This window comes from Dysgonomonas sp. 521 (assembly GCF_010501055.1).
GTDB lineage: Bacteria > Bacteroidota > Bacteroidia > Bacteroidales > Dysgonomonadaceae > Dysgonomonas.
This window is the reverse complement of record NZ_QVMO01000031.1, coordinates 1-45,000: the sequence shown is the minus strand read 5'-3', so window position 1 is coordinate 45,000 and position 45,000 is coordinate 1. Positions and strand designations below refer to the sequence as shown.

Genomic DNA, 45,000 nt, shown 5'->3' with positions numbered 1-45,000 from the left:
TCTACACGCTCCAGAATACCTGACGGTACGCCTTCAACGCCGAGTAGAATGCTCCCCTACCGATTTATTTAATCCCATAGCTTCGGTAACATGTTTATGCCCGATTATTATCCACGCACGACCACTCGACTAGTGAGCTGTTACGCACTCTTTAAATGAATGGCTGCTTCCAAGCCAACATCCTAGCTGTCTTGGTAGTCATACTTCGTTAATTCAACTGAACATGTATTTGGGGACCTTAGCTGATGGTCTGGGTTCTTTCCCTCTCGGACATGGACCTTAGCACCCATGCCCTCACTCCCGGTAAAGTTATTGTGCCCATTCGGAGTTTATCTGGACTTGATAGGCGGCGAAGCCCTCGCATCCAATCAGTCGCTCTACCTGACACAATAATATAAGCCGAGGCTGCACCTAAATGCATTTCGGGGAGTACGAGCTATCTCCAAGTTTGATTAGCCTTTCACCCCTACCCTCAGGTCATCCGAAAACTTTTCAACGTTTAACGGTTCGGTCCTCCAGTTAGTGTTACCTAACCTTCAACCTGCCCAAGGGTAGATCACTTGGTTTCGCGTCTACGCCTACTGACTAGCCGCCCTGTTAAGACTTGCTTTCGCTTCGGCTCGGTGTATACTTACACTTAACCTTGCCAGTAAGAGTAACTCGTAGGTTCATTATGCAAAAGGCACGCCGTCACTGCAATGCAGCTCCGACCGCTTGTAGGCACATGGTTTCAGGGTCTGTTTCACTCCTCTGTTCGAGGTGCTTTTCACCTTTCCCTCACGGTACTGGTTCACTATCGGTCTCTCAGGAGTATTTAGCCTTACCGGATGGTCCCGGCTGATTCACACAGGATTTCTCGTGTCCCGCGCTACTCAGGATACTGCTAGGCTTGGTCAAAGATTCGTATACGGGATTATCACCCTCTGTGATGCCTCTTTCCAAAGGCTTCTACTTCTATGAATTCGTGCCACGGCGCAGTCCTACAACCCCGGTAATGCCTAAACATTACCGGTTTGGGCTGGTCCCATTTCGCTCGCCACTACTTTGGGAATCATTATTATTTTCTGTTCCTACGGGTACTTAGATGTTTCAGTTCCCCGCGTTAGCTCACTACATAAGTAGTGTAACAGAGTCTTCCTCTGCTGGGTTGCCCCATTCGGAAATCCACGGATCAAAGGTTATTTGCACCTCCCCGTAGCTTATCGCAGCTTATCACGTCCTTCATCGCCTCTGAGAGCCAAGGCATCCCCCATGTGCCCTTATTTTACTTTCTTTATTTCTTTCAAGCTGGCCAATAATAGCATACGCTATTGGCCTGGCTTGTGGGTTTGTTAGATTATATTACATAATCTAGCTTTACTTGCTCTTTTTTTCATCATGTCAAAGATCGTTGGTCAGTTAACAGTCAGCAGTTAACAGTTAACAACTGCTAATGGTGCCTATTATAGACCTGGTGGAGAATAACGGATTCGAACCGTTGACCCCCTGCGTGCNTCCTTCATCGCCTCTGAGAGCCAAGGCATCCCCCATGTGCCCTTATTTTACTTTCTTTATTTCTTTCAAGCTGGCCAATAATAGCATACGCTATTAGCCCGGCTTGTGGGTTTGTTAGATTATATTACATAATCTAGCTTTACTTGCTCTTTTTTTCATCATGTCAAAGATCTTCTTTCAATTGAAAAATTAATAATGAAAAATGAAGAATAATTCTTAATTCCTACATTCTTAATCTTTTATTGAAAATGTGGAGAATAACGGATTCGAACCGTTGACCCCCTGCGTGCAAGGCAGGTGCTCTAGCCAGCTGAGCTAATCCCCCGTCTTTTGAATTTCAAGATTTCAAAATTTAAAGATTTCAAAATTGTTTATCTTAATCTTGAAATTATGAAATAGTGGAATCTTGAAACCGTGCTGCTCGCGCAGCGACGTAGTCCCAGGCAGAGTTGAACTGCCGACCTCTACATTATCAGTGTAGCGCTCTAACCAACTGAGCTATAGGACTGGCTTCTCTCTCTTCTCGCCTGAAACTGATTGCCAGCTTCTTGGTTTCTCTTTATTTCAGTTAGCAGTTAGCAGTTAACAGTTAGCAGTAAAGAAATAATTAATAATTATTTATTCTTCACTTACAACTATAACTTATAATCCGTTACTGAATGTATATGTTAAACAACATGGCAGAGTGTAATACAGGAAACTTCCTGTCTTGCTTTTAGGTAATTATTGTTGACTGCTAACGGTTTACTGTTAACTGACAACTTCGGGACGGTTCTCCAGAAAGGAGGTGTTCCAGCCGCACCTTCCGGTACGGCTACCTTGTTACGACTTAGCCCCAGTCACCAGTTTTACCCTAGGACGCTCCTTGCGGTTACGCACTTCAGATACCCCCGGCTCCCATGGCTTGACGGGCGGTGTGTACAAGGCCCGGGAACGTATTCACCGCGCCATGGCTGATGCGCGATTACTAGCGAATCCAGCTTCACGGAGTCGAGTTGCAGACTCCGATCCGAACTGGGAGTGGCTTTGGAGATTAGCATCTTGTCGCCAAGTAGCTGCCCTTTGTACCACCCATTGTAACACGTGTGTCGCCCCGGACGTAAGGGCCGTGCTGATTTGACGTCATCCACACCTTCCTCGCATCTTACGACGGCAGTCTCATTAGAGTCCTCAGCCAAACCTGTTAGTAACTAATGATGTGGGTTGCGCTCGTTATGGCACTTAAGCCGACACCTCACGGCACGAGCTGACGACAACCATGCAGCACCTACATACCTGCTATTGCTAGCTAACCTGTTTCCAAGTTATTCAGGTACATTTCAAGCCCGGGTAAGGTTCCTCGCGTATCATCGAATTAAACCACATGTTCCTCCGCTTGTGCGGGCCCCCGTCAATTCCTTTGAGTTTCACTGTTGCCAGCGTACTCCCCAGGTGGATTACTTATCGCTTTCGCTTAGTCACATACAATATATCGCATACAACTAGTAATCATCGTTTACGGCGTGGACTACCAGGGTATCTAATCCTGTTTGATCCCCACGCTTTCGTGCTTGAGCGTCAGTTATAGCTTAGTAAGCTGCCTACGCAATCGGAGTTCCTCGTTATATCTAAGCATGTCACCGCTACACAACGAATTCCGCCTACTTCATCTATACTCAAGGCTACCAGTTTCAACGGCAGTCCCCAGGTTGAGCCTGGATATTTCACCGCTGACTTAAAAGCCCGCCTGCGCACCCTTTAAACCCAATAAATCCGGATAACGCTCGCATCCTCCGTATTACCGCGGCTGCTGGCACGGAGTTAGCCGATGCTTATTCATACAGTACATGCAATACACTACACGTAATGTCTTTTATTCCTGTATAAAAGAAGTTTACAACCCATAAGGCAGTCATCCTTCACGCGATTTGGCTGGTTCAGACTCGCGTCCATTGACCAATATTCCTCACTGCTGCCTCCCGTAGGAGTCTGGTCCGTGTCTCAGTTCCAGTGTGGGGGACAAACCTCTCAGTTCCCCTATCCATCGTTGCCTTGGTAAGCCGTTACCTTACCAACCAGCTAATGGAACGCATGCCCATCTACAACCGATAAATCTTTAACAAATATTGCCATGCGGCACCCCTGTATTATGCGGTATTAGTCCGAATTTCTCCGGGTTATTCCCCTGTTGTAGGTAGGTTGCATACGTGTTACTCACCCGTGCGCCGGTCGCCATCAAAGTATTGCTACCCTATGCTGCCCCTCGACTTGCATGTGTTAGGCCTATCGCTAGCGTTCATCCTGAGCCAGGATCAAACTCTTCTTTGTATATTCTTTTTACTTTAAATCCTTTGACCCGACCCGATTAATTATACCTAATCTATTGACGGTAGTCACATTTAATATATAAATATTATGTACTACACTCTTTATGTTGTCATTTTATCAAAGATCGCTTGTCACTTCTATAGTTACGAAAAACAAAACCGGGTAATATTACCCCCTTTTTTAAGCGCCTCGTTCTCTATCAAAGCGGGTGCAAAGATATGTATTTATTACTCAATTATCCAAATAATTTAATAAGAGTTTTTTGAGTTTTTTTCATATTTTAAGACAACTTGTTAAAAATAAGATATTTGTAAAAGCAATAAATTTTAATTCTGTAATATTATAGTATCTATTACTGAATAAAAATCTTAATCCCTATAATATTTAACTCATAACAAATATATATCTTTGCTACACTAAAATACATATATATAAATATACATTATACATGAAAACATCTCTTTTGAAAAAACTTCCGGTTGTAGCCTTGGCTATTATAGCACTTGTATCTTGTAAAGATAAAGAGCCTCACTTTACCGTAGAAGGGAAAATAGCGAATGCCGACAGCACTATGCTTTATCTGGAAAGACGTTCATTAAATGAAACCACAGTAATTGATTCGGTAAGGCTGGATACGGATGGTAATTTTAAATTTGAGGAACCGGCTTTAGGTTATCCCGAATTTTACCTGTTGAGAATGGACAAACAGGCTATAAACCTGGCTATAGATTCGATAGAAACTATCACTGTAAATGCCAATAAACCGACTTTTGCCACAGAATATGCAATAGAAGGTTCTGAAAGTTCGGTAAAAATAAAAGATATTGTTTTCGCACAAAATAAACTCAGTCAAAACGTATCGGATTTAAGGAAGAAGTTTGAGAATAAGGGGATTTCGCAAGATCAATATGTAGCCGACATACAGGTGGAAATAGATGAGTATAAGAAAAAAGCGAAGGATCTTATTTTGTCCGACTACCAGAGTATGGCAAGCTACTTCGCTCTGTTCCAGAAAATAGAAGGATATTTGATTTTCGACCCGTACGACAAGAATGATTTGGTCGCCTTCAGAGCCGTTGCCACTGTATGGGACCAATACAAATCAAAATCGCCGAGAGCCGAACACCTTAAATCTTTTACCCTGACAGCACTGGCAGGACTAAAGCAGATGGCCAATCAGGAGGAAACAATCAAGAAATTAGAAAATACAGAACTATCTGACCACAGTGCTTTCTATAATATAACATTGCCGGATATCAACAACAAGGAGGTTTCCCTGGCATCCCTGAAAGGTAAAGTTGTCATCCTTGATTTTACCGCTTACCAGACCGAATTTTCCCCGGCTCACAATATCCTTATTAATAATATATATGACAAGAATAAAGGAAAGGTAGAAGTATATCAAGTATCCTTCGACTCGGATATGCATGCATGGAAAAATGCGGCGATAAATCTGCCTTGGATTTGTGTTAGGGAAGACAAGTCTCTCAACTCTGAATTACTTGCCAGATTTAACGTTCAAGGGTTCCCAACTACATACATATTAAACAAAAACGGAGAGATCGTTAAAAGGGTTTTGGCAACCGATAACCTAGCTGCGGAAGTTCAAAAATTATTATAAAAGTGCGGCTAAATATTTGACAATACAAAAAATATAATCTATCTTTGTTTTAAGATAATCGAAAAAGGAAAAGGAGTTCTGGCCTATATCGGCAAGGATTCTTTTTCTTTTTGTCGCTTTAAAACAATTAATAATAATAAAAAAACAGTAGTCACTAATTTTAATTTTTAATTACCATGGCTATCTCTTACATGACCGAAGACGGTTACAAAAAGCTAAAAGAAGATATAAACACGCTTGAAACCGTAGACAGACCTGCTATATCAAAACAGATAGCAGAAGCCAGAGACAAAGGAGACTTGTCGGAAAACGCAGAATATGATGCGGCCAAAGAGGCTCAGGGCTTACTAGAAGCCAGAATAGCGCAAATGAAAAACCTGTTGGCGAATGCCCGACTGATCAATGAAGACGCTATAGGAACAGATGTTGTACAAATTCTGAATAAGGTTACAATACGTAACACGAAGAACAATCAGCAAATGACATATACGATCGTAGCTGAAAGTGAAGCCAACCTGAAAGAAAACAAAATGGCTGTGAGTACACCTATAGCACAGGGGCTGATGGGCAAAAAAGTAGGCGATGTAGCCGAAATCAAGGTTCCGTCGGGAGTTATGAGTTTCGAAATAATGAATATCTCACTATAAAGCCTATGCCTAGTATTTTCAGTAAAATAATAGCAGGCGAAATACCATCGTACAAGGTGGCCGAAGATGACCGGTTCTTTGCTTTTCTGGATATTAACCCGATGGCAAAGGGGCATACACTGGTTGTCCCGAAACAAGAAGTAGACTATATCTTCGACCTTGACGATACAACACTAAAAGACATGACCGCTTTCGCTAAAAAAGTAGCTAAGGCTATAGAGAAAGCCATTCCCTGCAAACGTGTGGGAATGATGGTCATAGGCATGGAAGTACCTCATGCGCACATACACCTGATTCCGATTAACAAAGAATCGGATATGGCGCTTTCTAATCCGAGAGTAAAGCTTGAACAATCGGAGTTTGAGGAAATAGCCAAAAAGATAAGAGAGAATATTTAGGCTTACCACGAAGACAAAAGCAGTGTCTGCTGTGGTAAAGCTTTAAGAATAAGGAAATCCCTGCACTTTTCAGTTGCAGGGATTTTTAATTTATGCGAATCAAGGGTTGCTTTGGGTTGAAGTATACTATTATAAATCAATCTTCTGTTTTGCAATCAGGGTTCTAAGTCCACGAAGTGGGCTAATATGGATAACTACGGGTAAAACCCGTGGAAAAAGCGGATAGGGAGACATATTCTTCAGTCAGTTCCTGCCACGGGTTTTGCCCGTGGTTATCCACCTTCAGTCCCTTCGGGACAATAAGTTACTGTGCTTTTTAACCCTTGATTCGCATTATTTATAAGAAAAGCTTGTTTAAACAGTTTCTAAGATAGCCATTATTTGCTTTTTAATAGCATTCATACCGTTTATGTTTGGATGATTGCTTTGCTTTTCTATATTCATAAGTTGTACAGATTTTATCTTATAATAGTCACAGATAAGTGTTTGTGATTCTGTTATTACTTCTTTCAACCCTGTATTTACTATATTTATTATCCGGGCATCCGGATGCTTTTTTGTCAGGTAATCGAGCATATACGCAAAAGCGGGACGAAAACTTTTCAGATCGGCTGTTGTCCAATCATGATACTTATAGTCGCCAACCGGAGAATTTGCCCAACTATCGTTTGTACCGCCAAAGATAAATATTATATCGGGGTCTCCCATATTATTCATTCTGGCAATAAAAGAGAGTGAAGAACTATCCGTTCCATAATAGCCGGTATTACATATTGTGGCGCCCGAATATGAATTGTTTATTTCCAATGTGGCTCCATACTCTTGTAATACCCCATGCCACCACATCTGCTTTACATCCACTACATCATTTGCATCCCATCCGTTGGTTACAGGATACCAAACCGGATTAGAGACCGGCGTGACAAATCCTTCAAAGGTAGAATAGGAATCGCCGAGTATACTTATTTTGATTTCTTTCTTTACAACCAGATCCTCATCATCGTTATCGTTATCGTTGCAACTGACAAAGCTTACCGAAATATAAAACGCGAGAAGTATATAGATAATGTTCCTTATCATTGTAGTTTGAGAGTTAGTGAAAAAGTTTTACAATATATATTTTATGCGAATCAAGGGTTAAATGTGCTATTTTTTGTTCCTTTAGGGACTGAATGTTGGTAGAAAGAAGCTTTAACCGGTTAATTGCGTGCCGTCAGGTACGCAATATCTACAGAACAATTCACATTTTGTACCTGACGGCACAAAAAAACGAATTTCATTCATGTTTCTACCAATATGATGTGCCTAACGGCACATTTAACCCTTGATTCGCATATTTTAAGCAAACTTACATAAAATACGTGATTAATAAGTGGCTGGATAATCATTTCTCTCTTATTTCATTTTTGTTAACATCCTGTTTTTATGGAATCTTCCCAAACAGTTACTTCGCTAATGATAATAATGCGAACGAAGGATTGCGTTTTCACACAAAAAATTTGTCTTATATAAGGGCTCTTTGACATAATGAGGATTTTAGGTTTCAATATAAAAAAAGTAACATGGAGAAAGTATGGAAAAGGTGTCACCTTTGTCACTTTTTCATTGTAACTCTTTGATTATAAATACTATTATTTTACCCTTGTCACTTTTTAATTGATGGCTTGCAGCAGACCTGAAAAATTGAACAATACGCCTCGCTGTTGACTGATAAGTGTTGACTGTTGACTGAAAAAAAGTGTCACCTTTGTAACTTTTTTCCCTCAGCATTGTTTTAATTAAATATAAAGTCTTTTGGGTGCTTTTGTACTCAAAAGAATAATATGGATGTTAGTAACTGTTTAAATTTTATACGAATATTTTATTATACCTTTTTCTTCGTTCATTTTTAGTCTGTTTTCGGCTATTTTTTCCTTTCTCTCAACTCAAATAGCCCGCTATTATCGTTTCGAGGAAGAACCAACGGTCACAGGAGCGAAGCGTATGTAAAAAAGCAGCTCTAAAACAGCTCTAAAAATTTGAACGAATAAAATTTAAACAGTTACTTATTGCTTCTGTATTAGTTCTGGCTGAATAAGAGCAGGTTCAGTTTTATCTATATTTATTATTGAATTGGTAAATAATAAATCGAACAATATTAGAGCCTGTTTAATTTTCGCTAAAATTTAAACAGACTCTTAGATTCGTTTTTCGAAATAATTTGTATCTTTAAAACGGGTATAACAGGCTTTTATATAGAACATAATATACACAGTAAATTGCACAATTATTATTGGGAATATTCTCTTAAAACTAAATCATTACAAGTATGTTGGATGGAATTTTAGATCTTATTAAAGATCAGGCATTAGGTGCCGTTACTCAAGCAGGTGTGCCTGCAGACAAACAAAGTGCGGCTGTAGAGACTACAGCTTCATCGATTGTAGACGGGTTGAAAGATCAGCTTAGTCTTGATAATGTATCTTCTCTTATGAGTCTTTTTGGAGGAAGTTCATCATCTTCTTCGGCTCTTTCGGCGAGCAATCCTATTGTAAGCTCTATACAGAAGACCGTGGTAACCTCTTTGAGCGAAAAAGTAGGTCTGAACTCTGCAATGGCTAATACTATCGCTTCTACTGTGGTTCCGGCTTTGATAGGTCTGTTGTCTAAAAAGTCAAGTGACCCGAACGATTCTTTCGATTTCGGTTCATTGCTTAAGTCTTTTACTGGTGGTGGCGATTCGGCTGGTGGACTTTTAGGTGGACTTTTAGGTAAGTTCCTGAAATAAAAGATAAATTTTACCTCGGAAAAGAAATAGGGATGTATTATTAAAATACATCCCTTCTTCTTAAAAAAAACTACTAACATCCATGTAGTTTCGTGATAAGAAAGTGTAGAACCATGTTTATAAATTACTTTCGCTTAAAGGACTGTTCCATCCTTTTATTTCCAGTTTAGCGCCTTTTGCATCAACCTGTTCTTTATTTACTTTACATTCAATTATTTTCTTTTGGTTAGGCAACAGGCTTATATAATTATCTGTCCAGAATGCAGGAACGATCATTTCACCTTTGTTGTCTTTCAGTTTCATACTTATCATAAACGCTATATGCTGAGTAGGATTCTCTATTTCGACACTGTATATGGTATCATTATCCTTTTCTGCTTTGGCAGTCTTTACATTTAATTTCACAGCCTCAATTTGTGAAACGTTTGTGAAATCACTGTAGCTTTTAGCCGGAGTGTGTACCCAGTTGGTTTTTTCCCACTGATATTCATCCGGTTTTGAAGACAGGCAATAGAAATTATCGGCAACGGGTTGTCCCTCTTTATTGAATATTTCCAGAGAAAGGAATACATTCTCGGTCAGAGGTTCCAGTTGCAATATATTTGCAGATGTATTGGTTTTTATATCCAGAGCGATTTCCTTTTTCTCTTTCAGTTTGGAATTTATGTCAAACACCTGTACTATAGCCTTATATCCGTTTATATCTTCCATCTGTTCGTTCACGGCATATACGCTGTTATTACCATAGTTGTAAATTAACTGTAATGGTTGATTCGCTTTCTTTACAGAATAGTATGCAGCTGTAGGGACTTTATAGTAATCATACATTTGCCAGTAAAGGGAAGGCCATGCCGAATTTAGCATCCATTGCACAATGCCGGTGGTTTTACCTATGTTTACCCTGAAGGCTTCAAACATGGCGCGTGTGCCGTCATAGTTGACTAAGTCGGCTTTCATCAGATAATCGTTCAGGTCTTTAGCCGACCCGTATTTGCTGTTGATGACTGATGTTAGTTCTTTAAGGGAGTTCATCGCTGTAGTAGACGCGGTGCAATGGTAGCTCCAAGCATCGCCGATAGGCCATAGTTTATCTTCGGGAACGAATCTTTTAATAGATTCTAATACAGGCAGCTGTGCTCCTATGCCGGTTTCGGTATTGTAACCGTATGCTCCGCCATACAGGGTATCGATGTACCAGTAGTTAGGCCCCACATATTCATAAGGTCCAAACATCTTGGTGCCCGTTTTGCCCGATAGTTCACTCTCGCGTTTCTGTGCAGCAGCTACATAAATCCTGTTGTCGTTCTCCTTTAGGAATGCCAGATATTTCTCTTCCAGTTTAGGCGTAGGAAGCATATCGCTGCCCGGCATCCAGGATATGATACTAGGATGGTTGCGCAGCCACAATACTTGTGTAGCAAAGGATTCGGCTATAAGGTCTATCTCTTCATCGGTAAGGATACAGCCAAATTTATCATCGCAAGGCTTTCCGTAATAGGCTTCCCATTCCCACTGGCAGCTCCATCCTACAACGGCCATAAGCCCGTATTTGTCGCATAAATCGTAGATATTGGAACTTGTACCCCAGAAGCTTTCGAAACGTATCATGTTCATATTCATGTCTTTTACATATCGAACCTGAGTTTCGTTACTTTCCGGTGTGTCGCGCAGGAATATATCGTCTGTCCATCCTGCCGATTTCAATAATACGTTTTTTCCATTAAGTTTGAACCCTCTGTGCCCTTCCTCTGTAAGGTAAGATTCTATTTCGCGTACGCCAAATGTTACATCTTCTTTGTCGGAGACAACATTATCATCCTTAAACTTCAAACTGAGGTTGTAAAGTTCGGGTTTTCCCATGTGATTACACCACCACAGGCGCGGATTTTTCATGTGTAACATGTCGGCCTCTTCCGGGGTTATCTTTACTTTTTTCTTTTCCTTAGGAGCTAATACCACAGGGTAAGAGAATGATTTAGATTCTATTTCTCCTATTAAGTTACCTGTAACTTCTTCGTCTGTAAGGTTTTCTACTTCGGTTTCTATTGTCAGCCATGCTTCGTCTAAGGTTGCAGTGTTTACCTTAGGCTGCACATAGGTATTTTTTAGTTTCACACCTCCTGTCACAGTCAGATATACATTTCTGTACAATCCCATATTTTCATCGGCCGGACGAGGATTCCAGTCGGCAAATCCGGTATTGGGATCGCCGGGTTGGGCTTTGAATACTTCTACGGCTAAGACGTTGTCTGATGTAATATAGGGTGTGACATCAAATGAGAAATGACGAAATGTTCCATATACAGAATCACGGGAAGCTATAAGCTTACCATTCAACCATATATTTGCATAATATGATATTCCGTCAAAATTCAACGTTACATGTTGATCTTTTGTTAATTGAGGTAATGCAAATTCGTTGCGGTACCAGAATGGTTTATCGAACTGACTCTTATCTATATCCTTTATATTTGTTCCCATGAAAAGATCCGGATAAAGTCCGTTTGTAGTGAGAACCCCCATCACAGTAGATGGTACAGTTGCTTTATACCAGTTCTTTACCGATTGTTGGGGTCCGGAAATGATATCTCCTGTATTTGTGATACTATCCGAAGATTGGATGTTCCAGTTAGTAGCCAAATTAATCTTTTGATATATATTCTCCTCCTTTTGGCTACATGAACTGGTAGTAAAGAGAATACAGAATAATAGGAACGCGGAAAATAGATTTTTATGAGTCATAGCATTCGTTTTGAGAATTTGATCTGTATGGTGTAAATATACAGAAAATATTATTGTCAAGAAAGGAAATGCAGGATATGGTCCTGCATTCTCCTTTTCTTCTATTATCTTAGGTTGTAGCTTATTAGAAATTCGCTTTGTCTACATCCCACCACAAACGTGTTCCTGCATTATCGGTACCTCCGAGTTTGCTTACACCATCTGCATAATTAGTTGCATTATCCACAGCTTCAGAACTTGGGAATGGTATACGGCGTGGTCCCAGTTCGGTAGATACAAGACCTTGGCTGTTGTTCTTCACTACAGGGAACAACTTTGGATAACCTGTCCGGCGATGGTCTGTCCATGCAGGTGTTCCGTCCGGAAATACAGCAATCCATTTCTGTGTTATTATTTTCTGTAGTTTCACTTCATTGTTGTCTGCATTATCCCATTTAGGACTTACCAGATTCACTGCATCGTGGCTGTTTGCAGGAATAATAGGATCCTCAAATTTTGCAGGTAAGGCTGTTGATGCAAGATAGTTTTCAACTCCTGATAATCCATATTGTTCAAATGAAGCAGTTACACCTTTTGTATATAGTTCCTGAGCTGTTCCACCCATATTCCATCCGCGGAGAGCTCCTTCTGCTCTTAGGAAATACACTTCAGCCGGGCTGATAAGTACCGGAGGTGTACTTGCTGAAACATTGATAGCTGAACTATTTGCATATATTTCCCTGTCTACTCCTGTTCCTAAGCGGATACCTTTGTATTCTCCTTCAACCTTAGCATTTGTAGCTGGTACAAAATATTTTTCGAGGCGTGGATCTTCATAACCCTTCAATATTGATTCCATATCTGAACTCATTGTACAATCCCCCCAGTTACTTATTGTAGCAATAGGGTTTGCCATATTAGATACTTTGGCTATGTCTCCTGCGGCTACAAGTACACCTAAAGAATGGTTTACAGCTTTTTCAGCCTGAGCTTTAGCCTTTTCAGGGGCTACTTTCACTATTGTCATGGCCAGTCTTAGGCGAAGGCTGTTAGCAAATTTAATCCATTGTTTCATGCTTCCCTCATAGATATTATCCACTCTGGCAAATCTCGCATTGCCAGGATCTTCATTTTCATAAGCTTCCAGGCCAGCAATACCTTCGTCCAAATCTGCAAAGAACTGATCGTATAAAGATTCTACGTTGTCATAAGCAGCGCCCAAATCGGATTTTCCAAATTGTGAATAGATAATCGGGCCATAAACATCAGATACTCTATGCATTGCTGCAACTTTCAGTATCTTGCCCCATTTAGTATATATAGCCAGATTGTCATATTGCGCCGCTTTATTCTCCATTTTCATAAAGTTGGCCATAGTATAACTGTTCGATGTAGTCCATGCGTATGAATTCCATCCGTCGTTCATAGCATATGTCAGGTTAGAAGACACACCGAAACTAGGAGAAGACATATATCCCGAAAACATATCTGAATTTAGATTCTGATATAGCTGGTATGTCCAGTCAGTACCTGATCCATAGTTATAGTTGAATATTACACTTGTTTGGAATCCGGGAAAATAAGCGCCTACCAGATTGTCATCGGGAAGCATATCGTCATCGTAAATACCTTGATCGGATGTATTCATATCCTCAAATCCGTCGGTACATGAAGGCATCAGTGTTATTGCTACCGGTAGCACCAATAAGCAAATATATTTGAATATCTTTTTCATAATGTTTATTATTATTTGTATTAGAAACTAAGTTTAAGGTTGAATCCGAAGCTGCGTGTAGATGGCATACCAAATGCATCCACTCCCTGCAAATCGTTACCTGTAGATAATGTCGCATCCGGATCGAATGGAGCATTGTTCTTGAAGAAGAACAGGTTTCTGGCAACAAATGATAACTCAGCGGCTTTTATAGCTTTAGTTTTCAGTAATAATCTCGGACTAAAACGGTATCCGATAGATAATTCGCGAAGTCTGATATTTGTTGCATCATACATATAATACTCTGTTAAGCCTGCTCCGAATTCGGAACTAACTGTCTGGTAGAATCCTTTTACATCAGAGATTTTTGTACCTTCCAACATTACATGCCCTCTGTCTCTTGCAGCAGCAGTGACATCAGTAGCTCCCCTGTAGTCAAGGTCAGCCTGAGTAATGGATAATACATCTCCACCTACTCTCATGTCGATCAGGAAGTTGAAAACTATATTTTTATAAGTAAAGGTATTTGACCAACCAATATTGTATTTAGGAGCTGTATTTCCTACTTTTTCCAACGCTGTAGTTCTCAAAGGAAGATCATTTTCATAGATAATATTGTTATTCTCATCTCTCTGGAAAGCAATACCATAAATATCTCCGAACGAACCGCCTTCTGTTACTACCATCTGATAGTTACCAGTCTGAGTCTTATTACCTAAGATGAATGAAGGAAGATCCGGGTGAAGTTTCTTTACTTTATTTCTGTTTAGTGAATAGTTGAAAGATGTTTTCCACATAAATGCATCTGTCATAATCGGGCTACCACCCAGAACGATTTCAACCCCCTGGTTTTGTATATCACCACCGTTCACGCCATAGTATGCATATCCTGAACCAGCTGGAGCTGGAACCAAGAAGAATTGGTTCTTCGTATTTGTCTTATAATATGTGAAGTCAAAGTCGATTCTGTTTTGTAAAAATCTCCATTCTGTACCTACCTCTATTGATGTGGTTTTCTCCGGTTTCAGGTCTGTAAACGGAGCATTTTCGCTTTCCAGATAGCCACCATCAGAAGCCATCGAACCTGCCGGGTTTGATGAATAGATAGGCACTGTGTTACCCACTTGGCTCCATGCTCCTCTCAGTTTAGCAAAAGAGATAGCTTTTGGCATCTGAACCATATCAGACAATACAGCAGTAAGACCAACTGAAGGATAGAAGAAACTCATATTTTTTGTATATGACAGATTAGACGACCAGTCGTTACGTGCTGTCAGGTCTAAGAACAGATAGTCATTATAGCTGAGCTGTGCTGTCCCGAATACTGATTGCATCTGAGAATGGTTATCTACCGGAGTAGCAGTAGACTCAACAGATATCAGGTTCTGTAATGTAAATACATTCGCATACTTCATTCCACCCGGATTTGAGTCAAAGCGTTCTGATTTGTAATATTCATCCTTAATACTAGCTCCTATTGTTCCTTGTATACCGAAAGGCCCCTTTAGTTGAGGAGTAAATGTTGCCATAATATCTCCATAGCTAATCATCTGTTCGCCTGTATATTTTATATAACGTCCGTTACCTCCTTTAGCCAAAGCTGTATGTGTACCTACATACATTTTCTGCCAATACCTGTCAGCCGCAAAGTCGGCGCTACCTCTGGCCTGCAATGCCAACCAGTCGGTCACTTTCAGGTTTGCAGTCAGGGATGCGATAACACGGTTTCTCTTGTCACTGCTCGGAATCATCGATGTTAACCAATAAGGGTTCTGGCTTTTTTCAGTAAGGTCATACCAGTTTTGTTCGTTTACATTACGGTCGTTATTAAATAAGAAACGTCCATCACCTGCATAGTCAGATAGCCTTTGTCCCTGAGGGAATCTATATAGACCTACCAATGGATTCATATAGTACCCCCCTGCTACAGGCCTGTTCTTGATAGTCTGATTCATCAGGTTCACATTTGCATCCAGTGAAAGCCTATCATCAAAGAATTTCGCTGTTTCCCTGAAGTTCAGGTTATGCTTCATCATCGAGTTGTTTGGCACGATACCTTGTCCTGATGTATTTGCATACGAGAAGTAGGTTTGCATTTTATCAGATCCGGCACTAAATGATAGAGAATTTGTAAAAGTTGTACCAGTATTAAAGAAATCTTTTACATTATCACGGCTTCCTCCTGATAATTTTTCTCCCCAATTACCATTATATGTTTTTTGAAGATCAGGTGTTTCAAATGCATAATCTAGCATCAGGTTGCTGGAGAAATCTATTTTTACAGCACCGGCTTTACCTTTCTTTGTAGTAATCAATACTACACCATTGGCAGCTTCCGAACCATAAAGTGCGGCTGCGGCAGGCCCTTTCAGGATATTCATGCTTTCGATATCATCCGGATTGAGGTTGGCTATACCATCACCAGAGTCGCGTCCTCCGGCATCGTTTGTACCACCCAATACAGTCAATGGTTGTTCATTTGTCCCATTCGACATCGGCATACCATCGATTACATACAATGGCTGGTTATTCCCTGATAGTGAACGTCCACCACGGATAACAACTTTAGACGAACCTCCCAGACCGGAAGAACTCTTATTGATCTGTACACCTGCAGTTTTTCCGGCAAGGGCGTTGATCATGTTCGGGTCTTTTACTCTTGTCAGGTCATCATTACCTATTTGCTGTGTAGAATAAGTCAATGATTTTTCTTTCTTCTTGATACCCAGAGCTGTTACTACTACTTCGTCAAGTATCTGAGAATCTTCTTTCAGTGTAAAATCAACGTTCGTTTGACCGTTCAATGCTATTTCCTGAGGCAGGTAGCCTACATAAGTGATTACAAGTGTAGCATTGGCTGGTACGGTAAGAGCATAGTCCCCGTCTATTCCGGTCATCGTACCGTTGGTTGTTCCCTTTTCGGATACGCTGGCACCAATTAGCGGTTCGCCGTTTGCATCCAAAGCAATACCTTTAACAGTAATTTTTTGTGATTGTTGTGTAGATTTGTTGTCCTGATCTGCTTCTTTCTTTTGGGAGAGAAGAATCTTTTTATCCCTTATTTCGTAAGAGATATTTGTACCCGCAAAAACTTTTTGTAATGTTTGTGAGAGGTCTGCATCTGTTACCTCAATGTTTACAATTCTATCAATATTCACTACCGGTTGGCTATAAGCAAAAGTATAACCAGTTTGTTCGGCAATTGTAGATAAAACTTTTTCCAGTTTTGTTTGCTGGAAATTCATGGTTACCTTCTGAGCCGACACTGTTATTGTCGCGCACATAAATATAACCATAAAGGCTAAAATTACACGTTTCATAGTTTACATTTTTTTAAGGTTAAAAAAATAGGCTCTTTATATAATAGACCCACCAGTGCACCAAAAGGATGATAAGAAAGTGTAATTTTTTTTAATTATTTTATTTCATACTGACAATCACTTGTTTACCATCGAAATAAAATTTAACCGGAGATATTTTTTCTAAATCAGTAAGCATTTTTTCTAAAGGAACATTTCCGGATACGATCGTATACGAATATATATAGGCTCTGCTATCTTCTACGATGAAGGGTACGTTATACCATCGGTTCATATCTGCTACAACATCTTTGAGTGGCGTGTTTTTAAAGGCCAGGATATCTTTTTTCCATAAAGACACAAATTCGGTATCCTGATTTTTAGAAATGCGGCATTCGCCCGTACTTCTGTCATAGGTCAGCTTTTCTCCGGGCTTAACGCAATATTTCCCTTTGGCAAAGGGTATAAGGCTAATATCTCCTTCGTCCAGAGCAACATATATAAGATTACTGGCTGAATAGGCTTTTACATTAAATTCGGTTCCATATACTTTTATCACATCATCGTTCATCTGTACCATAAACGGCCTGTCAGGGTTTTTGTCCACAGTGAAATAGCCTTCTCCATTCAGGTAGACCTTCCTGTCGAACAAGCTGAACTTTTTAGGGTAACGCAGATGCGTGTCGGAGTTCAGATATGCCTTTGTGCCATCCTGAAACATGACTTGTATGCGTTCGCCTTTAGGTACATATACATCTACATACTCGGTTTTGCCAAATAAATCCACCTTCTTATTGACCTGCCATCCCAAGCCAAGAATAAAGATGAATGGTATAGCAATAGCTGCCACGCGAAGAATTGTGCGGCGAAAGCGGCGCCGTTTCCCATGTTCGACTATCCTGTCGAACATTTTATCGGAAGGGATGATATGGTCAACAAAGAGTTCTTCATACCCTTCTTTGGCATGAAGAGCCTGTATATCCATCTTATGCGACAGATGCATTTGCCCCTCCTCTGTAGCAAGCCATTCTGCTACGGTGTTAGCTTCCTCGGTAGTTGCCAAGCCATCAATAACTTTTTGGATGGTTTCGTCAGATGGTCTATTCATTATAGTATAAGTATAATAATTATGTATATATTAGCTCTCCTTATATAGTTGACACATATTTTTCAGAAAAGAATGATAATAATAAGACTTATTAACATTTTCCCCATCTGGGCTCTTAGTATTTTAATAGCTTGTGCATAATGTGTCTTCACTGTATTTATTGAAATTTGCATCTTATCGGCGATTTCCTGATTCGACATCTTTTCATCCATTTTCAGCAAACACACTTGTCTTTTTTGTTCCGGAAGCGCAGCCAGTGCCTGCCTGAATATGGTCATCAGTTCTTTTTGCTCGATTGTATTCAGTAAGTCATCTTGGTAAATTTCAGCAGTCTGTGCCAATTCATAGTTCTTCTTAATAATAGTATTTTCGTTTCGTATCTGATTTAATATATAGTTCTTAGTGATAGTATACAGGAAGTTCTTTAAACTTACTTTTATTGAGACATCTTCACGGAATTCCCATAATTTGGTAAAAATATGTTGTATGGCGTCTTCTGCCATATCCCTGTCTTTAAGATAAGTGTAAGCCAAAACATATAACTGTTTATGGTATTTATTATAGATAACAGTGAATGCCTCCTTGTTACCTTTCTGCATCAGGGAAAATAAATCAGGATCGCCCGTTTGTTGATTTATATCTACTTGTGGTCTTGCGAACATATTATTTTTAGAAAGGTTAACAATACAAAGCTACGAATTTTATATATTTCAATGAAAGAAATCAGTTATTTAACTAATCAATCTTATTGATAGCTCATTTGATAGTTTTCTGAATTAATCTTTTTACTTAAATTTGCATATAAAGCTATTATAAGTCATACTAACCATCTATTCCGTTTATAATGAGATTTGTATATATATTATTGTTGTCATTATTACTCTCTTCATGTAGTGCTTCGTTTGTAAATATAGGCATAATTGGGATTATTACAATGTTTGCCCTGATGTTATTGCTTTTTGCCCTGATGTTTTTTTTAATAGCACGCAGAAAGAAGCAGGGGGAGAAGAGCCTTGTAAAATTTAATAATGATGTCTATCTGGCTTTGAATAAGCTGGATACTCCTCAAAAGAAGGCGGAAATGTTAAACGCTTTGATAGAGCGGATAGACAATGACGAGAAATATAAAAAAGATACCGAGTGGCGCGACAAAGTCCTTGTGAAAACATATATGCATCTGGCTATTGTATATTATCAGATGGGGGACGAGATGCAAACGTTGAATATATGTTCCAAAATCATTGAATTAGACCCTGATGACGCCATGCCGTATTACAACCGTGGGTCGATATACAGTAATATGGGGTTGTTTGACAAAGCATTACAAGACTTAGACCGCACTATAGAACTGCAACCTGATTACGCCAGCGCGTATAATAACCGTGGACTGGTGCATGAAAAGATGGAACATTACGAGGAGGCGTTAGCCGATTATAATGAGGCGATACAATTGGAGGGTTCGCCAATAGCCTATTATAACCGGGGAAATACATATTATGAGATGGAACAATATGACGACGCCTTAGGAGATTATCGGACTGTAATTGAAAAACTCGACGAAAATGACCAGCCTGACCTGAGAACAGAGGTGGAAACGAGTATCAAGATTGTAGAGAATAAGATAGATAATAAAGGCTAAAAGAGGCAGCATGCCACAAAAGCACGTCATCCCGTGCCTGGCACGGGATCCCCTAAAATGTAAGCTTTGATAATGCGGGGATTGCGAATCGGCTCCGCAATGACAAATACTCTTCTGCTGTCCTTATTTTGCAGGAAATATTATATCCTTATCTTTTACAGAGTACTTGAAGTCTCCTGATTCGAACTGAACCATTTTCACTTCACTCATTTTTATCTTTTCCTTGATAGAGACAGATGCCGCTTTCGGAGTGCCGGATGGGAATTCCACCCTGTCTCTCAGGGTAAGCGTTCCTTCGTAAATATTCCCTTCTTTATCAATGATTCTTGCATTACTATAGCTTCGGAATGACATTTCCTGATCTTTGTTCGACTTGTTTTCGATAACGAAGTTGATTGTAAGGCCGGTCGCCGACTCTTCATATTTTTTCCATGTCAGGTAAATATTTTTACCGATCTCCATTGTTCCCGGTGTCAGGTTGGGATCTTCATTCAGAGGTACATTTATAGCTTTAAAGTTAAACTTCATATCAATTTTGTTTGTCCAGTCTCTGGCGTCTATCAACATTGCCGTTACCGGATTCATGTCTTTGTTCTGAGTTGCAAATGCGAAGTCAAAGCTGTAAGGTATGTCCGGTTGAAGGGTCTGGTCGAAAGAGGATAAATAAGTGGATTTGCCTCCCCACCATAAACCCGAAAGTTTGTGGGCGTCTCCGTCAGCGGCTACAATACTGGTTTTGAGGTTCATAATCCTGAATTCCTTATTGGCGAACATTTTACCTGAGACAAGTAACTGATCGCCTATTACACGCGTAGATTCCACTTTAATAATCAGGTTGCCGGAAGTTTGTTCTTGTTGGGCCATAACTCCTAAAGCCAGCACCGTACTGAATAATACTAATAACAGATTTCGTTTCATAATATAAGACTTTAAGTTATAGAAACCTCTTTGCTAGAGGGAAGAATTATACTTATTAATGCTTGCAGTTGCCTTTATTGAAACAATTTATAGCTGATAGATGTCCGAAAATATGCCTTTGTTGATTTAAGATTTCTTAAAGATATATAAAAACTTGGTTCACCAACAATAGTTTAACGAACTAATTGAATATAAAATGAGTATCGTTTCAATAAAGCAGCTTTAGCCAAAGCAACTTTGCTCAAAGTCCTTTTCTTTTTACAATAAAGAAATCATATTGGATCGATATTTGCCCTTCTCATATAAAAGCGATAATTTTGCAGTCTGCTTGCAGAAGCATAATAATAACCAAACACATGAGCAAGAATATATCTGATTTTGAAATAATGGCGCCTGTAGGCTCGTACGACTCATTAGCCGCGGCAATACAGGGTGGCGCCGACTCTATCTATTTTGGGATAGAGGGGCTTAATATGCGTGCCAAATCTTCTAATAACTTTACCATAGATGACCTGAAACAGATAGCTGCTATCTGCAAAGAAAAGGGGCTGAAAAGCTACCTGACAGTGAATACCATCATTTATGATGATGATATTTCGCTGATGCACCAGATTGTGAACGCGGCGAAGGAAGCCGAACTTAGCGCTATTATCGCCTCGGATGTCGCCGTGATGATGTACGCCCGTAGTATAGGCGTTGAAGTACATCTGTCTACACAGCTGAATATAACAAATACCGAAGCGTTGAAATTCTACGGTCAGTTTGCCGATGTGGTAGTATTAGCCCGCGAACTGAACCTCGATCAGGTGGCTGCCATATATAATGATATTGTAAACCAGAATATAAAAGGGCCTAACGGAGAACTTATCCGTATCGAGATGTTTTCGCACGGTGCTCTGTGTATGGCTGTATCGGGTAAATGCTACCTGAGCCTGCACGAAAAAGATTTGTCGGCCAACCGCGGGGCGTGTAACCAGATATGCCGCCGGGGGTATATTGTAAAAGATAAAGAAACCGATATAGAACTGGAAGTAGACAATGAATACATCATGTCGCCTAAAGACCTTAAAACCATCCATTTCATGAACAAAATGATGGATGCGGGCGTGCGTGTGTTCAAGATAGAAGGCCGTGCACGCGGCCCTGAATATGTGCGAACGGTGGTCGAATGCTATAAGGAAGCTATAAAAGCATACTGCGAAGATACGTTTACCTCAGATAAGGTAGCTGACTGGGACGAGCGTCTGGCTACGGTTTTCAACCGTGGCTTCTGGAATGGTTACTATCTGGGGCAGCGATTGGGCGAATGGTCGAGCAACTACGGTTCGGGGGCAACCAAGCGCAAGGTTTATATCGGAAAGGGACTCAAATACTTCTCCAATCTGGGCGTGGCGGAGTTCCTGATGGAAACCCAATCGTTGAAGGTAGGGGATGAAATACTCATAACAGGCCCTACAACAGGTGCCGTGAGCCAGATTGTGGATGAAATACGTGTAGACCTGAAACCGGTAGATGAAACCGTTAAAGGGGAAAAATTCTCTATGAAAGTGAACGAAAAAATCCGTCCGTCGGATAAGCTGTTCAAACTGGTAAAGGTGGAACAGAAGAAAAAGTATGTAGAGAAGGTATAGAAAGCCTGATTACATCCTATTTCCCCAGATTCCTTTTTATATTAAACCTGACAATCTTCGCTACTAAGCCCAATGGAAGAGGTTTGTTGTAAGGTAGTTGTATACCACCTTTTGTCGTTTTATAAGCAACCAGTTCCTCTTTAAAAGCTTCCATCGCTTCCACTCCGGGGTATAGCCCGATGTGTTTTTTATGCCCTGCAAAATGAATAAGGTTGCCATTCATTTGGAATGTCGGCATTTGCCAACTGATCTTTTCGGTAGCTTCCGGTGCAGCCTTCTTTATCGCAGCCCTTAACTTTTCCATCAGTACCTGTATATCTCCGGGAAATGCTGCAATATATTCATCAATGTTTTGTGGAGTCATAGCTATTCTATCTATTAGGTAAATATTGTAAGATTTAGGGAATCTCCCCGGACATTACAAATATATCTAAAAATCCGGAAGGACGGGCACACCCTTGTAACGGAAACAAAACTCTGCTACTATACAAATGGAAATACAAGAAAGGATTTGGAATATTAATTCGGTGCTTTCGAATACAGATATGCCGCAATAAAAATAAATACAATATTAGGAATCCATACGGCCAACATAGGAGGCATCGTTCCCGAAACGGCAAATGAAGAGCTTATCGTCTGAAACATGATATATGTTACACTCAGCCCCAGTCCGATTCCGATATTGAGCCCCATTCCCCCTTTCATCTTGCGGGCAGACAGGGAGGCTCCTATAATAGTAAGGATGAAAGCGGAGAAAATAGAAGCAAAGCGCTTATGAAATTCTATTTCGAATTGAGTGATACTTACCCCGCCGATATTTGCCAGCCCTTTTGCTTTCTGACGCTGGATATATGAATACAGCTTTGGGGTAGTCATCTGCTCAAAGTCGTTTACCGACACGAGAAAATCGCTTGGTATAACATTCAGTGTAGTATCGAGCCGGGTTCCTGTAGATATTTCTTCTTTCATCCCATGAAACTCCCTGATTGAGTAATTATTCAGAATCCAATGATAAGCTGTATCATACTCTATCCTGTTGGCCACCAACCTTGATTTCAATTCCTTATCTTCAAATTTATCAAGGGAGAGATTATAACCCTGACGTGTCTTATTATCAAACCGTTCGATATACAGGATAACGCCTTTATCAACCTGCATCTGAATGCGGCTGGCATAATCGACACTTTTATCTTTTATATATTTATTCTGAAATTTTATACGTGTTTCGTTTGCCGGGGGAATAATAAAACTGCTCAATAAGAATGAACAGATTGCAATAATACCTGCCGAGATCATATAAGGCTTCATCAGCCGCTTAAAGCTCATCCCATTAGAAAGCATGGCTATGATTTCCGAATTATCCGCCAGCTTGGATGTAAAGAATATTACGGCAATAAATACAAACAGGGCGCTGAACAGGTTTGTATAATATGGCACAAAGTTTACATAGTAATCGAATATGATCGCTTTTAGCGGAGCATTGTTGCTCAGGAACTTATCGAGCCGTTCGTTAATATCAAATACTACCGAGATGGAAATGATAAGAATAATTGAGAAGATGTAAGTTCCCAAAAATTTCTTTATTATGTACTTATCCAGTATCGTTAGTAATTTCATTCAACTAAACTGTTATAAACGTCTCGAAACATTCTCAACCATCACTTTCTTCCATGCCGTGAAATTCCCTTCGACAATATGACGGCGCGCCTCTTTTACCAGCCACAGGTAAAAGGCCAGATTATGGATAGAAGCTATTTGCAGTCCCAGAATTTCATTTGTAATAAATAAGTGACGAAGATATGCTTTTGTGTACAAAGTATCAACAAAAGATGCTCCATTTTCTTCTATCGGGGAAAAATCTTTTGCCCATTTCTGATTCCGCATATTCATAATACCATTGCGGGTAAAGAGTTGCCCGTTTCGCCCGTTTCGTGTCGGCATTATGCAGTCAAACATATCCACTCCGCGTTCTATTGCTTCTAGTATATTGGCAGGTGTACCTACTCCCATCAGATAACGGGGCTTATCCTTAGGCAGTATCTCATTCACTACCTCTATCATTTCGTACATTTTTTCGGTGGGTTCTCCTACCGCCAGACCTCCAATGGCATTGCCTTCGGCATTTTTCGACGCCACGTTTTCAGCCGCTCTCTTCCGCAAGTCGTCATACACACATCCTTGTACAATAGGGAACAGCGCCTGCTTATATCCATATTCGCATTCTGTTTCTTCAAAACGCTTGATACATCTGTCCAGCCAGCGCTCGGTCAGTTCAAGGGATTTTTTCGCATAAGCATAATCCGCGTCGCCGGGTGTGCATTCATCAAAGGCCATCATAATATCGGCTCCGATTGTACGCTCAATATCCATTACAGATTCTGGTGTGAATATGTGTTTGGAACCATCGATATGCGAGCGGAAAATAGCGCCTTCTTCTGTAAGTTTTCGGTTTTCGGCCAGAGAGAATACCTGAAACCCTCCGCTATCTGTCAGTATTGGCTTATTCCAGCTATTAAATTTATGTAATCCTCCCGCCTCACGTAATATATCCAGTCCCGGACGCAGGTATAAATGGTATGTATTGCCCAGAATAATCTGGGCGTGTATATCATTTTCCAGTTCGGGCATGTGCACTGCCTTTACTGCTCCCTGTGTACCCACAGGCATAAATATGGGAGTCTCTATCTGTCCATGGTCGGTTGTAATCAGCCCTGCACGGGCATTGGATTGACCATCGGTATATTGAAGTTTAAAATCCATTTTATATCTTTACTCAGATTTGGGAGGTTTTAGGCTGATTGCCTTCTTCAGACTCTTCTTTCTGGATTAAGTCCTTTAGCTGTACTACAACTATTGTGGTCTTATTCTTTTTCACCACCGTAAACTGGTAATCTTCGGCCTCCAGCTTATCGTGTGTATTTGGGATACGGCCAAATTTATCTATCAGGTAACCGGCCAGAGTATCATATTGCTTGTCTTTATCTATCGGATGCGGCAGTTCATCATTAATATCTGATATGGCTGCCGTAGCAATAACCGAATATGTATTCTCGCCGGTCTGTTCTACAAACGGAATTTCGTTATCGTATTCGTCCTGTATCTCACCTACAAGTTCTTCGAGAATATCCTCCATTGAGATAACCCCCTCTACCCCACCGTATTCGTTGAGTACCATCGCTATCTGCTGATGTTTTACCTGAAATTCTTTCAGAAGCTGACCAACGCGCTTGGTTTCAGGGGTAAACGATACCGGCCGTATAATGGAACGGATATCTACAGAGCCGTTTATGCGCATCTTTTTTAAGATGTCTTTCAGGTGGACTATCCCGATTGTATTATCAATATTATCTTCGTAACATGGTATACGCGAATAGCCTTCTTCTATAACAAATTCAAGTGTTTTCTCGTCATAGTCGTTAACGTCTATTGCTACAACCTGCGTACGGGGAACCATTATCTGGCGCGCTGTACGTTCCGAAAAATCAAAAGCATTCTGTATAATGTCAAATTCGGCACTGTCTACATTGCCACTTTCTTTGGCCTGGTCTACAAGGTAACGCAATTCATCGCTGCTGTATGCTTCCTGTTCTGTGACAGTATGCAAGCCCACCAATTTTAATACGAGGTTAGCGATCCCGTTTAGCAACCATATAAAAGGGCGGCATATCCAGTAAAAAGCATGTAACGGGTAGGCTACCGCCAGTGTTGTCTGCTCGGAACGTTGTATAGCTAATGACTTAGGGGCTAACTCTCCTAATACTATATGAAGTATGGTAATGATGACGAACGCGGTAACTAACGATACTGTGGAAAGAACGCTCGGAGCAAGTTCAATATTGAATAGCCCGATCAGTTCTTTAATAATTTTGGATACTACAGGTTCCCCGATCCAACCTAACGCCAGACTGGCAATAGTGATACCAAACTGGGTAGCAGCAAGATATGCGTCAAGGTGCGACACTATACGTTTTGAGAGGGCTGCTGCATGGCTACCTGCCTGAGCTTTTAATTCTAACTGAGAAGACCTTACTTTTACAATAGCGAACTCGGCCGCGACAAAAAAACCATTAAGAAAAACAAATAAAAGAGTAATAAGTATTGATATGACAATGTCCATATGTTTTTATGAATGATAATACCTGCAAAGATAATATAAATGTATATTCGTTTAACAAAAACGAATAAATCAATCTTAATTTATATTATCTTTTTAGGTTTAATTATCAAATCTGGAATGTGTTAATATTTAACAGGTAATACTTCAATCCAATAATCATCGGGATCGTTTATAAAATAAAGCCCCATACTGTGGTTTTCATAACAGATACATCCCATTTGGCGGTGATATTCTCTGATTTTATCATAATCACCCTCAACCCTTATGCATAGATGGCTCTCATTTTCGCCCAGTTTGTATGGTTGGGTATGGTCTTTCAGCCAAGTTAATTCAAGGGAAAACGAGCTTACTCCATCTCCCAGATAAACAAGGATAAAAGAACCATCTGAAGATTCTTTGCGCCTTACTTCTGTTAGTCCTAGAGCTTCTTTATAGAAAGCTATACTTTTGTCTAAATCTGTAACATTGATATTAAAATGATCAAATCTGCCTTTTATTTCCATAATTATTTTTATTTTATAATATCTACATAAAATACAAAGATAACAGGATTAAAATTATGATGCGTTCTATCTAAAGTGAATTAATAAATCTTTCGAAAAACAGTAATATACTGCATGCAATACACAATTTTATCCAGAATATCTGTATATTACTACCGCCAAACTAAAAACTTTTCGATCAAACTCTTTTTCTTTTTACAAAAAGTACTATCTTTGCACTCGCTAAAAAGCAAAAAGGATGGTCCGGTAGCTCAGCTGGATAGAGCAACAGCCTTCTAAGCTGTGGGTCGTGGGTTCGAATCCCGCTCGGATCACTAGAAGATCGGAAACGAACAGACAACTTTCCGACAAAATAAGACAAAGCTCTCTGAAATAGCATTTTAGGGAGTTTTTTATTTTCTGCAACAAGACATCATCCGCCACCTTTTTTCCAATAAGGGACAACGAATCGTTACGATATCGTTACGGATTTTAATTTCAGATAAAACCGTAACGAATTAAAATGTAATAATCTCATTTGTCGTAAATTGGCAGTGTTTTGTCCGCCTGGCTTCTAACAATTAATCATAATTTTAAACACTAAAAAATGATGTGTTATGAAATCAACTGTTACGAAGTCTATGTTCAGGACTCTGTTTTACCTTAGAAAGAACGAAGTAAATAAAGCGGGTAACTGCTCCATCATGGTTCGTATTACTGTCAACAAAGAACAAACCCAATTCAGTTCCAAACTGCAAGTCAAACCTGAGCTTTGGGACACGGCAAACGGCAAAGTGTCGGGCAATTCTGCCCAAGCCGTCAACATCAATCGCCTGTTGAATGCCATGCGAGTAAAGATAGATGAGCTTTATCACAAACAACTTAATGAATACGGATATGTATTGCCCGAGAAGATCAAGAATATTGTATTAGGCATTGAGACGGATAAAAAGAAAATGTTGTTGAAACATTTTGCAGAGCACAATGAGTTCTACTTGTTAAAAGTCGGACGAGATACCTCTCAAATAACTTATGGAAGGTATGAATTGACTAAAACACGCTTACAGGAGTTCCTTAAAAAGGAATACCATCTGACGGATATTCCTGTCATGGAACTGCCCCCTGTATTTATAGAGAAATTCTTCTTATATCTCCAAAACGAACATAATTGCAGCAATAATACCGCTCTAAAATTCGTTCAACGTTTCAGGACTGTATTCAACTATATTAAAAGTACCGGAGCGGATATCAAGATAGATCCCTTTGTCGGTTTCAGGTTCAAGACCAAGAAAGTCATTCGGGAAGTCCTTACACAAGAGGAAATTGATACGATTTATCGGAAAGATTTCCTGACAGAAAGGCTCCGCCATATTCGGGATATTTTCATTTTTATGTGCTATACGGGCTTAAGTTATATTGATGTGGCTCAATTGACAGAGGATAATATCAAAACAGCTTTCGATGGTCATCAATGGGTTATGACCAATCGTCAGAAAACCAATGTGCCATCCAATATCCGCTTGCTTGAAATACCTCTTGCGATCATTGAAAAGTATAAAGGAAAACAAAAAGACGGACGACTATTCCCAGTGTGTTCCAACCAAAAGATGAATGAATATTTGAAAGAGATTGCTGCAATCTGTGGAATCGATAAGCCGGTAACCTGTCATGTGGCCCGCCATACATTCGGAACTACTGTTACTTTAGCGAATGGAGTGCCTATTGAAACAGTATCGAAAATGCTTGGGCACACAGACATAAGAACGACACAGATTTATGCCCGGATTGTAGATAAAAAGCTAAGTTCGGATATGGATAATTTGGCTAAGACATACAATAGAAAAAAACGGAGAATCAGCTGATTTGAAATCTAATAAAATAGTCCGGAAAAAGCTCTCGGACTATTTCTTTTTTTATGCAAAATCGAAATTTATTTCTTTCCTTCTTCAATTGACACTTTTCTGAATTCCTTCAAAGCTTTCTCGATTGCCAAAGAGGTTTTACGGGCACGGGTTCCTGCCGCCTTGTTTCCGTTTTCTACTTGTGAAGCTGCATCTTTTGCGAAGTCCGCAAACAGTTGATTCAAATTCTCTACTAAATTTTTCATATTGTTTTTCGTTTATTTTAAAATTCAGGCAAAGATAAAATCATTTTATGTATTGCAAATATACCCTATGCTTTTATTTCAATTATCTCATTCAGGTTAGTGGTAAATCGCCGGGATAAATGCTCCTGCCGGATGTTTGCCTTGTAACCGTTTCCCTGAACAGCGACTTTTACGGCTTCCCTGCCGTTCTTTTTGGCTATCTCGTCCAATGCCTCATTCAGCCGTTTTTGTTTTTCTCTGTCAATGGGATCGAACAAATCTGCCGTTGAATATTCTTCCGGTATTATATCCGCTAATACTACCCCTGCCCGTTTATATTCCATGTCTGGCATATAGATGGAATCAAGAGCTTTGCGGCAATAGCCGATTATCTCCGCTATATCAGCCGTATAAAATGATAAGGGGATAATCTTGGATGGTTTATATACTTCATCCTTGAAGCGGTTGGTTTGCAGGAATATATAAATTCCTTTTGTTACAGATTTTTGTTTCCTCAGCTTACTGACGCTTAAGGATGCCAAAGAGGCTACCGCTTCCAACAGATTGTTGTATTCGGTTATAGGCTGTCCGAAACTGCGGGAAGTGCATATTTGCTGCTTTTCCGTTTCAAGGTCATCTTTTCCGATACAGGGTATTCCCTGTAACTCCATCCAGGTGCGCTCCCCGATGACAGACATCTTACGTCTTACCCACGAACGGCTTTTTTGAGTAAAGTCATAGGCAGTTTTTATACTGTGGTATTCCAATGTGCGTGCATAATTACGTCCGATACCCCATACTTCGCCTATTGCTATTTTTTGCAGGGCTTTTATCCGTTTTTCTTCCGTGTCGATAATACAAAGCTGTTTGTAGCCTTTGTATTTCTTGGCAAAATGATTGGCAATCTTGGCTAATGTCTTGGTCGGGGCAACTCCTAATGATACGGGGATACCCGTGCATTTGGTTGTTGTATCTATGATATGCCTGCTATAAACACCCAAATCGCTGATGCCCGACAGATTTAGGAATGCTTCATCCACGGAATACTGTTCAAGTTCAGGGACAAGCCCTGACAGGATGGTCATTACCCTTGCCGACATATCGCCGTACAAGGTGAAGTTGGTCGAATGAACGGCTATATGGTGTTTCTTTACCAAATCCTTAATTTGGAAGAAGGGCACAGCCATTTTTATACCCAATGCTTTGGCTTCGTTACTTCGGGCAATAACACATCCGTCATTGTTGCTGAGCACAACGACAGGACGATTGTTCAGCGAGGGATTGAAAACCCGTTCGCAGGAAACAAAAAAGTTATTGCAGTCGCATAGGGCGTACATTTTGATTATTTAATAGTTTACAACTTTACCGACATGTATTACACCTGCACTATATGCTGTAGACAAAGAGACAGGTGCACCATCCAGATAAAAGGTATTATCCTCATATGTAATATTCCCACCTGCTATTAATGTATAACGTTCACGGTCGTATAGTATATCTGTATTTTCTTCTGATAGCTCTACCAATTCTATATATTCAATAATATCCTTATTCTGCATTTCTTTTATAGGAATAGGCGTATTTTGATCTCCGAATCCCATCTTCAATCCACCTCCGGGCATGCCGAACCAAGGCATTGCCGTTCCTTGAAAAATACGGACTTCATGTGTAATCCTAAATATCCGTTTATCCATCAATTCGAAAGATGGAGGCAGGGATTTATTAGGAAAGGGCTCTTCTATTCTCCAAAAGAACATACCTTGATTCTGCCATTCAGGATTATTCAAATCCTCTAAAGTATTTTTATTCCAATAATGCATATATAGCTGTCCTATCCAAAGCGGAATTGTCGATGATTCCAGTTTTTGAGATAAATTATCAGATATATCCCTAACAACTTTATATAAGCTATTACTCTTTTTTTGAGCCGGGATATTTTCTCCTTTATTGATGGTATATTTATCTGTTGATGCAGGCTCTTCTTTATTTTTCTTTTTTCCAAACCAGTTTTTAAACATTGAAATACTAAATTAAGGTTTTTATCTTTGCTTTTTTATCGAATAAGTTACGATTCCCCAGATCAGGAAATCGTTGTCTTCGGTTACTTTAATCGGTTTATATTGCTCATTGGCAGGAATCAGCCAAACGGCCTCCTTCTCTATTTTGATATGCTTGATGGTAAATTCCCCGTCGATATAGCAGACTGCCATATTCCCATCACGGGGCTCGAGCGATTTGTCGATAATCAGGATATCCCCGTCATAAATACCCGCGTCAACCATACTGTCGCCTTTTACCCGACCATAAAATGTAGCAGCCGGATGCTTTACCAACTCCTTATTCAGGTCGATAGCCAAATCCATGAAGTCCTGAGCGGGAGACGGGAATCCCGCCTTAATGCCTTCGTCCGCTATCGGCAATGCCAATTCTATATTGGTTTCGGCCTTGAATATTTCTATGGTAACCGGTTTATCCATACTTACAAAAATAGGAAATGAATCGGTTAAAATAAGGCTTTGTTGTATTAAAACTTCAGCTATTATAATTTCCTATGTAAGGGCTATCGCCGGATTGATAACAGAAAAATATACCGTACCGAAAGATTATACAAAAAATGGAATACCGGAGGATGCCGATTCCGGGTTAAAGGAAATTTTGAAGGAATTACAATAAGTGTATACTTCGCTATTTTGCAGTTATAGATTTGTTATAATTTCCCTATTTTATGCTGACAGCAAAATAAAGCAGAACAGCTGCATAAAACCATTGCGCAGCTGTTCTGTTTTAATAATAGAAAATTTATTTCACCGGGATGCACAAATCTACTATCCACGGAGCATCTGCATCCTGTGTATCACCCGCACAACTCACATACAGTTCGTAATGATCCCGTGTGTCGCACACATATCCTTTTTCATCAAGCACAGCATATACTTTTTTCCAAGCTTCGCCATATTCGGCCATAGAAACTTCTACCTGCATAACAAAATATTTGCCTCCGCTTATTGTATAGTGTTTCATACCCTCCGCGGGTTCGATGCCGGAAAGATTCTCCAGACAAGCTTCCGAACGTAATTTATCAACAGGAGTGTTCATCGGATCATCATGGTAGATGCCTGCCATTTTAGGAGATGCTGTCCACAGGTTATTGGCTCCGGCCCACGCGGCTAATTTCTCAAATGTTTTTCCTATACCTGAATAATCTCCAAGGTGTGAAATCGCGATTGTTTTAATAGGATTAAGATTCTTTATTTCTGCACTATTTATCTTCATAAGTCTAAATTTTTAATGATTTGTTTTATAATTTCTTTTATTTCAACAGGTTTAATCACTGTTGTCGTATCGGCATTTGCCAATACCCATCTTGCAAGGGCTTCGAGAGAATAAGCCATGTAGGTTTGTTCTATTCGACCGCTTTCCAGCTCTTTTTCTTCCACCAGTCCCATAAAATAGCACCTGTCGGCAAAACGTTTGGATACTTCTCTACTTGTATGCAGGACAACTTCTGTCAAGCACCCCGGATCATCACATCCAAGAAGCGATTCTAATGGCGGATGAATTTTCGTATGTTCATTACCCGTTGTTTGTATACTGTTAATACGGTCAAGCCTGAACATTCGGTATTCTTTCCGCAAATGGCACCATGCCGAAAGATACCAGCGAGGATGCGAATAGCTGATACCCACAGCTTCCAATAACCGTTTGCTCTTATTTTCGTCGGCATTGATGTAGTCGATCTCTATAATCAGCTTATCGTTTATACTGCTCAATATTACCTGCATCAAATTAGGTAAACTTTCGTCGGCATTCCGGCTTCTGTACACCGCGATAGTGGAATCCATATCGTGAAGGTATTTTTTATCCACAGCACGCAATGCGGCTCGTATTTTATCCATTCCCTGGCGAAAGTAGTTGCTGTTCTGGTTATCGGTAAGTTGCTCGATAATTTTTTCGGCGGTAAGGAAAGCCATTGCTTCCTCTTTGGTAAACATAAGAGATGGCAGCCTGTAACCTTCTATCAAAGAATAACCTACACCCGAATTGCCGCATATTGGCACACCTGCTTCCGACAGGGTACGCATATCCCGATAGATAGTGCGCAGACTTACCCCGAAACGTTCTGCCATTTCGGAGGCTTTAACAATCGGTCGCGACTGTAATTGTACTAATAATGCCGATATGCGGTCAATCCGGTTTAAGTCTTTATCCACTCTGCTGTTTTTATTCGATAATCAATGCCCAAGATACGCCGAATTTGTCAATAATTTCAGCATATAGTTTGGCATAAGATGGCTGGCAAAGTTCACATTTTATCTGTCCGCCGACAGCTAATTTAGTATAAATGTCTTTAAATTGTTGTTCCGTATCGCAAAATACAGTGAGTGTATATCCCATAGAGCCAAAGTCGGCTTTTGTACCGGGCATTGTGTCTGCCACGCTGATGGTACAGTCATTAAAGGTGAGGCAGGAATGGATTATTTTGTTTTTGTATTCCGCAGGACATTCCATTTCCTGATATTCTTCGTAACGGTAGATTTCTCCCACAGTTCCGTTGAATACTCCGGCATAAAAGTTTAACGCTTCTTCTGCATTGCCATTGTAGGCTAAATAAGGTTTGATTTTCATGTTTAAATGTTTTTAAATTTAACTACAATGCAAATGTATTATGCAGGGATGACAACAGTATGTCAACAAGTTTTATTATTTCTCCCATGATCGACTTTTTATTGTTTTGAGGTTTTCGATAAAGTATTACCAAATCCTGCGACACTTTCCTGCATTGCATTTATATTCCATTTCAAGAAACAGTCTCGGATAACTAAGCACGAGTAGCGGAAGCTACACTTGCGGAGTAGATTATTGACTTCTAACGATGTCCTTTCCCGTTTCTTCCATAACCATTCCACGTTTATCTCGAAGCCATCCTTGTTCGGTCTATTGTTCATCAGAGCAAAGGTATGATAGTGTTTAGAACATTTATGTTCAGAGCCTTTCAGGTTTCCGCAAAAATCTTCCTCTTTCCTTCGGCGAGCGTATTTATTGACGGAAAAACATCCCTGCTTTAAACACAATACCTTTTGTTGCTCTATGAAACAAAAACGACCGACCTGACGGATGACGCATGAAAAAAAATGTCATAATTATGAGAAACGGAAAAAACATATTGAAACAAAACTCCCTCCCCTTTGGAATCATCATAAAATTTGGTTTGTGGGTAGCAGGGTTTGCATTGTGTGCGTGGTTTGTTACGCAACTGAGTATAAATACATCTGTCGTGTTTGGTGGTGTATTTGCTTATATGGGAATATGCCTTGTGTTTAAGGTAGTGAAGTTTGTACTAAAAGTCATTCTTTCCCTTCTCTCTTTTATCATCATTATCGCATTAGTTCTATTACTCATCTTTTAAAATTACACAGCCATGACTAAATTATATTCCCTATTCGGAGGAACAACAACAGATACAGATGTAAAATCAGTAGAAGTAAACCAAATTGTACAAATGGAAGGCTATTCATACAGCAGGTATGTAGTATATAAAATAACACATAATGATTTCGGGTATCATTACCATTTAATCAACCTCAGAAGCCATGATTTCCACCAATCCGAAATAATCAAACCTTTGAGCCAAAAGTTCGGTATCGGTATGTATTACGATGATAAAAACATCGAGTTTATGACCGAAGAAGAAGTAGCTAAACTCTATGCCAAAGCACAAGCCAAACGGGTGGATGAAATGGAACAGCAAAGAGCCGAAGAAAAGCGCAGGGAAGAAGTTCGGGTTGTCGGTCGTGAATGGTTGAGAAACAATCTCCCAGCCGATGCTAAAGCCATTATTGTAGGTCGTTTGAAACAGGATGAATCCGATTCACAGACAGACTATTTTGCATCCTCTACTCTAAGCAATGTTATATTAGGTTTCTCCAAACATACACGGGATATATTCTCCGAAATGCGTAAACACGCATCCAACTTTGAGGGTACAGCCTACTTAGCCGAATATAACGAAGATTACGAACACAGGGAAAAATATTCAATGGGTGCAGGCTACTATTTAGGAGAAAGTAAGTACCGAGGATGGATAATAGAAAAAGAGCCTATTTATAACCGTGAAAGGACAATCGAGGAATTCGCTTATACAGCAGGCTCTCCCGATGGTATCCATATCAAACTCAATAAATCAGGTAAAGCTAGCAATAATACTAATCTAAACGAATCGGAACAACAACCCACTGCACAAATACAATCTGATAACCTCCAATTTGAGATAGTCGATTATTCAGAGAAAGCTATTGCCCTGTTCGGAGATACCAAGCCAATCAAAGACTTATTATCTGCTATGGGTGGGAAGTTCAATCCAAGATTGGCATACAAGGAAACCAAGAAGGCTGGATGGATATTTTCCAAAACTAAAAGAGAAGAATTAGAAGGAGTATTAAATCTAAATAATAACAACAAATAACTAAAGACATGAAATCAACAGCATATTTTACACGAACCATATTAACGTATTTAGAACAACGGGCAGAAACAGACCCGTTGTTTGCCAAATCGTTCGCAAAGACTGATAAGAACATAGACGACTGTATTACATACATTCTGAATACTGTACAGAAAAGCGGTTGCAACGGTTTTGCCGATGAAGAAATTTATCTGATGGCAACCGATTATTACGAACAGGATAACATCAATATCGGTAAGCCGATAAATGCCCGAACGGTAGTCAACCATGTGGTAATACTCACAGAAGAAGAAAAGGCAGAAGCACGGCAGGAAGCTATCAAGAAATTACAGAACGAAGCCTATACCAAAATGAAACAGCCTGTTAAAAAGGCTAAGAGAGTAGAATTAAATACACAACCCACATTATTTGATTTTTGACCTATGAAACCACAAAATAAATTCCAACAGGCAGTTGTAGAAGCGAGTAAGAAATTACCCTCTATCACACAGGAACAGATACAATGGGGATATCAGAATTGTATCGAGCATATCGGACAGCGAACCACCAAAGGTAAAGTTACCTGTACTGAATGTAACCATGTATTCACAGGCGAAGAAGGAGAACACGAATGCCCTAATTGCAAAGCAAAGCTAAAAGTTCAGACCACTAACAAACGGATATTTAAAGGCTGTGAATACTTGTGTTTCATTACTACATGTCAAGGTTATCAGGTCATCCGCTACCTGATGATAAAATGTACTGCAAAGGTCGGTTCATATCCCGAATACACTCATGCCGAAGTAATGCAACATTGGATTGCACCTGACGGCAGATACTGCACCTTTGCTAAACTGCGTCAGACAATGGGTACAATGTATTACGATTCGTGGATATTCAGCACTCCTTTGGAACTGAGAAGCGAAGTAGATGCTTACAACAGATTGTTCCCGTATTACTACTATCCGAAACAGCAGTTAATACCCGAACTTAAAAGAACAGGCATTAAAAAGCGTCATTTCAATCAAAGACCTTTTGATGTGTACAGGGCATTATTAAAGGATAACCGAATGGAAACCCTGTTAAAATCAGAACAAACACATCTATTTAAAGCGTTCCTAAGCGATACAAGCCGAAAACTCGATAATTACTGGGCATCCATCCGTATCTGTATCCGTAACGGATATCAGATAAAGGATGCTACTCTATGGTTTGACTATATCGATTATTTACGCATGTTCGGAAAAGACCTACATAACGCTAAATATGTATGCCCTGCCAATCTAAATAAAGAACATGACAGATATATGCAGAAGAAAGCAAAAGCCGATGCGCAGAAAGAAGTAGAAAAACTACGGGAAAAAGAAGAATCATTCCGAGAAGCTAAAGCTAAATTCTTCGGACTTGTATTTTCTGACGGACATATACAAGTACGGGTACTTGAAAGTATAGAGGAAATCATATTGGAAGGGAAACTGATGCACCATTGTGTAGGAGGCTACTATTCAAAAGAAGATTCTCTTATTCTTACTGCCTGTATTGACGGAAAGAAAATGGAAACTATTGAAGTGTCACTCTCAAAGCTACAAGTCATACAGAGCCGTGGTGTTTGTAATAAGAATACTGAGTATCATAATCAAATAGTACAGCTTGTAGAGAAAAATATACCTCTTATTGAACAGAGATTAGCAGCATAAAGGAATAATAACAATTAATCTATATTAATAGTAATGGACGATTGGATGCAGTATGCCAAAGACTTGGCGAAAGTAGAACGTGAACTAAAGATTGAACATTGGGTATATATTACTTTTGAGATACGACACCAAGACGGACACAGAGAAATTCTGCATAAAATAGACTTGCCTCGTGATATGGTAGACCGATGGCAGTGGTTAATTGAATGGCGAAGGGCAAAACTTGTCTGTAAGTACCCTCGGAAGAAAGTAACCGTTTATCATTGTGCCTACGACAAACGTACAGGATTACAGACTGGCTTTAATTTCCTATTATCGAAAGTTGCTTCTGCAAAGGCACAGATAACAAAGGTTGAGAGGAAGATAGCTGAATATACAACCTATATGACACAGAATGATTTATTCTTCAATACCGAAACGGATGAACCATTACTCAAAGCCAATGCCAAACTGGAACAGAAAAAGAGAAATTATAATGAAGCCTATGCTATTTTACAGGCGGAAGTAGAGAAACATAAAAATAATAAGGATATGTATAAACTATTTGTAGGATTTAAGAAATTAGGTGAGTTTAAAAGTATATTGGAAGCCAAACAGTTTGCCGATAAGTGCGGAGAAACGGGAGTGTTTAATCTGATAGGTCATCTGTATAAGGACAGTTGGTATGTCTTTGAACATCTGAAACCTAAAGAAGATAAAGAGAACAATGATAATGCGGACTGAAAATTTCAGTCCGTTTCTTTTTTCAATGAGCCTGAGCGGATAAAAAAGAAACAAAAAACCGGAGAGGAGAAAGTACCCTTTTATAGTTATGTGGATAGCAGACTTTCTATATCCGGACTTATTCTATTCAACACTGCCGATTAAATTATAATCGCAATGTTGATAGTCATAAACTTCTATTTTGGTTAGTTGAACTCCGACAATCTTATGGCGATACATTTTTTCCACATCGAACAGTTGAAATTTTTCTTTAGACAATTCCATCTTTTTATCCAAAAGTTTAAAATAGATACGTCCGTAAGCCAAAGTGCTTACATATCCGTGTTTATCCATACCTATGCGGCGTTTGTTGCTTTTGCGGGCTTCATCGGGAGCAACAGGCAGGAACTTGCCGAATGAGGGATTGGTAACGATAAATTCATAGTCGCCGTATTTGTGGAAATTCATTTTGGTATCGTGTATATAGGTTAGGGGAAAAGCATTCTTCGCGAAATCGTACTTCCCTATTTCCAAACTGTTTTTGATATAATACGTAGCCGTAAAGTCGAAATTCTTCGCCATGTCTTTCAGCATACGGCCATATTCTTCTTTTACAGCATGAAATTCGAATTCATCTTTACTGCATTTATTGTATAATTCCCAATCTTTCAGTTTGATGAAAAGAAGGATTATTCGGTCGTCGATACTTATTTCATTTACCCGGATGCAAGCAGCCAGAAGAAGGTCATCGCTGAGAAAAACAGCTTTGTCCTTCGAATGATCTACATAACGGCTGATAATCTCGCCTTTGGCAATAGCAAAATCTATCCCGACAAGATATTCTTTAGTGAGTTTGGGACTGTAAGTTCTTATAACCGTGTTTTTATTGCCAAAAGCAGAATTGCCTTCGGGTTGAATAATCTCCCTTACCTGCAAATCTGTATAAGCCAGATTCTCTCTTATATTTATAAATTCTTCTTTCCCGCCTTTATTTACTATCTCCCTGATATATAAATATGGAGCATGTTTTGACGATAAAATACCGATTTTAATCACATCTCCTTTTTTGAGAATATCACCATCAAATGTTTCGTAGGAATCTTGTGCACAAACAGAAGAAAAAGCTACTGTTAAAGATAACAGGGCAAGTAATATTTTTTTCATAAGTCGCTGTTGTTTTCACAAAACTATACAAAATTTATCATTATTGAAAACTGATTTTAACGATTTCAGTTTTCGCATAGAATGAAAAAATGAAATTGTATTTGATTTGTAATTCTTTCCGTAACTTTATTATCTTTGAAAATAAATAAAAATTTTACATGAAAACATCCATATCATTTTTATCCGAAAAAGAAGCAGAATGAATTAGTAGATATAGCAAAAAAGTTTTGAAGATAAAATTTTTGAACATGAGAAAATGGCGGATATAAACAACAATACGGTAGAAGAATGAAAAAAGACAAATCCCTGAAAGATAATTCTGCGAAGAAAGTAGCTGTACTGATAGACGGGGATAATGCCTCTCCGGCTAAACTGAATGATATAACGGGTTTAGCATCCGCTTACGGGGAGGTGATTGTCAAAAGAATTTACGGGGACTGGAGTAGAACAACACTTTCGAGTTGGAAAGAGCCTTCAAGGGAATTTTCTTACCGCTTAATTGAAGCCCTGCCTTATATAAAAGGAAAGAACACTACTGACATTGTGCTTGTGATTGATGCAATGGACTTGTTAAACTCAAAAAATATAGATGTATTCTTCATCGTATCGAGCGACAGCGATTACACACCATTGGCTCAGCGTATTCGGGAGGAAGGGGTAAGCGTAATCGGTTATGGAGAGAGCAAAACCCCGATTGCTTTTATCAATTCCTGCAAAAAATTCATCTATTCCGACCGAGAACCGGAGAAGAATCCTAAAGCCGAAAAGGGAGATACCCCTGCCGTATTGCTTCAAAAGGAAGCCGATCTGTTCGACAAGGCATATGAATCGGCAGCCGACGGAAAGGAAGAGGTAACCCTCTCCCAAATCGGTATGGCGATGAAAAAGATAAAGCCGAAATTCAAAACCGGACGCTATGGATGTAAAACGTTGGGAGCTATCTATGAAAAATTAGATAAGTACGAAGTCATACAGACAGGACAGAAAGGTATCTATAATATGGTAAGAAAAAAGTGAAGTGAATACATTATCATAAGAAGCCTCCGATACTACATCGGAGACTTTTCAAATTTTTAGAAAACTTCAAAGAAAATTGGCTGTACAAACTTTAAAAATCACAGATAATCAGAAGATTCTTCTTCATTCGGGGCAATCAGCCATGAATAAATAATATTTATCCATGTAACTATATACGAAATTACCATTGTCGTTGTCATAGTTCTTCCTCCTCAGTGTTATCCGAATTGAATTGGAAAGAAAGGACACACGAGTTGCCACTGTCATCGAAGAAGTAGATATCTATCGTCTGCTGTTCATCGGAACGAGATGTGTAATAAAAGCTGAATGACTCTTTGGTCAAATCGTAATAGTCATTCGGCAGGAATGGCTCGCTACCACCCATCCGCAGCTCGCCCTCTCCGTCACTTTGGAAATACCGAAATCGGTATGCCGTATTGGTATAATAGCCACTTCGTTCTAACTGACAGCGAATTTCTATTGTTTCTCCGACTTTCAGTTTTTTTGGCACAGGCAAGTAAGTAACCTCGAATTCATAACTTTGGCGAACATCAAAACGATCGCTACAGGCACACGCTATTGCGGCCAGCAATAGCGTAAAGATGATATAAGATGCACATTTTTTCATTTTAAATCTGATTTTTAGTTTTTAGTTTATAATTATCTTGATTCCGATTCCCACCTGCGTATGGAACTTATTAACTTCCGAGCCGAAAAGTATCCGCTCCCTGGCATTGAAGAGCAGGGCGAACCTGTCGGATAAAAAAGTTTCAATTTCGAAAGACACCGCTCCGCCATACAGAAAGTTATCTTCACTGGTAATAGTAGCTCCGTCAAAGAGCAACTCTTTGCCCCAGTTTATCGTTTCGTATCCTCCGACAGCCGAAAGTCCCACCGAGAAAAACAATGTTTTACTCCCGTCCGACAGAAAGTTCAGGTAGTAACCGCCTTCGGCTGTTATCTGGGACAGAGGAATAAACTTATCCTTATACTCATAGTTTTTTTGCAGGTATTCCGCTCCAAATACCCACCGATTTCCATTTTTGGTATAGGCAGATAAGGCGATACCGCCGTAAAACGCTTGCCCGTCTTTCTTCTCCAATGTAAAACCATCGGCAAAACCTCCCGTAACCTGTATGGCTTTCTGCCCCGGCAGGTAACGCTGGGCATGAGCCTGTTCCATACAAAACAGGCTTAGTGAAAAGACCAATGTTATTATTAATACTATTCTGTACATAGATTTTTTTATTTCTAATTTTTAGTTTTTAATTCTTCATTTCACTTTTAGTTCGTTGATTTCTTCGGCTCTCAATAAATCCTCATTCTCAATCACAAAGGACTGATTTCGCCCTCCGTTTTTCTCAAAAAGCTCGATCACCAACTGTTTATCGTTGGGTATGGTAATTTTATCGATTGAGAACACGGTGCGTTCACTTTTATTACCCCCGACAGACGATACGAAGTTGTAAGCTCTGAGCGGATAGATCACCGTTTCCTGAATGGCTGTTTGCTTCATTACTTTCTTATCTACTATTTTCATACGCACAAAATCTACATCGAAGGGCACATTGGATGCGTTTTTGATAGAAGTATGCAGGTAGAGCAAGTTGTTATGCGAATAGATGCCTTTGAGCAGGTATTGGATGCCGAATCGTTTGGAACCGATGTGTTTAACTATCCGCTTGTCGGTATTGTAGACAGCACGGTTTATCAGGTAGACGATGCGGGGTGATTCGCTGCCCAATTCCTTCAGGTAGATGTCCATCGAATTGTTCGGAATGTTGGTTGTAATACCTTCATGCATAAAATCCTTCATCTCGATATTGAGTTTTTCCGGTTCATCGGCAAATTTTACATTGAAGGTGTAATAGCTGCCTTCTTCGGTAATGACCGCCATATTGGTTTCCGTCTCAAAACTGCGGATGGCAGCTTTTACCCGCAGGATGTTCTCAGAAGTGCCCGCTTTTCCTGCGATGATATTGTTTGAGCCTAGGTCTACATAGCGGATAGCTGCAGGAAAGATGATATGTACCGTCTTATTGAAAGTCACTTCCAGACCATATGGCGGTATCATACGGTCAAAGGTGATTTTTTTAGTCAGCCCTTCGTAATAATCCCCGAAAGAGGGTTTCAACATTTGTTGCAAATCTTCCTGCATCTCCTCTGTCGTTTGGTTGATAACAAGAATAGTATCTGTCTGGGCATTAGCTGCGATAGCTACTACCGCCAGCACAAATAGTATGATATATTTTTTCATCGTCTCTGGTTTTAATTCTTAATTTTTAGTTTTTCATTTCTCATTTTCTTAGTTTACTTGTAACTCGTAACTGCCCGCAGGGTGCAGAAATAACATTCGCCGAAGCGAAGGCGAGGTAAACTTGTAACTATTTGGGTATTAACATAATGCGATATCCCGATTTAAGCGTCACCTTTACCTGCCTTATCTTTTTCTGCATATAAGCCGATAAACCCTGTATCGCCCCTTTGGTCAGGTCGGAGGTCAGTTGAGCACCCGTGCTTTCGGTCATGGTAAAACTCGTGCCGACACTGCTTCCCATATTGGCCATGATTTCTTTGGCGGCGTTCATCTCCAATGAGCCGGGAATGTAGATTCCACGCTGCCCGTCTGAGTCGTACACCACCATTTCTACAGAAATAATTGTCCCTTCGTACTCGATAGAGGAAATCTGAATCTCCATCCGTTCGCCCTGCACTTTGGCAACGCCTGTTACAATGGTGTTTTCGGGGATAAGAGTAGTTCCTGCCATGAGTGGTTCGGTCAGCCGCAAGCGGGTACTTTGCCCATCGACTACCGTCTGGTCATCATGGACGATGGCAGCAATGGTATTTCTGGCACTTATCCCGATTTCGCCGCCCATCGTATTGAAGCCCGTATTGCGTGGCTGGTCATACATTTGGTACAACTCTTCACTACCTATTGACTGGGCTAATGCCGAAACCGTCCGGTTCTGTATCTGACGGATAGGGGTAACCTTTGTCTTATTACTACTATTATTGTTGTTCACTGTACCGTTAGCTATCCTTTTGCCTAATCCATCTACGTCCTGTTCAGCCTGTCTTTGAGTTTGCGGCATATACCTGGCTGCCATCTGGTAGGACTTTTCCATCAGTTCCAGTTGTTCATCCACAGCCGACTGCTTATTGTCCTTTTCGTTCATCTTGGCTTCCAGTTCTTCCAGCTTCTTTTTCATTTCTTCCTTTTCCGGGTCGGATTTAGGTTGTTCATAAAAATTGCCCAGTGTACGGTTGATATCCCTGTAGGCGGAGACGGAACTGCCGATAGGTTCTTTTGCCTTATCCTGAATTTTCACGTCCGCTACGGGCTGCTCATCGGGGATAACAATGTTTACTTTGTCTGTACCAGATTCATTTTCCAGCATACTCATATATCCCTGCAAGGACTGCATCCTGTCAGCCTCTTTTTTCTGCATCTGCTCTTTCTCGTATGCCTCTTTCTTATCACCAATAAGCCCGCCTCCATCGGGGTCGGGTATATCGGCATTGAAGCCGATTCCCTGCATTTCTTTGGCCTTTTCCGCATCTGACGGCTTAAATATCAGCCATACGCAACCCACACAGATAATTGCCATTAACGCAAAAATTGCATATTTCTTAAGCTTCTGCTTTTGCTCCGCACTTATTTTTAATCGTTCGCTCATATAACTTTAATCGTTGTTCGTTAATACTTATACTGGAATCCTGTTTCATTTTCTGCTGATGCAGGTCTAACAGGCCTTTCTCAATCTCAGAATCTACAGAATCTATAAAATCATAGTTCCGTTCCGGCTGCCTGATATGCTCCGGTTCCGGCTGCTTTTTCTTTTCACTATCTTTTCCCCAGTTGTATATGGTGGAAAATGTAAAATAGAGGTTGCCAACCGTCAGTATCAGGAGCATCACCACTATTGCCGTTATCCGCTTATCGGGAGTCAGTTCCCCACACAGGTCTTTAAGCCTGTCCTCAAACCAATAGACTAATTCTCTTATTCGCTCTTTCATTATTCTTAATATTTAGCCCCCCTTAGTCCCCCCGAAGGGGGAAACAGGGCCTCCCCCTCGGGGAGGTTGGAGGGGCTCTTATCTGGCCAACACCCTGATATCCTTATTCTCTTTCACCTCGAATCCCTCGATAATAAAACCATGCGGGTTATTATCCGAGCGGACGGAGTTCAACAGGCGGCAATAAGTGACCAAAGAGCGTTCGGTGATATTACTCTCCCGGATAATCATCTGCTTTCCATAAGTAGCCACCTGATAAGGGTAAACATTCAGGTTGCAGACCACACTGTCTATCTGTACCATCTGGTTGATATTGCCGGAGATGACCCTATTATAGTATCCTTTCTCCGATAAATCCTTGTAATGATTGAAAACCGATTTATCGGACAGGAGTAATGCCCTGTTAATATTCGATTCAATGGCATTCTTATCAGGTGACAGCGTAAAGAAGAGTTCGTGGAAACGCCTGACGTGTTCCCGTGCTTCCACAGGACGGTTTTGTGATAAGTCCTGTGAGAGGGCGAGCATCAGCGATTTTCCGTTGTCCAGTACATATATTTTCTGACGTTGTGCTTCTGCAAAGTCGTAGGCGTTGTATATGCTGTACCCTGTAACGATAGTACACATGCACAAAAACACAATGCTGAAAATACGCAGTTGTTTAAAGCTGGTTTCTATGTTTTTTAATGATTTAAATTCCATTTATTCAATGTAAAAATGTGAATATTAGCAAATTCGGAAATAAAACATTTTGGAATCAAGACAATTTGCTAATTTCCGAATCTGCTCATTTTGCTAATTATGAAGGAGTCTTCCTGGAAGCTCTGGATTGTCCTCCGCCCCTTGTGGAATAATTCTGCCCCTGTGGCTGGCTGCCATTGCTACCAACAGAACTGCTACTGCTGCTACCGGAGCTGCCGCCTTCTTTCAGACGTCCGGCAATATTCCCTGCAGCAGCGCCCGCAGCCCCTGCGGCAATAGCACCACCTTTGGTCACCGTTTGGTTTAC

At 40.1% G+C, this 45,000-nt stretch carries 41 protein-coding genes, 3 tRNA genes and 2 rRNA genes (1 of these 46 only partly in view); 14 read left to right on the top strand and 32 right to left on the bottom strand.

All coding sequences use genetic code 11. The features are described from left to right. From D0T84_RS10415 to D0T84_RS10400, 4 genes are all read right to left on the bottom strand, one after another. A 23S ribosomal RNA gene (locus D0T84_RS10415) occupies positions 1 to 1,274 on the bottom strand; it reaches 1,614 nt to the left of the window's first position. Positions 1,275 to 1,745: 471 nt separating this feature from the next. Further along, positions 1,746 to 1,819: transfer RNA gene (locus tag D0T84_RS10410), tRNA-Ala, on the bottom strand. 109 nt (positions 1,820 to 1,928) lie between these two features. After that, positions 1,929 to 2,002 (bottom strand) — tRNA-Ile (locus D0T84_RS10405). Positions 2,003 to 2,274: 272 nt separating this feature from the next. Then, a 16S ribosomal RNA gene (locus D0T84_RS10400) occupies positions 2,275 to 3,801 on the bottom strand. The 16S and 23S rRNA genes sit together here with 2 tRNA genes alongside, the layout of an rRNA operon. 448 nt (positions 3,802 to 4,249) lie before the next feature. Between D0T84_RS10400 and D0T84_RS10395 the strand changes: the two genes are divergently transcribed. From D0T84_RS10395 to D0T84_RS10385, 3 genes are all read left to right on the top strand, one after another. After that, positions 4,250 to 5,422 (top strand): TlpA disulfide reductase family protein, encoded by a 1,173-nt coding sequence (locus D0T84_RS10395; protein ID WP_163307814.1) that lies wholly within the window; start codon positions 4,250 to 4,252, stop codon positions 5,420 to 5,422. A 176-nt stretch (positions 5,423 to 5,598) separates the two neighbouring features. Continuing rightward, positions 5,599 to 6,069 (top strand): transcription elongation factor GreA, encoded by a 471-nt coding sequence (greA, locus tag D0T84_RS10390; RefSeq protein WP_163307813.1) that lies wholly within the window; start codon positions 5,599 to 5,601, stop codon positions 6,067 to 6,069. Positions 6,070 to 6,074: 5 nt separating this feature from the next. Further along, positions 6,075 to 6,467: an HIT family protein gene (locus D0T84_RS10385; protein ID WP_163307812.1), complete on the top strand. Its 393-nt coding sequence runs from the start codon at positions 6,075 to 6,077 to the stop codon at positions 6,465 to 6,467. 354 nt (positions 6,468 to 6,821) lie between these two features. Here D0T84_RS10385 and D0T84_RS10380 read toward each other — a convergent pair whose 3' ends face one another. Next, complete coding sequence (locus D0T84_RS10380; RefSeq protein WP_163307811.1) at positions 6,822 to 7,547, bottom strand: SGNH/GDSL hydrolase family protein; 726 nt, start codon at positions 7,545 to 7,547, stop codon at positions 6,822 to 6,824. 1,228 nt (positions 7,548 to 8,775) lie between these two features. On the opposite strand from D0T84_RS10380, the gene D0T84_RS10375 reads away from it, so the two are divergent. Continuing rightward, positions 8,776 to 9,234 carry a DUF937 domain-containing protein gene (locus D0T84_RS10375; RefSeq protein ID WP_163307810.1) on the top strand — a complete coding sequence of 153 codons (459 nt, stop codon included), beginning with the start codon at positions 8,776 to 8,778 and terminating at the stop codon, positions 9,232 to 9,234. Between the two features lie 117 nt (positions 9,235 to 9,351). On the opposite strand, the gene D0T84_RS10370 is transcribed toward D0T84_RS10375, so the two are convergent. The 5 genes from D0T84_RS10370 to D0T84_RS10350 all read right to left on the bottom strand — a co-directional run bounded on the left by D0T84_RS10370 (position 9,352) and on the right by D0T84_RS10350 (position 18,738). Then, complete coding sequence (locus D0T84_RS10370; RefSeq protein WP_163307809.1) at positions 9,352 to 11,976, bottom strand: sugar-binding domain-containing protein; 2,625 nt, start codon at positions 11,974 to 11,976, stop codon at positions 9,352 to 9,354. A gap of 124 nt (positions 11,977 to 12,100) precedes the next feature. Continuing rightward, complete coding sequence (locus D0T84_RS10365) at positions 12,101 to 13,690, bottom strand: RagB/SusD family nutrient uptake outer membrane protein (RefSeq protein ID WP_221413130.1); 1,590 nt, start codon at positions 13,688 to 13,690, stop codon at positions 12,101 to 12,103. Positions 13,691 to 13,710: 20 nt separating this feature from the next. After that, a complete protein-coding gene (locus D0T84_RS10360; protein ID WP_163307808.1) occupies positions 13,711 to 16,989 on the bottom strand; it encodes a SusC/RagA family TonB-linked outer membrane protein in 3,279 nt (1,092 codons plus the stop codon). Between the two features lie 100 nt (positions 16,990 to 17,089). Beyond that, positions 17,090 to 18,076, bottom strand: coding sequence for a FecR family protein (locus D0T84_RS10355; protein ID WP_163307807.1), 987 nt, complete (start codon positions 18,074 to 18,076; stop codon positions 17,090 to 17,092). A gap of 62 nt (positions 18,077 to 18,138) precedes the next feature. Continuing rightward, entirely contained in the window at positions 18,139 to 18,738 is a 600-nt protein-coding gene (locus D0T84_RS10350; protein ID WP_163307806.1) for an RNA polymerase sigma-70 factor, read from the bottom strand. A gap of 182 nt (positions 18,739 to 18,920) precedes the next feature. Here D0T84_RS10350 and D0T84_RS10345 point away from each other — a divergent pair, with 182 nt between their 5' ends. Then, positions 18,921 to 19,715 (top strand): tetratricopeptide repeat protein, encoded by a 795-nt coding sequence (locus D0T84_RS10345; RefSeq protein ID WP_255495305.1) that lies wholly within the window; start codon positions 18,921 to 18,923, stop codon positions 19,713 to 19,715. Positions 19,716 to 19,838: 123 nt separating this feature from the next. Here D0T84_RS10345 and D0T84_RS10340 read toward each other — a convergent pair whose 3' ends face one another. After that, complete coding sequence (locus D0T84_RS10340) at positions 19,839 to 20,633, bottom strand: hypothetical protein (RefSeq protein WP_163307805.1); 795 nt, start codon at positions 20,631 to 20,633, stop codon at positions 19,839 to 19,841. A 356-nt stretch (positions 20,634 to 20,989) separates the two neighbouring features. Here D0T84_RS10340 and D0T84_RS10335 point away from each other — a divergent pair, with 356 nt between their 5' ends. After that, positions 20,990 to 22,264 (top strand): peptidase U32 family protein, encoded by a 1,275-nt coding sequence (locus tag D0T84_RS10335; protein ID WP_163307804.1) that lies wholly within the window; start codon positions 20,990 to 20,992, stop codon positions 22,262 to 22,264. Positions 22,265 to 22,280: 16 nt separating this feature from the next. Here D0T84_RS10335 and D0T84_RS10330 read toward each other — a convergent pair whose 3' ends face one another. The 5 genes from D0T84_RS10330 to D0T84_RS10310 all read right to left on the bottom strand — a co-directional run bounded on the left by D0T84_RS10330 (position 22,281) and on the right by D0T84_RS10310 (position 26,884). Continuing rightward, positions 22,281 to 22,628, bottom strand: a complete 348-nt coding sequence (locus D0T84_RS10330) for an iron chaperone (RefSeq protein ID WP_163307803.1) — start codon at positions 22,626 to 22,628, stop codon at positions 22,281 to 22,283. 155 nt (positions 22,629 to 22,783) lie between these two features. Beyond that, positions 22,784 to 23,881: an LptF/LptG family permease gene (locus tag D0T84_RS10325; protein ID WP_163307802.1), complete on the bottom strand. Its 1,098-nt coding sequence runs from the start codon at positions 23,879 to 23,881 to the stop codon at positions 22,784 to 22,786. A gap of 12 nt (positions 23,882 to 23,893) precedes the next feature. Then, complete coding sequence (gene tgt / locus D0T84_RS10320) at positions 23,894 to 25,024, bottom strand: tRNA guanosine(34) transglycosylase Tgt (protein ID WP_163307801.1); 1,131 nt, start codon at positions 25,022 to 25,024, stop codon at positions 23,894 to 23,896. Positions 25,025 to 25,037: 13 nt separating this feature from the next. Further along, positions 25,038 to 26,381 (bottom strand): hemolysin family protein, encoded by a 1,344-nt coding sequence (locus D0T84_RS10315; RefSeq protein ID WP_163307800.1) that lies wholly within the window; start codon positions 26,379 to 26,381, stop codon positions 25,038 to 25,040. 122 nt (positions 26,382 to 26,503) lie between these two features. Continuing rightward, entirely contained in the window at positions 26,504 to 26,884 is a 381-nt protein-coding gene (locus tag D0T84_RS10310; RefSeq protein ID WP_163307799.1) for a VOC family protein, read from the bottom strand. A gap of 240 nt (positions 26,885 to 27,124) precedes the next feature. Between D0T84_RS10310 and D0T84_RS10305 the strand changes: the two genes are divergently transcribed. Then, positions 27,125 to 27,198 (top strand) — tRNA-Arg (locus D0T84_RS10305). Positions 27,199 to 27,480: 282 nt separating this feature from the next. Beyond that, on the top strand, positions 27,481 to 28,725 hold the full coding sequence (locus D0T84_RS10300) for a site-specific integrase (protein ID WP_163307798.1): 1,245 nt from the start codon (positions 27,481 to 27,483) through the stop codon (positions 28,723 to 28,725). A 68-nt stretch (positions 28,726 to 28,793) separates the two neighbouring features. Here the strand turns inward: D0T84_RS10300 and D0T84_RS10295 are convergent, their stop codons facing one another. The 8 genes from D0T84_RS10295 to D0T84_RS10260 form a co-directional block, all read right to left on the bottom strand. Continuing rightward, positions 28,794 to 28,970, bottom strand: a complete 177-nt coding sequence (locus tag D0T84_RS10295; protein WP_163307797.1) for a histone H1 — start codon at positions 28,968 to 28,970, stop codon at positions 28,794 to 28,796. Between the two features lie 65 nt (positions 28,971 to 29,035). After that, positions 29,036 to 30,286 (bottom strand): Y-family DNA polymerase, encoded by a 1,251-nt coding sequence (locus tag D0T84_RS10290; RefSeq protein WP_163307796.1) that lies wholly within the window; start codon positions 30,284 to 30,286, stop codon positions 29,036 to 29,038. Positions 30,287 to 30,295: 9 nt separating this feature from the next. Beyond that, positions 30,296 to 30,967, bottom strand: a complete 672-nt coding sequence (locus D0T84_RS10285) for a glycohydrolase toxin TNT-related protein (protein WP_163307795.1) — start codon at positions 30,965 to 30,967, stop codon at positions 30,296 to 30,298. 21 nt (positions 30,968 to 30,988) lie between these two features. Beyond that, on the bottom strand, positions 30,989 to 31,426 hold the full coding sequence (locus D0T84_RS10280) for a LexA family transcriptional regulator (protein ID WP_163307794.1): 438 nt from the start codon (positions 31,424 to 31,426) through the stop codon (positions 30,989 to 30,991). Positions 31,427 to 31,748: 322 nt separating this feature from the next. Continuing rightward, the gene (locus D0T84_RS10275) at positions 31,749 to 32,222 is read right to left on the bottom strand and encodes a GyrI-like domain-containing protein (protein WP_163307793.1); all 474 of its coding nucleotides are present in this window, start codon (positions 32,220 to 32,222) and stop codon (positions 31,749 to 31,751) included. Further along, entirely contained in the window at positions 32,219 to 33,160 is a 942-nt protein-coding gene (locus D0T84_RS23290) for a YafY family protein (RefSeq protein WP_163307792.1), read from the bottom strand. The genes D0T84_RS10275 and D0T84_RS23290 overlap by 4 nt, the downstream gene beginning before the upstream one ends. Positions 33,161 to 33,170: 10 nt before the next feature. Then, positions 33,171 to 33,575, bottom strand: a complete 405-nt coding sequence (locus tag D0T84_RS10265) for a VOC family protein (RefSeq protein ID WP_163307791.1) — start codon at positions 33,573 to 33,575, stop codon at positions 33,171 to 33,173. 98 nt (positions 33,576 to 33,673) lie between these two features. Then, positions 33,674 to 33,895, bottom strand: a complete 222-nt coding sequence (locus D0T84_RS10260; protein ID WP_163307790.1) for a hypothetical protein — start codon at positions 33,893 to 33,895, stop codon at positions 33,674 to 33,676. A gap of 197 nt (positions 33,896 to 34,092) precedes the next feature. Here D0T84_RS10260 and D0T84_RS10255 point away from each other — a divergent pair, with 197 nt between their 5' ends. The 5 genes from D0T84_RS10255 to D0T84_RS10235 are packed head-to-tail and all read left to right on the top strand — an operon-like array spanning position 34,093 to position 37,811. Beyond that, on the top strand, positions 34,093 to 34,356 hold the full coding sequence (locus tag D0T84_RS10255; RefSeq protein WP_163307789.1) for a hypothetical protein: 264 nt from the start codon (positions 34,093 to 34,095) through the stop codon (positions 34,354 to 34,356). Positions 34,357 to 34,368: 12 nt separating this feature from the next. Beyond that, positions 34,369 to 35,412, top strand: coding sequence for a fusion protein (locus D0T84_RS10250; protein ID WP_163307788.1), 1,044 nt, complete (start codon positions 34,369 to 34,371; stop codon positions 35,410 to 35,412). 8 nt (positions 35,413 to 35,420) lie between these two features. Further along, positions 35,421 to 35,831 (top strand): PcfK-like family protein, encoded by a 411-nt coding sequence (locus D0T84_RS10245; RefSeq protein WP_163307787.1) that lies wholly within the window; start codon positions 35,421 to 35,423, stop codon positions 35,829 to 35,831. Positions 35,832 to 35,834: 3 nt separating this feature from the next. After that, positions 35,835 to 37,088 (top strand): PcfJ domain-containing protein, encoded by a 1,254-nt coding sequence (locus D0T84_RS10240; RefSeq protein ID WP_163307786.1) that lies wholly within the window; start codon positions 35,835 to 35,837, stop codon positions 37,086 to 37,088. A gap of 33 nt (positions 37,089 to 37,121) precedes the next feature. Then, complete coding sequence (locus tag D0T84_RS10235; protein ID WP_163307785.1) at positions 37,122 to 37,811, top strand: hypothetical protein; 690 nt, start codon at positions 37,122 to 37,124, stop codon at positions 37,809 to 37,811. A 123-nt stretch (positions 37,812 to 37,934) separates the two neighbouring features. Here the strand turns inward: D0T84_RS10235 and D0T84_RS10230 are convergent, their stop codons facing one another. Continuing rightward, a complete protein-coding gene (locus D0T84_RS10230) occupies positions 37,935 to 38,954 on the bottom strand; it encodes a DUF4852 domain-containing protein (RefSeq protein ID WP_163307784.1) in 1,020 nt (339 codons plus the stop codon). A gap of 288 nt (positions 38,955 to 39,242) precedes the next feature. On the opposite strand from D0T84_RS10230, the gene D0T84_RS10225 reads away from it, so the two are divergent. Further along, on the top strand, positions 39,243 to 39,971 hold the full coding sequence (locus tag D0T84_RS10225) for an NYN domain-containing protein (RefSeq protein WP_163307783.1): 729 nt from the start codon (positions 39,243 to 39,245) through the stop codon (positions 39,969 to 39,971). Positions 39,972 to 40,167: 196 nt separating this feature from the next. Here the strand turns inward: D0T84_RS10225 and D0T84_RS10220 are convergent, their stop codons facing one another. From D0T84_RS10220 to D0T84_RS10190, 7 genes are all read right to left on the bottom strand, one after another. After that, a complete protein-coding gene (locus D0T84_RS10220) occupies positions 40,168 to 40,599 on the bottom strand; it encodes a TraQ conjugal transfer family protein (protein ID WP_163307782.1) in 432 nt (143 codons plus the stop codon). 21 nt (positions 40,600 to 40,620) lie between these two features. After that, positions 40,621 to 41,208 (bottom strand): conjugal transfer protein TraO, encoded by a 588-nt coding sequence (locus D0T84_RS10215; protein WP_163307781.1) that lies wholly within the window; start codon positions 41,206 to 41,208, stop codon positions 40,621 to 40,623. Between the two features lie 36 nt (positions 41,209 to 41,244). Beyond that, the gene (gene traN, locus D0T84_RS10210) at positions 41,245 to 42,228 is read right to left on the bottom strand and encodes a conjugative transposon protein TraN (RefSeq protein WP_163307780.1); all 984 of its coding nucleotides are present in this window, start codon (positions 42,226 to 42,228) and stop codon (positions 41,245 to 41,247) included. A 127-nt stretch (positions 42,229 to 42,355) separates the two neighbouring features. Then, on the bottom strand, positions 42,356 to 43,651 hold the full coding sequence (traM, locus tag D0T84_RS10205; protein WP_163307779.1) for a conjugative transposon protein TraM: 1,296 nt from the start codon (positions 43,649 to 43,651) through the stop codon (positions 42,356 to 42,358). After that, a complete protein-coding gene (locus tag D0T84_RS10200; protein WP_163307778.1) occupies positions 43,605 to 43,991 on the bottom strand; it encodes a TraL conjugative transposon family protein in 387 nt (128 codons plus the stop codon). The genes traM and D0T84_RS10200 overlap by 47 nt, the downstream gene beginning before the upstream one ends. A gap of 78 nt (positions 43,992 to 44,069) precedes the next feature. After that, complete coding sequence (gene traK / locus D0T84_RS10195; protein ID WP_163307777.1) at positions 44,070 to 44,693, bottom strand: conjugative transposon protein TraK; 624 nt, start codon at positions 44,691 to 44,693, stop codon at positions 44,070 to 44,072. A gap of 97 nt (positions 44,694 to 44,790) precedes the next feature. After that, positions 44,791 to 45,000 (bottom strand): hypothetical protein (locus D0T84_RS10190; protein WP_370525488.1); only part of this gene is annotated, 210 nt, incomplete at its 5' end.

What these genes read in the sequence shown, in the direction of transcription:
- D0T84_RS10345 (WP_255495305.1), top strand. Translation starts at nt 18,921, where the DNA reads ATGAGATTTGTATATATATTATTGTTGTCATTATTACTCTCTTCATGT.
- D0T84_RS10330 (WP_163307803.1), bottom strand. Translation starts at nt 22,628, where the DNA reads ATGACTCCACAAAACATTGATGAATATATTGCAGCATTTCCCGGAGAT.
- D0T84_RS10380 (WP_163307811.1), bottom strand. Translation starts at nt 7,547, where the DNA reads ATGATAAGGAACATTATCTATATACTTCTCGCGTTTTATATTTCGGTA.
- D0T84_RS10255 (WP_163307789.1), top strand. Translation starts at nt 34,093, where the DNA reads ATGAGAAACGGAAAAAACATATTGAAACAAAACTCCCTCCCCTTTGGA.
- traK (WP_163307777.1), bottom strand. Translation starts at nt 44,693, where the DNA reads ATGGAATTTAAATCATTAAAAAACATAGAAACCAGCTTTAAACAACTG.
- D0T84_RS10275 (WP_163307793.1), bottom strand. Translation starts at nt 32,222, where the DNA reads ATGAAGATAAATAGTGCAGAAATAAAGAATCTTAATCCTATTAAAACA.
- D0T84_RS10215 (WP_163307781.1), bottom strand. Translation starts at nt 41,208, where the DNA reads ATGTACAGAATAGTATTAATAATAACATTGGTCTTTTCACTAAGCCTG.
- D0T84_RS10235 (WP_163307785.1), top strand. Translation starts at nt 37,122, where the DNA reads ATGGACGATTGGATGCAGTATGCCAAAGACTTGGCGAAAGTAGAACGT.
- D0T84_RS10300 (WP_163307798.1), top strand. Translation starts at nt 27,481, where the DNA reads ATGAAATCAACTGTTACGAAGTCTATGTTCAGGACTCTGTTTTACCTT.
- D0T84_RS10225 (WP_163307783.1), top strand. Translation starts at nt 39,243, where the DNA reads ATGAAAAAAGACAAATCCCTGAAAGATAATTCTGCGAAGAAAGTAGCT.
- D0T84_RS10240 (WP_163307786.1), top strand. Translation starts at nt 35,835, where the DNA reads ATGAAACCACAAAATAAATTCCAACAGGCAGTTGTAGAAGCGAGTAAG.
- D0T84_RS10360 (WP_163307808.1), bottom strand. Translation starts at nt 16,989, where the DNA reads ATGAAACGTGTAATTTTAGCCTTTATGGTTATATTTATGTGCGCGACA.
- D0T84_RS10230 (WP_163307784.1), bottom strand. Translation starts at nt 38,954, where the DNA reads ATGAAAAAAATATTACTTGCCCTGTTATCTTTAACAGTAGCTTTTTCT.
- D0T84_RS10285 (WP_163307795.1), bottom strand. Translation starts at nt 30,967, where the DNA reads ATGTTTAAAAACTGGTTTGGAAAAAAGAAAAATAAAGAAGAGCCTGCA.
- D0T84_RS10375 (WP_163307810.1), top strand. Translation starts at nt 8,776, where the DNA reads ATGTTGGATGGAATTTTAGATCTTATTAAAGATCAGGCATTAGGTGCC.
- traM (WP_163307779.1), bottom strand. Translation starts at nt 43,651, where the DNA reads ATGAGCGAACGATTAAAAATAAGTGCGGAGCAAAAGCAGAAGCTTAAG.
- D0T84_RS10260 (WP_163307790.1), bottom strand. Translation starts at nt 33,895, where the DNA reads ATGAACAATAGACCGAACAAGGATGGCTTCGAGATAAACGTGGAATGG.
- D0T84_RS10265 (WP_163307791.1), bottom strand. Translation starts at nt 33,575, where the DNA reads ATGAAAATCAAACCTTATTTAGCCTACAATGGCAATGCAGAAGAAGCG.
- D0T84_RS10395 (WP_163307814.1), top strand. Translation starts at nt 4,250, where the DNA reads ATGAAAACATCTCTTTTGAAAAAACTTCCGGTTGTAGCCTTGGCTATT.
- D0T84_RS10245 (WP_163307787.1), top strand. Translation starts at nt 35,421, where the DNA reads ATGAAATCAACAGCATATTTTACACGAACCATATTAACGTATTTAGAA.
- D0T84_RS10200 (WP_163307778.1), bottom strand. Translation starts at nt 43,991, where the DNA reads ATGAAAGAGCGAATAAGAGAATTAGTCTATTGGTTTGAGGACAGGCTT.
- D0T84_RS10250 (WP_163307788.1), top strand. Translation starts at nt 34,369, where the DNA reads ATGACTAAATTATATTCCCTATTCGGAGGAACAACAACAGATACAGAT.
- D0T84_RS10280 (WP_163307794.1), bottom strand. Translation starts at nt 31,426, where the DNA reads ATGGATAAACCGGTTACCATAGAAATATTCAAGGCCGAAACCAATATA.
- D0T84_RS10290 (WP_163307796.1), bottom strand. Translation starts at nt 30,286, where the DNA reads ATGTACGCCCTATGCGACTGCAATAACTTTTTTGTTTCCTGCGAACGG.
- D0T84_RS10220 (WP_163307782.1), bottom strand. Translation starts at nt 40,599, where the DNA reads ATGAAAAAATGTGCATCTTATATCATCTTTACGCTATTGCTGGCCGCA.
- D0T84_RS10315 (WP_163307800.1), bottom strand. Translation starts at nt 26,381, where the DNA reads ATGGACATTGTCATATCAATACTTATTACTCTTTTATTTGTTTTTCTT.
- D0T84_RS10355 (WP_163307807.1), bottom strand. Translation starts at nt 18,076, where the DNA reads ATGAATAGACCATCTGACGAAACCATCCAAAAAGTTATTGATGGCTTG.
- D0T84_RS10295 (WP_163307797.1), bottom strand. Translation starts at nt 28,970, where the DNA reads ATGAAAAATTTAGTAGAGAATTTGAATCAACTGTTTGCGGACTTCGCA.
- traN (WP_163307780.1), bottom strand. Translation starts at nt 42,228, where the DNA reads ATGAAAAAATATATCATACTATTTGTGCTGGCGGTAGTAGCTATCGCA.
- D0T84_RS10340 (WP_163307805.1), bottom strand. Translation starts at nt 20,633, where the DNA reads ATGAAACGAAATCTGTTATTAGTATTATTCAGTACGGTGCTGGCTTTA.
- greA (WP_163307813.1), top strand. Translation starts at nt 5,599, where the DNA reads ATGGCTATCTCTTACATGACCGAAGACGGTTACAAAAAGCTAAAAGAA.
- D0T84_RS10325 (WP_163307802.1), bottom strand. Translation starts at nt 23,881, where the DNA reads ATGAAATTACTAACGATACTGGATAAGTACATAATAAAGAAATTTTTG.
- D0T84_RS10370 (WP_163307809.1), bottom strand. Translation starts at nt 11,976, where the DNA reads ATGACTCATAAAAATCTATTTTCCGCGTTCCTATTATTCTGTATTCTC.
- tgt (WP_163307801.1), bottom strand. Translation starts at nt 25,024, where the DNA reads ATGGATTTTAAACTTCAATATACCGATGGTCAATCCAATGCCCGTGCA.
- D0T84_RS10385 (WP_163307812.1), top strand. Translation starts at nt 6,075, where the DNA reads ATGCCTAGTATTTTCAGTAAAATAATAGCAGGCGAAATACCATCGTAC.
- D0T84_RS10365 (WP_221413130.1), bottom strand. Translation starts at nt 13,690, where the DNA reads ATGAAAAAGATATTCAAATATATTTGCTTATTGGTGCTACCGGTAGCA.
- D0T84_RS10335 (WP_163307804.1), top strand. Translation starts at nt 20,990, where the DNA reads ATGAGCAAGAATATATCTGATTTTGAAATAATGGCGCCTGTAGGCTCG.
- D0T84_RS10350 (WP_163307806.1), bottom strand. Translation starts at nt 18,738, where the DNA reads ATGTTCGCAAGACCACAAGTAGATATAAATCAACAAACGGGCGATCCT.
- D0T84_RS10310 (WP_163307799.1), bottom strand. Translation starts at nt 26,884, where the DNA reads ATGGAAATAAAAGGCAGATTTGATCATTTTAATATCAATGTTACAGAT.